Source organism: Herbiconiux solani NBRC 106740 (assembly GCF_001571005.1).
Lineage (GTDB): Bacteria > Actinomycetota > Actinomycetes > Actinomycetales > Microbacteriaceae > Herbiconiux > Herbiconiux solani.
On sequence record NZ_BCST01000005.1, the window covers coordinates 1 to 55,025 of the forward strand.

58 protein-coding genes and 2 tRNA genes (1 of these 60 running past the window's edge) are annotated in these 55,025 nt (G+C 67.1%); 28 read left to right on the plus strand and 32 right to left on the minus strand.

The features are described 5' to 3' along the window. The coding region (locus HSO01S_RS19485; RefSeq protein WP_373280211.1) for a non-ribosomal peptide synthetase at nt 1-2,783 on the minus strand (2,783 nt) is incomplete at its 3' end. 158 nt (nt 2,784-2,941) lie between these two features. Here HSO01S_RS19485 and HSO01S_RS09635 point away from each other — a divergent pair. Continuing rightward, nucleotides 2,942-3,601, plus strand: coding sequence for a TetR/AcrR family transcriptional regulator (locus HSO01S_RS09635; RefSeq protein WP_066040819.1), 660 nt, complete (start codon nt 2,942-2,944; stop codon nt 3,599-3,601). Between the two features lie 57 nt (nt 3,602-3,658). Here the strand turns inward: HSO01S_RS09635 and HSO01S_RS09640 are convergent, their stop codons facing one another. Both HSO01S_RS09640 and HSO01S_RS09645 read right to left on the minus strand, forming a co-directional pair. After that, nucleotides 3,659-4,615, minus strand: coding sequence for a YhfZ family protein (locus HSO01S_RS09640; RefSeq protein ID WP_066040822.1), 957 nt, complete (start codon nt 4,613-4,615; stop codon nt 3,659-3,661). A 97-nt stretch (nt 4,616-4,712) separates the two neighbouring features. Continuing rightward, nucleotides 4,713-6,107: an FAD-binding oxidoreductase gene (locus HSO01S_RS09645; RefSeq protein ID WP_066040824.1), complete on the minus strand. Its 1,395-nt coding sequence runs from the start codon at nt 6,105-6,107 to the stop codon at nt 4,713-4,715. Nucleotides 6,108-6,242: 135 nt separating this feature from the next. On the opposite strand from HSO01S_RS09645, the gene HSO01S_RS09650 reads away from it, so the two are divergent. The 7 genes from HSO01S_RS09650 to HSO01S_RS09680 all read left to right on the plus strand — a co-directional run bounded on the left by HSO01S_RS09650 (nt 6,243) and on the right by HSO01S_RS09680 (nt 12,887). After that, entirely contained in the window at nt 6,243-7,031 is a 789-nt protein-coding gene (locus HSO01S_RS09650) for an ATP-binding cassette domain-containing protein (RefSeq protein WP_218003794.1), read from the plus strand. Beyond that, entirely contained in the window at nt 7,028-8,068 is a 1,041-nt protein-coding gene (locus HSO01S_RS09655; RefSeq protein ID WP_066040829.1) for an ABC transporter permease, read from the plus strand. The genes HSO01S_RS09650 and HSO01S_RS09655 overlap by 4 nt, the downstream gene beginning before the upstream one ends. A gap of 76 nt (nt 8,069-8,144) precedes the next feature. Next, nucleotides 8,145-9,140 (plus strand): ABC transporter substrate-binding protein, encoded by a 996-nt coding sequence (locus HSO01S_RS09660; protein ID WP_066040831.1) that lies wholly within the window; start codon nt 8,145-8,147, stop codon nt 9,138-9,140. A gap of 71 nt (nt 9,141-9,211) precedes the next feature. After that, a complete protein-coding gene (locus tag HSO01S_RS09665; RefSeq protein WP_066040833.1) occupies nt 9,212-10,051 on the plus strand; it encodes a class I fructose-bisphosphate aldolase in 840 nt (279 codons plus the stop codon). Between the two features lie 3 nt (nt 10,052-10,054). After that, nucleotides 10,055-11,425, plus strand: coding sequence for an FGGY family carbohydrate kinase (locus HSO01S_RS09670; protein WP_066040835.1), 1,371 nt, complete (start codon nt 10,055-10,057; stop codon nt 11,423-11,425). After that, on the plus strand, nt 11,422-12,441 hold the full coding sequence (locus HSO01S_RS09675; RefSeq protein WP_066040837.1) for a 1-phosphofructokinase family hexose kinase: 1,020 nt from the start codon (nt 11,422-11,424) through the stop codon (nt 12,439-12,441). Before HSO01S_RS09670 ends, HSO01S_RS09675 begins: the two co-directional genes overlap by 4 nt. 23 nt (nt 12,442-12,464) lie before the next feature. Then, complete coding sequence (locus HSO01S_RS09680) at nt 12,465-12,887, plus strand: nitroreductase/quinone reductase family protein (protein ID WP_066040840.1); 423 nt, start codon at nt 12,465-12,467, stop codon at nt 12,885-12,887. A gap of 123 nt (nt 12,888-13,010) precedes the next feature. Here the strand turns inward: HSO01S_RS09680 and HSO01S_RS09685 are convergent, their stop codons facing one another. The 3 genes from HSO01S_RS09685 to HSO01S_RS09695 form a co-directional block, all read right to left on the minus strand. Next, nucleotides 13,011-13,295, minus strand: coding sequence for a GNAT family N-acetyltransferase (locus HSO01S_RS09685; protein ID WP_066040842.1), 285 nt, complete (start codon nt 13,293-13,295; stop codon nt 13,011-13,013). A 74-nt stretch (nt 13,296-13,369) separates the two neighbouring features. Next, nucleotides 13,370-14,311, minus strand: a complete 942-nt coding sequence (locus HSO01S_RS09690; RefSeq protein WP_066040844.1) for a linear amide C-N hydrolase — start codon at nt 14,309-14,311, stop codon at nt 13,370-13,372. A gap of 75 nt (nt 14,312-14,386) precedes the next feature. After that, nucleotides 14,387-14,659, minus strand: a complete 273-nt coding sequence (locus tag HSO01S_RS09695; protein ID WP_157078997.1) for a hypothetical protein — start codon at nt 14,657-14,659, stop codon at nt 14,387-14,389. Nucleotides 14,660-14,681: 22 nt separating this feature from the next. Here HSO01S_RS09695 and HSO01S_RS09700 point away from each other — a divergent pair, with 22 nt between their 5' ends. The 3 genes from HSO01S_RS09700 to HSO01S_RS18720 all read left to right on the plus strand — a co-directional run bounded on the left by HSO01S_RS09700 (nt 14,682) and on the right by HSO01S_RS18720 (nt 16,496). Next, on the plus strand, nt 14,682-15,143 hold the full coding sequence (locus HSO01S_RS09700) for a MarR family winged helix-turn-helix transcriptional regulator (RefSeq protein ID WP_066040848.1): 462 nt from the start codon (nt 14,682-14,684) through the stop codon (nt 15,141-15,143). Then, nucleotides 15,140-15,937, plus strand: coding sequence for a GNAT family N-acetyltransferase (locus HSO01S_RS09705; protein WP_157078998.1), 798 nt, complete (start codon nt 15,140-15,142; stop codon nt 15,935-15,937). Before HSO01S_RS09700 ends, HSO01S_RS09705 begins: the two co-directional genes overlap by 4 nt. 307 nt (nt 15,938-16,244) lie before the next feature. Further along, nucleotides 16,245-16,496 carry a hypothetical protein gene (locus tag HSO01S_RS18720; RefSeq protein WP_157078999.1) on the plus strand — a complete coding sequence of 84 codons (252 nt, stop codon included), beginning with the start codon at nt 16,245-16,247 and terminating at the stop codon, nt 16,494-16,496. 33 nt (nt 16,497-16,529) lie between these two features. On the opposite strand, the gene HSO01S_RS09710 is transcribed toward HSO01S_RS18720, so the two are convergent. Further along, nucleotides 16,530-16,895 (minus strand): hypothetical protein, encoded by a 366-nt coding sequence (locus tag HSO01S_RS09710; protein WP_157079000.1) that lies wholly within the window; start codon nt 16,893-16,895, stop codon nt 16,530-16,532. Between the two features lie 938 nt (nt 16,896-17,833). Here HSO01S_RS09710 and HSO01S_RS09715 point away from each other — a divergent pair. Next, complete coding sequence (locus HSO01S_RS09715; RefSeq protein WP_066040852.1) at nt 17,834-18,145, plus strand: hypothetical protein; 312 nt, start codon at nt 17,834-17,836, stop codon at nt 18,143-18,145. Nucleotides 18,146-18,383: 238 nt separating this feature from the next. Here the strand turns inward: HSO01S_RS09715 and HSO01S_RS09720 are convergent, their stop codons facing one another. Then, a complete protein-coding gene (locus HSO01S_RS09720) occupies nt 18,384-19,127 on the minus strand; it encodes a hypothetical protein (protein ID WP_066040855.1) in 744 nt (247 codons plus the stop codon). 829 nt (nt 19,128-19,956) lie between these two features. On the opposite strand from HSO01S_RS09720, the gene HSO01S_RS09725 reads away from it, so the two are divergent. The 3 genes from HSO01S_RS09725 (at nt 19,957) to HSO01S_RS18335 (ending at nt 22,772) form a co-directional block, all read left to right on the plus strand. Further along, a complete protein-coding gene (locus HSO01S_RS09725; protein WP_157079001.1) occupies nt 19,957-20,802 on the plus strand; it encodes a hypothetical protein in 846 nt (281 codons plus the stop codon). Between the two features lie 100 nt (nt 20,803-20,902). Continuing rightward, nucleotides 20,903-21,667 (plus strand): PIN domain-containing protein, encoded by a 765-nt coding sequence (locus HSO01S_RS18330; RefSeq protein WP_084361532.1) that lies wholly within the window; start codon nt 20,903-20,905, stop codon nt 21,665-21,667. A gap of 238 nt (nt 21,668-21,905) precedes the next feature. Next, nucleotides 21,906-22,772: an Abi family protein gene (locus HSO01S_RS18335; protein ID WP_084361533.1), complete on the plus strand. Its 867-nt coding sequence runs from the start codon at nt 21,906-21,908 to the stop codon at nt 22,770-22,772. Between the two features lie 218 nt (nt 22,773-22,990). Here HSO01S_RS18335 and HSO01S_RS09730 read toward each other — a convergent pair whose 3' ends face one another. The 10 genes from HSO01S_RS09730 to HSO01S_RS09780 form a co-directional block, all read right to left on the minus strand. Continuing rightward, on the minus strand, nt 22,991-23,332 hold the full coding sequence (locus tag HSO01S_RS09730; protein WP_066040859.1) for a hypothetical protein: 342 nt from the start codon (nt 23,330-23,332) through the stop codon (nt 22,991-22,993). A gap of 17 nt (nt 23,333-23,349) precedes the next feature. Beyond that, complete coding sequence (locus tag HSO01S_RS09735) at nt 23,350-23,970, minus strand: hypothetical protein (protein ID WP_157079002.1); 621 nt, start codon at nt 23,968-23,970, stop codon at nt 23,350-23,352. 259 nt (nt 23,971-24,229) lie between these two features. Next, nucleotides 24,230-24,841 carry a P27 family phage terminase small subunit gene (locus HSO01S_RS19730; RefSeq protein WP_373280209.1) on the minus strand — a complete coding sequence of 204 codons (612 nt, stop codon included), beginning with the start codon at nt 24,839-24,841 and terminating at the stop codon, nt 24,230-24,232. Next, complete coding sequence (locus tag HSO01S_RS09745) at nt 24,724-25,326, minus strand: hypothetical protein (protein ID WP_066040863.1); 603 nt, start codon at nt 25,324-25,326, stop codon at nt 24,724-24,726. The genes HSO01S_RS19730 and HSO01S_RS09745 overlap by 118 nt, the downstream gene beginning before the upstream one ends. Nucleotides 25,327-25,835: 509 nt before the next feature. After that, nucleotides 25,836-27,074, minus strand: coding sequence for an AAA family ATPase (locus HSO01S_RS09750; RefSeq protein ID WP_084361534.1), 1,239 nt, complete (start codon nt 27,072-27,074; stop codon nt 25,836-25,838). Further along, a complete protein-coding gene (locus tag HSO01S_RS09755) occupies nt 27,071-27,505 on the minus strand; it encodes a hypothetical protein (protein WP_157079005.1) in 435 nt (144 codons plus the stop codon). The genes HSO01S_RS09750 and HSO01S_RS09755 overlap by 4 nt, the downstream gene beginning before the upstream one ends. Further along, nucleotides 27,502-27,708, minus strand: coding sequence for a hypothetical protein (locus HSO01S_RS18735; RefSeq protein WP_157079006.1), 207 nt, complete (start codon nt 27,706-27,708; stop codon nt 27,502-27,504). The genes HSO01S_RS09755 and HSO01S_RS18735 overlap by 4 nt, the downstream gene beginning before the upstream one ends. Continuing rightward, nucleotides 27,705-27,929 (minus strand): hypothetical protein, encoded by a 225-nt coding sequence (locus HSO01S_RS09760; protein ID WP_066040870.1) that lies wholly within the window; start codon nt 27,927-27,929, stop codon nt 27,705-27,707. Before HSO01S_RS09760 ends, HSO01S_RS18735 begins: the two co-directional genes overlap by 4 nt. A gap of 241 nt (nt 27,930-28,170) precedes the next feature. Beyond that, complete coding sequence (locus HSO01S_RS09770; protein ID WP_066040875.1) at nt 28,171-28,806, minus strand: hypothetical protein; 636 nt, start codon at nt 28,804-28,806, stop codon at nt 28,171-28,173. Nucleotides 28,807-29,140: 334 nt separating this feature from the next. Beyond that, the gene (locus HSO01S_RS09780; RefSeq protein ID WP_066040879.1) at nt 29,141-29,353 is read right to left on the minus strand and encodes a helix-turn-helix domain-containing protein; all 213 of its coding nucleotides are present in this window, start codon (nt 29,351-29,353) and stop codon (nt 29,141-29,143) included. Between the two features lie 97 nt (nt 29,354-29,450). Between HSO01S_RS09780 and HSO01S_RS18740 the strand changes: the two genes are divergently transcribed. Beyond that, nucleotides 29,451-30,032, plus strand: coding sequence for a hypothetical protein (locus HSO01S_RS18740; RefSeq protein WP_157079007.1), 582 nt, complete (start codon nt 29,451-29,453; stop codon nt 30,030-30,032). Then, nucleotides 30,029-31,243, plus strand: coding sequence for a tyrosine-type recombinase/integrase (locus HSO01S_RS18340; protein WP_169799970.1), 1,215 nt, complete (start codon nt 30,029-30,031; stop codon nt 31,241-31,243). Before HSO01S_RS18740 ends, HSO01S_RS18340 begins: the two co-directional genes overlap by 4 nt. 79 nt (nt 31,244-31,322) lie before the next feature. Here the strand turns inward: HSO01S_RS18340 and HSO01S_RS09790 are convergent. The 4 genes from HSO01S_RS09790 to HSO01S_RS09805 all read right to left on the minus strand — a co-directional run bounded on the left by HSO01S_RS09790 (nt 31,323) and on the right by HSO01S_RS09805 (nt 34,253). After that, a tRNA-Arg gene (locus HSO01S_RS09790) sits at nt 31,323-31,394 on the minus strand. Nucleotides 31,395-31,445: 51 nt separating this feature from the next. After that, nucleotides 31,446-31,943, minus strand: a complete 498-nt coding sequence (locus HSO01S_RS09795; RefSeq protein ID WP_066040883.1) for an HNH endonuclease — start codon at nt 31,941-31,943, stop codon at nt 31,446-31,448. A 344-nt stretch (nt 31,944-32,287) separates the two neighbouring features. After that, nucleotides 32,288-33,346 (minus strand): C40 family peptidase, encoded by a 1,059-nt coding sequence (locus HSO01S_RS09800; protein WP_157079009.1) that lies wholly within the window; start codon nt 33,344-33,346, stop codon nt 32,288-32,290. Between the two features lie 214 nt (nt 33,347-33,560). After that, the gene (locus HSO01S_RS09805; protein ID WP_066040888.1) at nt 33,561-34,253 is read right to left on the minus strand and encodes an iron-dependent transcriptional repressor DtxR; all 693 of its coding nucleotides are present in this window, start codon (nt 34,251-34,253) and stop codon (nt 33,561-33,563) included. Between the two features lie 94 nt (nt 34,254-34,347). On the opposite strand from HSO01S_RS09805, the gene serC reads away from it, so the two are divergent. Next, nucleotides 34,348-35,466 (plus strand): phosphoserine transaminase, encoded by a 1,119-nt coding sequence (gene serC / locus HSO01S_RS09810; protein ID WP_066041535.1) that lies wholly within the window; start codon nt 34,348-34,350, stop codon nt 35,464-35,466. A 93-nt stretch (nt 35,467-35,559) separates the two neighbouring features. Here serC and HSO01S_RS09815 read toward each other — a convergent pair whose 3' ends face one another. Further along, nucleotides 35,560-36,723: a DUF3027 domain-containing protein gene (locus HSO01S_RS09815; RefSeq protein WP_245635963.1), complete on the minus strand. Its 1,164-nt coding sequence runs from the start codon at nt 36,721-36,723 to the stop codon at nt 35,560-35,562. Next, the gene (locus tag HSO01S_RS09820) at nt 36,723-37,103 is read right to left on the minus strand and encodes a cold-shock protein (RefSeq protein WP_066040890.1); all 381 of its coding nucleotides are present in this window, start codon (nt 37,101-37,103) and stop codon (nt 36,723-36,725) included. Before HSO01S_RS09820 ends, HSO01S_RS09815 begins: the two co-directional genes overlap by 1 nt. A gap of 78 nt (nt 37,104-37,181) precedes the next feature. Between HSO01S_RS09820 and HSO01S_RS09825 the strand changes: the two genes are divergently transcribed. From HSO01S_RS09825 to HSO01S_RS09845, 5 genes are all read left to right on the plus strand, one after another. Further along, on the plus strand, nt 37,182-37,442 hold the full coding sequence (locus HSO01S_RS09825) for a hypothetical protein (protein ID WP_157079010.1): 261 nt from the start codon (nt 37,182-37,184) through the stop codon (nt 37,440-37,442). After that, nucleotides 37,439-39,520, plus strand: a complete 2,082-nt coding sequence (locus tag HSO01S_RS09830) for a helicase-associated domain-containing protein (RefSeq protein WP_066040892.1) — start codon at nt 37,439-37,441, stop codon at nt 39,518-39,520. Before HSO01S_RS09825 ends, HSO01S_RS09830 begins: the two co-directional genes overlap by 4 nt. A gap of 27 nt (nt 39,521-39,547) precedes the next feature. Continuing rightward, on the plus strand, nt 39,548-41,188 hold the full coding sequence (locus HSO01S_RS09835; RefSeq protein WP_066040894.1) for a DNA repair helicase XPB: 1,641 nt from the start codon (nt 39,548-39,550) through the stop codon (nt 41,186-41,188). 104 nt (nt 41,189-41,292) lie between these two features. Next, nucleotides 41,293-41,982 carry a response regulator transcription factor gene (locus HSO01S_RS09840; RefSeq protein ID WP_066040896.1) on the plus strand — a complete coding sequence of 230 codons (690 nt, stop codon included), beginning with the start codon at nt 41,293-41,295 and terminating at the stop codon, nt 41,980-41,982. 32 nt (nt 41,983-42,014) lie between these two features. Next, nucleotides 42,015-43,856 (plus strand): sensor histidine kinase, encoded by a 1,842-nt coding sequence (locus HSO01S_RS09845; RefSeq protein WP_066040897.1) that lies wholly within the window; start codon nt 42,015-42,017, stop codon nt 43,854-43,856. Nucleotides 43,857-44,220: 364 nt separating this feature from the next. Here the strand turns inward: HSO01S_RS09845 and groL are convergent, their stop codons facing one another. From groL to HSO01S_RS09875, 6 genes are all read right to left on the minus strand, one after another. Continuing rightward, nucleotides 44,221-45,840: a chaperonin GroEL gene (gene groL, locus HSO01S_RS09850; RefSeq protein WP_066040899.1), complete on the minus strand. Its 1,620-nt coding sequence runs from the start codon at nt 45,838-45,840 to the stop codon at nt 44,221-44,223. Nucleotides 45,841-46,000: 160 nt separating this feature from the next. Further along, on the minus strand, nt 46,001-47,089 hold the full coding sequence (locus HSO01S_RS09855; RefSeq protein ID WP_169799971.1) for a DUF3048 domain-containing protein: 1,089 nt from the start codon (nt 47,087-47,089) through the stop codon (nt 46,001-46,003). Between the two features lie 82 nt (nt 47,090-47,171). Then, nucleotides 47,172-47,375, minus strand: coding sequence for a cold-shock protein (locus HSO01S_RS09860; protein ID WP_066040903.1), 204 nt, complete (start codon nt 47,373-47,375; stop codon nt 47,172-47,174). 225 nt (nt 47,376-47,600) lie between these two features. Next, complete coding sequence (locus HSO01S_RS09865; protein ID WP_084361537.1) at nt 47,601-48,218, minus strand: LytR C-terminal domain-containing protein; 618 nt, start codon at nt 48,216-48,218, stop codon at nt 47,601-47,603. A 15-nt stretch (nt 48,219-48,233) separates the two neighbouring features. After that, a complete protein-coding gene (locus HSO01S_RS09870) occupies nt 48,234-48,578 on the minus strand; it encodes a DUF3263 domain-containing protein (RefSeq protein ID WP_084361538.1) in 345 nt (114 codons plus the stop codon). 62 nt (nt 48,579-48,640) lie between these two features. After that, the gene (locus HSO01S_RS09875; RefSeq protein WP_245635964.1) at nt 48,641-49,108 is read right to left on the minus strand and encodes a GNAT family N-acetyltransferase; all 468 of its coding nucleotides are present in this window, start codon (nt 49,106-49,108) and stop codon (nt 48,641-48,643) included. 64 nt (nt 49,109-49,172) lie between these two features. On the opposite strand from HSO01S_RS09875, the gene msrB reads away from it, so the two are divergent. The 3 genes from msrB (at nt 49,173) to HSO01S_RS09890 (ending at nt 51,499) form a co-directional block, all read left to right on the plus strand. Continuing rightward, nucleotides 49,173-49,577, plus strand: coding sequence for a peptide-methionine (R)-S-oxide reductase MsrB (msrB, locus tag HSO01S_RS09880; RefSeq protein WP_066041539.1), 405 nt, complete (start codon nt 49,173-49,175; stop codon nt 49,575-49,577). Nucleotides 49,578-49,601: 24 nt separating this feature from the next. Beyond that, complete coding sequence (locus HSO01S_RS09885) at nt 49,602-50,132, plus strand: nitroreductase family protein (protein ID WP_066040905.1); 531 nt, start codon at nt 49,602-49,604, stop codon at nt 50,130-50,132. Between the two features lie 179 nt (nt 50,133-50,311). Further along, a complete protein-coding gene (locus tag HSO01S_RS09890; RefSeq protein WP_066041541.1) occupies nt 50,312-51,499 on the plus strand; it encodes an MFS transporter in 1,188 nt (395 codons plus the stop codon). Between the two features lie 70 nt (nt 51,500-51,569). Here the strand turns inward: HSO01S_RS09890 and HSO01S_RS09895 are convergent. Next, nucleotides 51,570-51,645: transfer RNA gene (locus HSO01S_RS09895), tRNA-Thr, on the minus strand. Nucleotides 51,646-51,696: 51 nt separating this feature from the next. Further along, nucleotides 51,697-52,602 (minus strand): DsbA family protein, encoded by a 906-nt coding sequence (locus tag HSO01S_RS09900; RefSeq protein WP_066040907.1) that lies wholly within the window; start codon nt 52,600-52,602, stop codon nt 51,697-51,699. Nucleotides 52,603-52,908: 306 nt separating this feature from the next. Between HSO01S_RS09900 and HSO01S_RS09905 the strand changes: the two genes are divergently transcribed. Together HSO01S_RS09905 and HSO01S_RS09910 are read left to right on the plus strand one after the other, a co-directional pair. Continuing rightward, a complete protein-coding gene (locus tag HSO01S_RS09905) occupies nt 52,909-54,009 on the plus strand; it encodes an ABC transporter ATP-binding protein (protein ID WP_066040909.1) in 1,101 nt (366 codons plus the stop codon). A gap of 22 nt (nt 54,010-54,031) precedes the next feature. Then, nucleotides 54,032-55,025, plus strand: the 5' portion of a protein-coding gene (locus HSO01S_RS09910; protein ID WP_066040912.1) for a DUF4032 domain-containing protein. The gene runs 290 nt beyond the window's last position; the window shows 994 of its 1,284 coding nt (coding positions 1-994); its start codon is at nt 54,032-54,034; the stop codon falls past the right edge of the window.

A 55,025-nucleotide genomic window follows, 5' to 3' on the forward strand; every position in this document is an offset into this window, starting at 1 on the left:
CAGGGGCGTCGGGCCGAGCCGACGCGGGCGGCGGGCGAGCCGGCCCAGCGCTCTCCGGCCGGCACCCGCCCGGAGACGGCCGAGCCGGGCTCGACCTCGGAGCCGCGGCCGAGGTTCGCTCCGCCGAGAAGGGTGCTGCGCGAGCCGACGGTGGCGTCGGCGCCGATGCGCACCTGCCCGATCCGGAACGTGTCGCCGTCGAGCCAGTAGCCGGCGAGGTCGACCTCGGGCTCGATCGCCGCGCCCGCCCCGATGCTGAGCATCCCGGTCACCGGCGGGAGCGAGTGCAGGTCGACGCCCTTGCCGATCGTGGCGCCGAGGGCGCGGGCGTAGTAGCTGATCCAGGGGGCGCCGGCGAGGCTCACCGAGCCCGCGAGCTGGGCGACCTGCTCGGCGAGCCAGACGCGCAGGTGCACCGAGCCGCCGCGCGGGTACTCCCCCGGCCGCAGGCCCGCGAGCAGCAGCCGGGAGGTGACGACCGAGATCGCCATCTTGCCGGGCGGGGTCACGAAGAGCACGAAGCCCAGGGCGATCCACCACCACGACAGGGTGGGCAGCACGGTGACCGCACCCGTCGCGGCGAGGAGGTTGTTGGCGGTCGCGAGGTAGACGAACCAGCGCAGACCGACGAGCACGTGCAACGGGATGCCGAGCAGCGTCTGCGCGATGCGGCTCGAGGCGGGGGTGAGGCGGGTGTCGCCGGGGCGGGCGGGGGCGCGTCCGCGGGCGCCGCGGGCTCCTGTGCCGGCACCTGCTTCATCGCCGGCCGCCGCCGCTTCGGCCGCCGCCGCCGCCTCGGCGTGCGCGCCGGCGTCGGGCGAGCGCGCGTCGAGCTCGTCGGCGAGCGAGCCGATGCGCGGGTGGTCGTAGACATCCGAGACCCGCGTCTCGGGGTAGCGTTCGCGGATCGCCGACACCAGCTGCGCCGCGGCCAGCGAGCCGCCGCCGTGCGCGAAGAAGTCGTCGTCGGCGCTCTCGACAGGAAGGCCGAGGATGGCGGTCCAGTGCCCCGCGAGCCACGCGGTCGTCGGGGTGAGCACGGGCCCGTCGTCGTCAGCGCCGGTGCCGGTGAGGCCGCCGAGGCCGGTCAGGCCGGTTCCGGATGCGGTGTCCCCGGCATCCTCGCGGCCCCCCGTCGCCCGTCCGGTCGCGCCCGATGCGGATCCCGTCCGTGCCCCGGCACTGGCACGGGCACCCGGGAGCGGCCACGGCAGTGCGGCCCGGTCGACCTTGCCCGAGGTGCGGGTCGGCAGCGCGTCGACCACGGCGAGCACCGGGACGAGCGCGGCCGGGAGCTCTTCGCGCAGGCGGGCGTTGGCGGCATCGCGGTCGAAGACGGCTCCCTCGGCGAGCGCGAGGTAGCCCACGAGCACCTGGTTGCCGGCGGCACTGGTCTTGACGGCGGCCGCCGCTCCGGCCACGCCGTCGAGTCCCTGCAGGGCCGCGTCGACCTCACCGAGCTCGATCCGGCGCCCTCCGAGCTTCACCTGGTCGTCGGCGCGGCCGACGAACACGAGCCCCGCCTCCTCGAAGCGCACGAGGTCGCCGCTGCGGTAGGCCCGCTCCCAGCCGAGCGTCGGGAAGGGGGCGTACTTCTCGGCATCCTTCGCCGGGTCGAGGTAGCGGGCGAGGCCCACGCCCCCGATGATCAGCTCGCCGGTACCGCCCTCGGGCACCCGCTGCCCCTCGGCGTCGACCACGGCGAGCCGCCAGCCGTCGAGCGGCAGCCCGATGCGCACCGGGCCGGAGTCGAGCAGCGCGCCGCAGGCCACGACGGTCGCCTCGGTGGGGCCGTAGGTGTTCCACACCTCGCGGCCGCGGGCGACGATCCGAGCGACGAGCTCGGGCGGGCAGGCCTCGCCGCCGAAGATGACCAGGCGCACCAGCTCGAGCGACTCCTCGGGCCAGAGGGCGGCGAGGGTCGGCACCGTCGAGACCACGGTGATGCCGTGGGCGATGAGCCAGGGGCCGAGGTCGGCGCCGGAGCGGACGAGCGAGCGTGGTGCCGGCACGAGGCAGGCGCCGTGGCCCCAGGCGAGCCACATCTCCTCGCACGAGGCGTCGAACGCGACCGAGAGCCCGGCGAGCACCCGGTCGCCCGGGCCGAGCGGGGCCGACTGGAGGAACAGGCGCGCCTCGGCGTCGACGAACGCGGCGGCCGAGCGATGGGTGACGGCGACTCCCTTGGGCACACCCGTCGAGCCCGAGGTGAAGATGATCCAGGCGTCGTCGTCGGGGCGGGGCGTGCCGAGGGCGGGGATCGTGCCGGTGGGGGTGCCGAGCGTGGGTGCGCCGTCGGCCGGGAGGTCGCGGGCCGTGAGATCGCGGGCCGTGAAGCCCTCCTCCCCTGTGACCGAAGCGTCGCTCGTCTCGGGCGAGGCGCTGAAGACGCCCGCGGCCCCGATCACGCCGACGACGGCGGCCTCGCCGAAGACGAGCCGGGCCCGCTCCTCGGGGTCGTCGGCGTCGACGGGCACGTACGCGGCCCCGACCGCGAGCACGGCGAGGATCGAGACGTACAGCTCCCGCGTCCCCGACGGGATGCGGATGCCCACCCGGTCGCCGCGCCGGACGCCCGCGAGCGTGAGCGCCGCGGCCTGGGTGTTGATCAGCCGCAGGAGCCGGCGGTAGCTGACCGCGCCGTCCGGGGTGTCGAGAGCCAGCGCATCCGGATTCTCGGTCGCCGACTGCCGGAGGATGTCGATGAGCGTGCGCGGCGGCGGGGTGCGGTCGCCGGCGTCGAGCACGGCCTGTCTGCCCGCATCCGCCCCCTCGGCGTCGATCTCGGTCACCACGGCACCTCTTCCGTCCGGTCTCCGCGGGTCGAGGACGACCGGCTCGTCCACGCTACGCGAGAGGCGACGCTATTCAGCGGAGGTGACGCGGAGGTGAACAGCGGATGTCCACGGAGGCAGAACGAATGTTCTGTTAAGATCGAGGCGTGTCGACCGTTCGAGAGAGCAGCCAGGCGCCCGGCCCGAAGACGTCCGCGGCGCGTGATCGACTGCTGCGGGTCGCGTCGGAGCTGTTCTACCGCGAGGGCATCCGCGGGGTCGGGATGGACAGGGTGCTCGCCGAGGCGAAGGTCACCCGGGCCACGATGTACCGCCACTTCTCGGGCAAGGAGGCGCTCGTCGCCGCCTGCCTCCGCCGCGAGGACGAGATCGTGCGCGCCGCTTTCGCCGCCGCCCTCGGTGGAGTCCCGGCATCCGACGGCCCGGCGCGGCTCGTCGAGTCGATCGCCGACGACTTCGAGCACCGGCACACCCGCGGCTGCCCGTTCATCAACGCGGGCCTGGAGTATCCGGATGCGGCGAGCCCGGTGCGCGTGATCGTCGCCGAGCACCGCGCCTGGTTCCGCGGTCTCGCCGGGGACGTGCTGGCGGCGCGCGCGGCAGCGGCTGCGGCCGCCGAGACCGCCGCGGATGCGGCTGCAGCTGGCCCGGACCGGGGCGCGGATGCCGACGCCACGGCCGTCGCGGCCGACGCCGACGCCCTGGTCCTCCTCCGCGACGGCGCCCTGGTCGGCGCCCACCTCGACGATGCGGTCGCAGTCCGCACCGCCTTCACCGCCACCGCCCGCCGCCTCCTCGCGCTCTGATCCCCAGGTCGTGACCATCCGGTCACGGAGCAGCTCGGCGACCCCGTTCAGCGCACCTCAGCGCGGCCAGACCTCCGTACCGTCATCCTCACCGGCGGCTACCAACCGGAGCAGACGCCCTTGAGCCTTCGCCACCTCGCCCGGGTCGACCGCCCTGACGAGGGCATTCGCCCCCGCATCCAGGGCCCGCGTCACGAGCACCGCACGCGAGACATCCCGGGTCGCCCGGATCGTCGACTCGCTCACCCGGCGCACCGACAGCCCTGCGAGCTCGGGCGAGATCACCGTCGGCATCGCGTGCCAGATCGCTGCGTCGACGCGCCCTCTCAACACCGCCGCCGGAGCCGACACGAAGCGCCACTCGACGAACTCGACGTCCTGCCCGGCGAACTCGGTCTCGGTGAGCAGCTGATGATCGTAGGACGCGCGGTCGATCCCGACCCTGATGCGGTTGCCCTCGCGTCGCTCGGGGGCTTCGACCACGACCAGCGACCCCGCGGAGTAGAAGGTGGCGTCGCCGAGGTCGAGCGAGGTCAGCCCGGCGAAGTCGTCCCGGTGCCGTGTGAACGCCCCCGCCGAGGTGACCACCGCATCCGCCCGCTCGAGATAGAGCTCTTCGAGCCGGCGACGGGCCCCGGCGAGCGACTGCACGACCACGGGGACACCTTGCCGGGCGAGTGACCCCTGAACGGTCTCGAGGATGCCCTGCTGCTCGACCGGCCCGGGCGGAGGCATGATCAGCGAGAAGTTGCCGAACTGCGCCTCGTTCCAAAGCTGCCCCGCGTCCCGGGCAACGACGACCGTGCCTTGATGGCCGTGGGACGACAGCGTAACCGAGCCGTTGGCCTCCAGTGCTCGGAGCGCCTTGATCACCGTGCCCGTGCCGGCATGGGAGGTGTGCTGGAGCTCTTGCACGGTGGGGATCCGCTGCCCCACCTCGCGGGTCAGCAGCACCTGCGCGACGATCGCCCGGACGTCTCTCTTCGGACGTGCGAGCGGGGCCGGAGCGGACATGCGACCATTCTCGCCCACGCGCGCACGCGATGACGGACGCCCGGTCACCATGTCCGGCTCATCTCCCCCGCGGACACCGCACCACCCGGCCCACTCCTCACATACCCAACTTGCCCGGGTTCAGGATGCCGTCGGGATCGAACGCGGCCTTGAGCCGCTGCAGCACGGGGAAACCGGTGCCGAGAGACCGCTCCACCCAGGCCTGACGGGCAAGCCCGCCTCCGTGGTGGTGCGAGACCTCGCCGTCGTGCGCCACCACGATCTCCATCGCCGTCGACCAGATGGCCTCGAGGCGGGCGAGAGCCTCCTCGTCGTCGGCGGCGCGGCCGAGGAGGATCAGGTAGAGCGACGAGCCCTGCTCGTAGATGTGCGAGAAGTGGCCGAGCACCTCATCGGCGTAGGGCTGGAGCGCACGCTTCATCTCCTCGTACATCGCCGGGAGACGGCTCCACATGTTCGCGACCTCGACGGTCTCCGCGTAGCCACCCGGCTCGGCGAGCAGACGCTCGACGGTCGAGAAGTCGAAGCGACGGCCCATCCACGCGGTCACCGGGTCGGAGCCGATCGACTCGGCCCCATGACGGCGGGCGATCCCGGCCGCCGCGGCGAACTCGGCCTGGGTCACGCCGTCGAGGCCCTCCGCACCGAGGAAGAGCACGGGACCCTCAGCCGTGCCGGGCGCGACGACATGCGCGGCCTCGTCGACGTCGTAGAAGCGCACCAGGAACGGCTTGAGCCCGGCCTGAGCGATCTCCCGCATCACGTCCACCCCCGCCTGCACGCTCGGCAGCGTGAACGCGTCCACCACTCGGGTCTCCGGAAGCCGGAAGACCTTGACCGTCACCTCCGTGACGATGCCGAGAGTGCCTTCGGACCCGATGAGCAACTGCTTCAGATCCGGGCCCATCGCTGCGCGGGGCCGTTGGCCGAGCCGGGCGACGGTGCCGTCGGCGAGCACGCACTCGTAGGCGACGACGAGGTTCTCGATCCCGCCGTACCGCGACGAGAACTGGCCGGTGGCCCTGGTCGCGATCCAGCCGCCGATCGTCGAGCGGTACAGCGACTGGGGGAAGTGGTTCATGGTCCAGCCCCGCTCGTTGAGCCACGACTCGAGGTCGCCTCCCATCACGCCGGCGGCCACCGTCACGGTGGCGTCGACCTCACTCAGGATCGGGGCACCCACGAGCCCGGAGAGGTCCAGCACGATCCCGCCCTTGATCGGCAGCGGCTGCCCGGTGACGGAGGAACCGAGTCCGCGGGCGGTCACCGGGGTCCCCGACGCCGTCGCGATGCGCATCACGTCCTGCACCTGCGCGGTGGAATTCGCTCTGACCACGATGTCGGGGCGGTGCGGATGCCGTCCGAGCTTCTGCCAGACCGTCGACACCGGCCAGGTGTCATGGCTGGCGCCGTCCCGATCCGCGTCGGAGGTCGAGACGGATCCGGCGCCGAGGGCCTCTTCGAGCGCATCCGTGGCGTGGATGGTGGTCATGACGAAACTCCTTCGTTGGGTCGATGCGTTCACGATACACAGATCTGAATCCTCCGTCTACTGAATATTGATACGCGAAAAGCTTGATTCTGCGCGCATGTCGGGGGTACGGTTCAGTCATCAAGATTCTGATCAATGCAGATTGGTAGCCCGACGATGACGACGACACCACTCCTCGAAGCCCGCGAGGTGACCAAGCGCTTCGGCGCGGTCGAAGCCCTCCGCGGCGCCAGTTTCCAGATCTTTCCGGGCGAGGTCGTCGCCCTGATGGGAGACAACGGGGCAGGCAAGAGCACGCTCATCAAGACGATCTGCGGAGTGAACAGTCCGGACGGCGGTGAGGTCCGGTTCGAGGGCCGATCGATCGCGGGCTGGCATCCGAAAGCGGTCCAGGCCCTCGGCATCGAGACGGTCTACCAGGACCTCGCCCTGGCTCCGGATCTGGACACGCCCGCCAACCTCTTCCTCGGCCGGGAGCGACTGAAGCCCGGCATCCTCGGCGCGCTCGGCGTGCTCGCCAAGAAGTCGATGCGTGCGGAGGCCTCGCAGGTGCTGAAAGACCTGAGTGTGAAGATCAAGGACGAGACCGCGCCCATCAGCAACCTCTCCGGCGGCCAGCAGCAGAGCGTCGCGGTCGCCCGCGCCGTGTCGTGGGCCGACAAGCTCGTCATCATGGACGAGCCCACGGCCGCGCTCGGAGTCCCCCAGACCCAGGCGGTGCTCGCCTTGATCGACCGCGTCCGCGACTCCGGGCGCTCCGTCGTCCTGATCAGCCACAGCCTCCCCGACGTGATGCAGGTGGCCGATCGCATCGAGGTCCTGAGACTCGGCCGACGCGTCGCGCAGCTCGTCACCCGGGAGACGAACGAGGAGCAGATCGTCGGGGCGATGACGGGGGCATGGACACAGGAGGTCGCAGCATGAGCACCGGAACCGTCACTCCGACCACGGACGAGCAGTCGCTGGAGGCCGAGAACCTCCGCTCCCGTCGCGGATTCCGGATGCCTCGCCTCCTCGGCTCGGCGACGGACATCACCCTCATCCTGATCCTGATCGTCGTGGTGTTCGCGGTCCTGGACTTCCAGTCGTTCTTCACGGTGCAGAACTTCACCCAGATCCTGATCAACGCCGCCCTCCTCCTGGTGATGGCGGTGGGTGCCACCTTCGTGCTGATCACCGGAGGCGTCGACCTGTCCGTCGGATCGGTGCTGGTCTTCTCCGGCGTGATCGCCGGCAAGGTCATGGAGCTCTTCGGCAGCGCCGGCTGGGGCGCGAGCCTCGCGGGCATCGCCGCGGCCCTCGTCGCCGGTACGGCGTGGGGAATCGTGAACGGGCTCGTCATCACCAAGCTCCATGTGCCGCCGTTGATCGCGACCCTCGGCTCCTACGGTGCCGCGCAGGGGCTCGCCCAGATCATCACGAACGGCAACGACCTCAAGAACGTCCCCATCGAGCTCGTCGACTCGATCGGCTTCGGCCGGGTCTTCGGCATCCCGATCCTGGTGATCATCGCGCTCGTCGTCGCGGCCATCGGCGGACTCGTGCTCTGGGCGACGCGGTACGGCCGCCGCACCTATGCGGTCGGCTCCAATGCCGAGGCCGCACGGAGAGCCGGCATCAACGTCGACCGTCACCTGCTGAAGGTGTACGCCTTCGCGGGGATGCTCGCGGGCCTGGCAGGCATCCTGAGCTTTGCGAAGTTCGGCACCACCACCTTGGCGGGGCACGCCACCGACAACCTCAACGTGATCGCGGCCGTCGTGATCGGCGGGACGAGCCTGTTCGGCGGCGTCGGCACGATGATCGGCACCGTCGTCGGAACGCTGATCCCGGCCACCCTCGCCAACGGACTCGTCATCGTCGGCCTGAACAGCTTCTGGCGCGACTTCGCCGTCGGCGTCGTCCTCGTCGCCGCGGTCTACCTCGACCAGCTCAGACGACGTTCCCGATCACCACGCTGATCACCCCGACCCGACCCGCACATCCCGCAGAACTTCCCTGCACCCATCCCGACCCGGACAACTGAGGAGAGAACACATGAACCGATACCGCAAGGTCACCGTCGCCCTTGCCGCCACGGCATTCGTCGTAGGGCTGGCCGGCTGCTCCAGCGGAGGCGGCGACGCCTCCGGCGGCGGCCAGGACGCCTACAAGATCGCACTGATCCCGGGTGTGGCCAACGACGCCTACTACGGCTCGGTCGCCTGCGGCGTTCAGTCGGTCGCCGAGAAGAACGGCGCCACCGTCGACGTGCAGGCCCCGAACAGCTTCAGCCCGACCGACCAGATCCCGATCCTCCAGTCCGTCATCGCGACGAATCCGGATGCGATCATCATCGCCCCGACGGACAGCAAGGCCCTCTACGCCCCGCTCCGTGAAGCGGTGGATGCGGGGATCAAGGTCGTCCTCGTCGACACCACGCTGGACGACCCCTCGATCGCCGAATCCGAGGTCTCCTCCGACAACGAGGAGGCGGGCAAGGTCGCTGCGGACACCCTCGCCGAGGCACTCGGCGGCCAGTCGGGCTCGGTCATCACCGTCAACCTCACGGCGGGAGTCACGACGACGGATGCTCGCGAGAAGGGTTTCGCCGATGCCATCTCCTCGGTCGACGGCGTCGACTACCTCGGCCAGCAGTACTCCAACAACAGCGTGCAGACCGCGGAGTCGATCATCTCGGCCGCGATCGCCGCCAACCCCGACCTGGTCGGTGTCTTCAGCACGGCCGCCTTCAACACCGAGGGTGCGGTCGCCGCTCTCAAGTCGGCCGCGATGCAGAACACCGTGAAGGTCGTCGGCTTCAACGCCAACCCGCCCGGGATCGAGCAGATCCGCAACGGCGACGTCTTCGCGCAGGTCGTGCTGAAGCCGTACGACGAGGGCGTCCAGGCAGCCGAGCAGGCGTTCAACGCGCTGAACGGCGACCAGGTCGAGAAGGTGATCACGACGGGTGCGGTCGTCGCGACCGCCGACAACCTCGACGACCCCGAAGTCCAGAAGTACCTGTACAGCTTCGACTGCCCGGCCAGCTGAACCGTAGTCTCCATGAACAGGGCCGGCGGACGCCCCACGCGTCCGCCGGCCCGCAGATCGAAAGGATCCCGATGGATTCCCGTACTGGTAAGAAGATCCGCTTGGGCCGCCTGCTCGACCCGGCCAGCGGACGCGGTGTCGTGGTCGCGGCCTCGCACGGTGTGATGAGCGGACCGCCCTCGGGGCTGAAGACGAGATCCGAGATCCTCGACGTGTTCGGGAAGCTCGGTGAGGCCGACGGCGTCATGGTCTCCCCCGGGATGGTCCCCCTGACCGAGGACTTCTTCGTCGGGCGTGGGCGCCCGGCGTTCGTGCTCCACCTGGACTGGAAGAATCACGGCCGGCGGATCTACACCCCCGGGAAGGACGGCCGGAGCGAGGGCGTACTGGCCCAGCTCGCGACGATGGAGGAGGTGGCGGCCTCCGGTATCGACGCCGTGATGACGTACCTCTATCTCGGCCAGCGCGACAGCACTCTCGAGCGCGCGGAGATCGAACGCAACGCCCGGATCGTCCGCGACGCCGAGCGGCTCGGTCTCGCCGTGATCATCGAGCCGCGTTCAGCGCTCGAAGGCGAGGGTGAGGACGCCTTCTCCCCCGAGGTGCTCAGCCTGTACTGCCGCATCTCCGCCGACATCGGCGCCGATGTGGTCAAGGTCATCTGGAACGGATCGGTCGACCGGTTCGCGCCCGTGGCCGAAACCTGCTTCGCGCCCATCCTGGTCGCCGGCGGACCCGGCGGCGAATCGCCGGAGGAGACGTATCAGCTCGCTGCGGACTCGATCGAGGCGGGGGCCGCCGGCGTGATGTTCGGTCGGCGCGTGTTCCGCGCCGACGACCCGGCGGCCGTTCTGCGCGGTCTCCGGCAGGTGGTGCACGGGGGCGTCGCTCCGGCCGCGGTCGCGGTCTGAGCGATGTGGTTCCTCGGGATCGACGTCGGCACCACGCACCTGAAAGTGGTCGGCGTGACGGCCGAAGGCTCCGTCCTGGAGCCGGCGCGGGTCCGGACGCCGGTGCGGACGGAGGGTGCGGAGTCGTACCACGATGGCGAGGCGATCTGGGCTGCGGTCCGCGACCTGGCCACGGAGTACGCTGCCGGCCCGGTCGCCGATGCCGAGGCCGGCGCTCTTGGCGGCGTAGCCATCGCCACCTTCGGGCAGGAGGAGTCGTTCCCGGTCGACGAGCGGGGTGATCCTCTCTCCGGCTCGCGAGTCTGGTGGGAGAGCTGGGCCGACCGTGAGCTGGATGCGGGCACGATCGCGTGGCTCGATTCGGTCGAGCACTACCGGGTCTCCGGGATGCGCTTCCGCGACAACCAGAGCCCCGAGCGCATCGCTCAGTTCCGGGCGCGGCACCCGGAGAGCTGGTCCCGCACCGCGCACTGGGTCGACTTCGGCAGCTATCTCGGCTTCCGGCTGACGGGCCGGTGGGTCGCCAGCTCGACCCAGGTCACCCACAGCCAGGTCTTCGACCTCGAGAGTCTCGCGCCGCACGCGCCGAGCCTCGCGAAGCTCGACCTCGACGCCTCCCTCTTCGTGCCCGTCGGCCGTCCGGGCGAGCGCGTGGGAGCCATCCTGCCCTCCGCCCTCCCCGGGGTGACGCTGGCTCCGGATGCCGCGCTGCACGTCGGCGGGCACGACCAGGTGATGGCGGCGTTCGCGACGGCTGAGGGCGAGGGGTCGGCGATCATCGACTCGATCGGAACAGCCGAGTACGTGATGGTCACTGGCCGCGCCGTCACCCCCGACGCAGGGCTGCACGCGATGTGCGCCGATGTCGAGCACGGATGGTCGGGCGATGGCTACGTGCTCGGGTGGGGGCTTCCGACGGGCAAGATCCTCCAGTTGCTCGCCGAGACCTATCTGCAGGGGGACTTCGAGCGCCTCCTCGCCGCCATCGACCCGTCGGCGGCCGAGTCGCCGGCCGCAGGCCCGTCCGATGGGATCATGTTCGAGGTGAACGACCTCCGAGACTTGGACGACGCGCTCTTCTCCGTGGCGGGGGTTCCCGAGGGCGCGCGCCCGGAGCACATCGTCCGCGCCTGCGTCGACCAGCTGTCGTCGCGCATCCGAGCCACCGTCGGGGTGCTGGCCGAGCACGCCGGGGTCTCCCCTGGCCCGGTGCATCTGACCGGCTCGCTCTTCCAGCGACCCGAGATGGTGCGGCACCGCGAGCACACCTGGGGGTCGGAGATGCGCGTCAGCACGCTCGGCGAGGCCGTCGCCACCGGGGCGGCGCAGTCGGCCAGGGCGGCCTACCGACGGATGGAGCCCAGTCGCGCATGAAGGTCGTCATCGCCTCGCTGAACCCCGCGATCGAGCGGTTGCTGGTGGTCGCCCGCAATGAGCCCGGCACGGTCCATCGCCTGCTCCGCAGCGAGACACTCGCGGGCGGCAAGGGCGTCAACGTCGCGCGGGTGCTCACACAGCTGGGGACGCCCGGATTCTCGGTCGCGGGCGCTCGGGTCGACCCGGTCGACCCCGTTCTCGTCGGACCCTCGGGCGGGCCTACCGGGGAGCTGGAGGAGCACCTGCTGGCCGAGGAGGGACTGCGGACCGCCACGATGGCGATCGCCGGCTGGACGCGCACCAATGAGGTGCTGATCGACGAATCGGCTCCCGAGAGCGCGACCGTGTACAACGCGCCGGGCCCGGCGCTCACTCCGGAGGAGGTGAGCGACCTCGAGCAGCTCGCCGCCCGGCAACTCTCCGACGCCGCGTTCCTGATCTGCACCGGCAGCCTTCCGCCGGGGCTCGACCCGGGCTTCTACGGTTCGTGGATCGCCCAGGCGCGGGAGAGCGGAATCCCGACACTCCTCGACACGCACGGTGAGGCACTCGCCCGCGGCGCGGCCGCTGTTCCGACCGTCATCAAAGTCAATCGCGACGAGTTGACCGAGCTCGCCGCGTCGGCCCCGGATGCCGGAGCCGGAACCGGAACCATGCGGGACCGAGACGCGACTGACGGGCTGATCGCATCCTGGCTGGAGTCGGGGGTGGGGGCCGTCATCGTCACGGACGGTGCGCACACGGCGACCGCCCACACACGGATCACGGGGCGGACGATGCACTGGGAGTTCGACACCCCCGAGGTACCGACCAGGAGCGCGGTGGGCTCGGGTGACGCCTTCACCGCCGGACTGGTCTGGAGCCTGCTCGCAGAACAGTCGGCGGGCTGGCGTCGGCACCTCGCCGTCGCGGCGGCCTGCGGGGCGTCGAATGCGGCCGGCACCCTCGCCCGTCTCTCTCCCGACCTCCCGCCGGCCGTGGTCATCGATCGCGTGATCGTGCGCGAGAAATAGGTCGACGGGGCTACGGTGTTGCCGTGAGCGATTTCAACCAGAGGGTGGTCGACGAGTTCCGGGCCAACGGGTGGGTCGAGACCGGGGGCTTCGGCTCCGACATCGTGCTGCTGCACACCACGGGAGCGAAGACCGGTGAACCGCGGATGAGCCCGGTGATGGCGATCCGCCGGGGCGAGTCCTGGATCGTCGTGGCGTCGAAGGCCGGGGCACCGGAGAACCCGGCCTGGTACGCGAACCTGCGCGCGCATCCGGATGCCGTCATCGAGGCGGCCGACGACCAGGGGCAGGTCTCCGAGGTCGCGGTCACGGCGGTCGACCTGCACGGCGCCGAGTACGCCGAGGCCTGGGCGGCCGTGGTCGCGCGAGCACCGGGGTTCGAGGGCTATCGGGAACGCACCGACGGCATCCGCACCATCCCGGTGCTGCGGCTCGACCGGCGCTGACTGCGCGGGAGCCCGGAAAACCCCGGTTAAACATTGGTGGAGAGGGCCGAAGCCCTCCCCACGCATGAGCATAGCAACACTCCCCGGCCGATTTCCAATCGGACCGACGGCCTCAGGGGCGGCTCAGCGCTCGAGCAGCCCCGCGCGCTCGGGGTGCTCGTCGAACCACTTGCCGACGTACCAGCACATCGGCACGATACGGTTCCCGGAGTTCTGCTCGACGTCGTCGACCGCGTACGAGACGATCTCGCCGGCGTAGCCGTGGCCGCGCTGCTTCGGGTCGGTGAAGGTGTGGGTGAACGAGATGTGGTTGTCGTTCACGACGTAGTCGACCGCGCTCACGAGGGCGCCGTCGACGCGGAGGACGTAGCGGTGCGCATCCTCGTCGTTACTGAATTCGCGTGCCATGGCATCCACCCTACGCTCGCATCCGGCGACCCCGGCGGCTACGGGCGATTCAGTTCGACGCCCCAGCAGGCGGCTCAGTACAGCAGCTCGGCCGGCTCGAGCTTCGCCGTCGCGTCGCCGACGAGGGTCTCGTCGCGCGGATCCAGTCGCAGCACCTGGTCGCCGTCGGCAAGACCCTCCAGCGGAACCCAGAAGATGCTCGGGCTGCGGGTCGAGCCGAAGTAGTAGACGCCGTTCGTGAGGTCGGCGGCCGAGCGCCACCAGGTCGGGTACACGCCGCCATCCTGGTACGGAGCGCCGTAGGGAACCGAGACGTTGGAGATCAGCTGGAAGACGCCTGCGACGGCCTCCTCCTCGTTCTCGGGCTCGGGCAGGTAGTGGAGGAAGTACGAGGCGCGCACGAAGCGGTCGAGGCTCGAGATGTCGCCGGGAGGAGACAGTTCGCCACCGAACGGGCGGTAGTTCGCGAGGTTCTCGAGCTGCCGGTCGAGCGAAGGCGAGTTGGCCATCACGGTGAACTGCGGGCCGTGGTGCACCACGAGCCGGCCGCCGATGGGCTCGATGATCGCCGAGTCGCCGGAGGGATCCTCGAGCGCGATGTGCACGCCCATCTCGTTGCCGCGAAGCAGCTCCGAGTGGACGCGCACATTCTCGAGATCGGCGACCGCGTCGGCGACCGTCGCGAAGTTGTCGAGCAGGTACTGCACCCAGAGCGCGTTCGAGAGCACGGGGCGCTCGTCGACCGGCGGGAACTCGACGTCGGCCATGTCGAGGTAGAGCGCGTGCGCGCCGAGGCCCTTCTCGTTCAGGCCGTCGACGGTGCCGATGCCCCACATGCTGACGGCGACACTCGAGTAGGCCGAGGTCCATTCGACCGAACCCTCCCCCGCGTTGCCCGTGCGCTTCAGGCCCCGGGGCAGGATCCACAGCTCGGGCTCGTCGCTCACCGCCCAGTCCATGCAGCGGCTGACGGTCTTGGCGACGGCGTTGTCGTTCCAGAGGATTCGGGTGCACATGCGGTCAGCGTAGCGCTCCGGATGCGGTGGTGTGGCCCGGTGGGACGGGTGGCGCGCTGGGGTGGGTGCGCGGGCTCAGGGGCAGTAGAGCTGGGTGCGCTCGCCGGTGCGGTCGATCTCGTGCTCGGCCATCAGCTTGCCGCAGAGCGGGCAGCGCGGATCGGCCGGGGGAACGTAGGGCGCCTCGGCCCGGCCGATGCCCACCTGAGCAGGGCCGGCGTAGCTGTAGACGATGCGGTTGAGGTTGTTGATGAAGCCCGGCTTGCCGTCGAACGGGTTCATCGGATTCGGCGTCCTGGGCGTGCGCTTCGACTTCTCACGTCCGCTGCCGCTTTTCCTGAGTGCCATAACCATTAGTATACTAACTATTATGAGCACCCGCAGCACGACCGTCGATCTCCTCGCCCTCGAGCGTCAGCTCTGCTTCGCCCTCGCTGTGGCCTCGCGGTCGGTGATCGGGTACTACAAGCCCATCCTCGAGCCGCTCGGGCTCACGCATCCGCAGTACCTGGTGATGCTGGCGCTCTGGGAGGAGGAGCCGCGCTCGCTCTCGCAGCTCGCCGATGTGCTGCGCCTGGAGCCCGCGACCCTGTCGCCCCTGGTCAAACGGCTCGAGGCGGCCGGCTTCGTCACCCGCGAGCGCTCGGCGCACGACGAGCGGTCGCTCGCGGTGCGGCTGACGCCGGCGGGCCGTGCCCTGCGTGCCCGCGCCGAGGAGGTGCCGCCGCAGGTGGTCGAGGCGCTGGGCGTCGACGTCGACGAGCTCGTCGACCTGCAGTCGCGCCTCACCGCGGTCATCGACCGCATCGCGCCCGCGAAGCCCGCCCCGTGAGCGGCGCCTCAGGCACCGACAACGGCGCCGCCTCCAGCACCGCTCCCGACATCGGCACCGCCTCCGACACCGGCACCGCCTCCCGCAGTGGAGCCGCCTCCAGCACGGCTTCCGAGCTCGACAACCCGGTCTGGGCTGCGTTGACCGGCCCGCAGTCCGCCTTAGGAACCGTGCGTGATGGAGCAGCCCTCTTCGACGCCGACGTCTCCCCCTTCGCGGCCTTCCGCGACGCCTCCCCCACCTCCGCCGACTGGGCTTCCCTCCGATCGCTCGCGGGCACCGAGGTCATCGCGCTCCCCGGCGTCGGCCCCGACGCCATCCCGGCCGACTGGGAGATCGTCGAGCACATCCCCTGCCACCAGATGATCTCCCGCCCCGTGCCGTCACCACTCTCTCCGCAGCCTGCGCCTCTCGGCATCGTCCGCCTCACCCCCGGCGACGTTCCGTCGATGCTCGATCTGGTAGCCCGAACTGAACCCGGCCCCTTCCGCGCCCGTACGATCGAGACCGGCCGCTACCTAGGCATCCGCGACGCCGACTCCCTAATCGCGATGAGCGGCGAGCGCCTCCGCACCCCTTCCTGGACAGAGCTCAGCGCCGTCTGCACCGACCCCGCCCACCGAGGCCGAGGCCTGGCGCGAGCCCTCGTGCAGACCCTCCTGACCGACAACGAGGCAGCCGGCCGCCGTATGTTCCTGCACGTCCGCATCGGAAACCCCGCCGCATCCCTCTACGAATCCCTCGGCTTCACCACCCGCCGCACCTTCGACTTCACCATCATCCGACCCCGCTGACCGGCCCCGACCGCGCCGGACCGCTAAGCGTTGGCCAACAGCTTTTTGGCCAAACGTGCCCCCACTCGAGGAGCCAGGACATCGGCATGAACAGGAAGCGCATCGTCCGAGAATGAAACGGTGCCCCTGGAGGGACTCGAACTCTCTCGCCGAGAGGAACCTCGGGGTAAGGAAATAGAACTCAACGCCGCGAATCCGCGGCTGACCACGAGGGCGTCCGGATGAGAACTACCCCTAACTGAGCGAACGAGCATGACCGGTAGCACATGAATTAGCACATCGCTATCGAGCCTGCGACTATCGACCGGTGAGTTCAGCCATCTACAGCACACCCCGCCAATTGGCCCAACGGTTTCAGGTTTCTCCGGAATTTGTGAAGCAACGCGCACGCTCTGGCGAATGGCCGTGCAGCGTGCTCGGCCAGCGCACGATTCGATTCGCTCCCGAACACGTGATGGCTATTGAAGCCCTGATCGAGCACCGCCCTGCTGAGGAATCGAGGACTCAGCGCCGAGCCGCCGTCGAACATGTGAGGACGCTCCTCAAGCCGATCAAATGAACGGGTCAAGTCTCGACCGCTGTCGGACCGGACTTAGCCTCGAACAACCTCGCCGCCCATTTTGTCTGCGAGCTCGTCCGCCTGCTCCGTCACAACCACCCACCGCGGCCCCGAGATTAGCGCAGTGTCCGGGCTGGCCACTTCGGCAATGTAACGGTTCTGCTGCTCTTCGGCATCGAAGACGATCAGCATGTTGACGCCGTCATCGAAACAACCGGTTGCGTGGGCTCCCTCCCCCACCATCGCCTCCGGCACTTCCGCGGGATCGTCGCAAGATCCCCCGGCGTCAATAAATGCTTGGACGAGCTGAGTCGGCGTCTGGTACTCCCTGGCGTCGTTCGCGCAGCCCCCGAGTCCCAAGACAGCGACCATGGCAAAGATTCCCCCGAGTCTTTTCATAAGGCAGAGCGTAGCCGTTTGGCGTGTCCTTGGTAGCTCTGTCTACTATCGAACCGCGCGGGCCGGCGCGCTCCCCTGAGAGGAGCACCGTTGGCCAACTGGCACCCCATCCAAACCGTCCGCTCGCACTCCTGGATCTTCCCTAGGCCTGGCACAGACGAACCCTTAGCCGAGATCCGCCATTTGCCAATCCGGGTCGGCGACCGGCGCGTATGGGCGTTCCGCGCCGTCACTTGGGCGGAACCGCGAGAACTAATCGGAGCCGGATACTTCGAATCGTTATATGACGCTGCGTTCGCGTGCCATCGGCACGCCCTCCACATCTCTGTGCGTCCGCAACTCAACCAGACAATTCGGTGAGTCAGACACCGCGCCATGTCGGCGTCGCAAAGCCTTGCGCACACCCGAATATCCTGCGACTGTGCAGAGGCTGTCTTCGATTAGGGAGAGTCAAGTGAGGGATTGTGCCGGCTAGTGATTCCTCGGGGTCGATCCCGCCTCGCGAACAGTTAGAAGCTTGGATAAATGAGTGCGGCTCCATCCTGAGTCGGGACCTTTACACAGCGCCTCAGCAAGATGCGTCTGCCTTTGTCCTTCTATACGGAGTCTGCAAACAAGGAGTCCGCCACGCCCAGGCGTATGTCGAGCTGTCCAATGGCAGATTCCGCAACGAAGGAAAAGTCTTGGCCCGTGCCAGCCTGGAACACGGCATCGTCGCCCAGTGGAGTCACCTCACTCGCGGAGGACTGCAACGCCTTCACACGTCGGCGACGTGGTCCGAGCGGACCCATACGGAGGCTGTCGCAGCATGGCTCGGGCACAATGAATGGCTTAGCGATATAAAAGCCCGGCCAGAACCCTCGGGCGATCGCCTTCCAAACTTCTCGCGGGGAATCCTGCCAGCCGTCGATTCCGGCGACTTTCTTCGAACGACCTACATGCTGCTGTCCGAGAGCGTTCATGTCACTCACAGCGCGGTTGTCGGGTACCTCGAATTGGACAAGGACCTCCAGACCACACTGAGGAAGTCACCGAGGGAGCTGATTCCTAGGCCTGAACACGTCCTCTACGCATCCGCGATGGCATCCATGCTCTGTGTGAGCGTTTTAGCCCGAGTCACCGCGGATGCTGAACTCCAAGCACGTCTTGACAAGGTCTCAGATGAACTCGTTCTGCCGGTTGTGCTCGACTTGGCGGACGACAGCGAGTCTGTGCTTGGTGCCTCGACACGCGAAGACCCAAGCCTCTAGCGGAGATCGCATGTTATTTCTTGCTCGTGGCATAGAAGACGACCACTACTGGGTAGTGCGCGAGATCGACGGGACTCTCGTGGAGACACCATGGCGGGTCGAGCGCGAGGCTGATGGGTACCGCATGAGCCACGCCGATGACGCGGACGAGACACGACGGGTCTACGCCCTTGGTCCTTTCCCGTCAGCAGAGTCTGCGGTGGAAGCGCTTCGAGACCACCTCTGACCGGCGCACCCCCTAGGCCTTGGGATGTGGTTTCCTCTTCAGAGCCCCGGAAGTGAACCACTGCACGAGAGGAACAGCCAACAGAGTGGCGGCCTCCGCATCTGCAGCGGAACTTGCGGCGAATCCCGGCTGGCCAGCGTGCCGATCGTTTTGACCAGTCCAAAGAGCCTGGAGCATTCCCAGAACGACCTCCTGGGTCGGATAGTCTGCGTGCTCGCGAGTCAGCCCTAATTCCCAATCGGCCTGCTGCTTCATCTGGGCAATCACGGTTCCAAGCGTGGCCCTGACGTTGGCTGGGCTAACGACCGGGATCGCGGCTGCCTCAACAGCCTTGACGGCTTTCGAATAGGCCTTCTCGTAATCGTGACCGCGCCCGAACGTGGCGTTCCAAGCTTCGGCGAGTAACCGACCTGCGTCTCCTGGAGCATTTGTGACTTCGTCTACAGCTTGCGCGATTCCAGTCGGAACTCGTTGTTCGAGAGATGCATGCCCGGCACGGCTACCGACCTTCCACGACGACCCAGCGTCAGCAAGTAGCAGTTCCAGACTCTCGAGGCTCTCCTCTCCCCCGTAGCCGAGCTCCCCAAGCTTGAACACCAAGAAGTCGACAAAGTCCAGGAACTGCTCGGGGCCCATGGCCGCCATCAGTCCGGCGACACCGTCTTTCCGGAAGGTCGAGAGCAAACTCTTCTCTTCCCGGGTCGCCGTCTCATACGCCTGCAAGAGTTCGACATTGGGCACTCGTTCCGATTCCATGTATTCGTTCCTACGAACTACGGTCGCCTCGCGCTGAACCCACAGCAACAAAGGCCGTCTGAGCCAGTTAGGGACTCCATCATGGAGGGCGTCAAGGATTGCCGGATCTGCGTTTCGCGAGCGCCACTGCATTGAATCATCATCGCGGAGCGACGTCCTTTTCCGAAAGAGGTTTAGGAACAGACCCCCTCACAGCCAGCCCGAAGACCAGCATCTAGGAGGTCTGTCCTTTCTCCTTCGCGAAGGAGCCGTCGGGCTAGGCTCAACGCGGATCACTTGGGAGCACTTGGGGGAGAGAAATGAACACAAATGGGGCAGCCATCGCTGCAATTGTCATTCCGATTGTCGCCTACATAGGGCTCGTCATTTTGAGCCTGGTGATCTTCTATTGGTTAGTGAAGAAAGCAATTCGAACGGCAATGGCCGACCACTATAAGACAGTGCGGATTTTCGAGGCAACGGGCGATTGGATCGTTGGGCCTTTCGGCAAGGGGGCACCTCCGGTGGAGCCTAATCCCCGAGTCGAATAACCAAGGCGGAGGAACTGCGTGATGTTCCTCGCCCGCGGCATTGAGGACGACCACTACTGGGTTGTCGAAGATTTCGACTGGGCGTTAGTTGAGACTCCGTGGCCGAGCGTGAGGACGGGCTCTCGCTCAGCCACGCGGATAGCGCAGCCGAAACCACACGAGTCTTCGCTCTAGGCAGGTTTGCGTCTCCGGCCGAAGCGCTCAAAGCGCTAAATGTGCTTTTGGAGTGCGGCCGATAGTGGCCGGCGCGCTACCGTAGGCTCTCGACGCGCGTCGAATTGATGCCTGACTCCTTTTGCATGAGAGACCTGAACGAGACCTTGATGGACGTTACCGATTCGAAAACTCATCGCAGCTTGATGTACCTGGCAGCGGCATCTCGTCGCACGGCTGGCATTGAAGTCCGGTCGTTCGACGAATACTCGGAGCGCCCCGACCGTCGGACCGCCAAATACAGGACGAAGGGCGGCATGCTCGGGGACATCCAGTCGCTCGCGCAACAGTCGATCGAGACGTTCCTGAAAGGCGTGGGAGGTACGTCGGAGCTAGTCAGCCCCGGCGAATCGGTGAGTCAATACTTTGTTCGGCTTGGCTGGGCATACCAACCATCCGCGGGGCTCATACTCATATCCGATCTGGGCAAGGCAATTCTCTCAGAGTTGAACAATCCGCGAATTGATGTCGATTCAGATGATCCGATATCGGTGATCGTAGATCCCGAAGACCCTCTTGCCTACGCGCGGATCTTCGACCTTATCGCCGCCAGTGGCAGCGGCCTGATAGTCGACCCCTACTTGCGCATGCCGCAGATATTCGAACTACTCCAGATCCCCTCGGTGACCCGAATTTTGGCTTCCAACCGAGAGATCCAGGACAGAGAAGGGATCATTGCTCACGCGCTGGCGGCCAAGACTCCTTCTCCTCTCCTTGGGCTCGTTGATCACTCGGCCTTGCACGATCGCTTCTATATAAGTGACAGTGGGGGTGTCCTCATTTTCGGCAGCAGCCTCAACTCGATTACCCGTCGGCCCGGAGTTGTAACCCCGATCGCGGACCAAACTGCTGCGCACGCCATCAGGTCCGCGTATGAGGCGGTGTGGGAGACGGCAGAGCTGATCGAGCCGTTGACGCCGGAAGACAGCTAGTCCATATCAGTCCGATTACTTTGCGACGAAACGTCTCCTCCGAACTCGACGACTCTCCAAAGCCGGATAACCTGAACGCCATTAGAGGCCCGGAGGCACCATGCGTTTGAATCCGTTCCGACGCACCCGCGTCGTGGTCTACGTCGATGCGTTCAATCTCTATTACGGTGCTCGCGACCAGTGCGGTCGCGGCAGGACAGGGTGGCGCTGGATCGACCTGTATGGGCTTTCTGAGTCTCTTATTGAGAATGCTCTCTGGCGGAGGCCTGTCATCAGCAAACTGGTTTACTGCACGGCAATGCGCACGAACGAGGGCAAACCAGATTCGCTCGTCGACCAGGAGGCTTATGTCAAAGCGGTGATGTCTGACAAGCGATCGCAAGTTCTCCTCGGGAAGTACGCGCCCAAGACGGGGAAGGGAATCGTCATCCGAAAGAAGACCGGCGGCAAGCATGAGCGCATCATCTCTCCCGGGAAAAGCAACATTCCCAGTTGGCTGCCCGCTGCTGAAGTTCGAGGACAAGACGGACGGGAGCAGCTGATGGTGCACTTCACCTCGTTCGAGGAAAAGGGTTCCGACGTCAATTTGGCGAGTCAGTTAATGATCGACGTGGCAGGAGGGAAATTCGACGCGGCGATCATAATTTCAAATGACGGCGACCTCCGGTATCCCATCGAGATAGCAAGAGGAAAGGTAATGGTAGGCCTTGTTAACCCAAGCTCCCGCCCTACCGCAGAGGCACTCAAGGCACGCAGTTCGTCCGGCAGGCGGGGCCACTGGTGGCGGCGTCTCAGTCCGGAAGATTTTCGCACTCATCAATTGCCTGACGTTCACAACGATCACAAGAAGCCAGTTGATTGGTAGCGCGACACGCATAACCGCGATAGCGAAGGAATTGCGGCAATGACTCGCGATGACTATAGTTGCGACATACCACCCAGTTCTCTCTTCGGAGGGGCTGGGTCTTTTTCTTTAATTGCCGCAGTGGCCTGCAAATGAGCTACAGTAAATGCGGAAGATACCCCGCTCAGGGCTAGTGCATTTCATCGCATCCCCACCTATATGAGCGGGCTCTTCTGTTTAACGCTGCTATCTTCATCCAGTGCAGAAAGCTACCGATGTAGACCAGCAGGTTGAATTACTGGCTAAACAGGGCCTGGCGTTTGAGGACGAGGCTGCAGCGAAGCAGTTTCTGACGAAGACGACCTACTACCGGTTCGCAACGTACTCTGACGTCTATCGGCAAGACGACAAGACCTTCGTTTCGGGCGCGACGTTCGAATGGGTCCGCCGAATCTATGAGCTCGATTCGATCTTGCGTTCTTTGATTTGGACAGCTGTAGGTGATTTTGAGATCGCTTTCCGCTCGCATTTCGCCGATACCCTCGCGCTCCAGGAGGGTCCTCTAGCTTGGGCAGATCCGGGCCTATTTCGAAATTACGACAGACACCAGAGGACGCTCACATCTATCGATGCCGAGATGAGTAAATCCAATGACCCGACAGTTATCGGTTACGCCGACCGAAACCCTGGCATCGACTACCCCATTTGGATGGTAGTCAACGTCGCTTCCATGGGGTCGGTAGCGAATCTATTTGGCAATATTGAACAACCGAAGTTGACGGCAGCGATTTCCGCCCCCTGGCAGATAGCACCCATCCCCTTCCCAACCGTGGTCCTCATGATGTCCGAGTTGCGAAACTTGGCAGCTCATCACTCGCAGCTATGGCACGCGAAGCTAAAAACCCGTGGCCCACGTATCTCCTTCCCAATCTGGCTAAGTAGTGCGACAACTGGCGTGCGCAACAGCTCGATTTTCTGGGCATTGATAATGCTTGTCCACTTGCACGAGAGTTCGTTCCCCACATCCTCGTTTCGAGTTCGGATCAATAAGTTCCTGTCTGAAAACGGCGCAATGTGGAACGGACTCGGGGTCCCACCGGATCGGGACAAATACGCGGCAATTTGAGCCGTTCTGCGCGATTGGTCGTGTCTTCCGGTTTTCCAGTCCGCAGTCCCCCCTGCCTCTCGCAATGGACCTACGACGGGGGTCGAACGGACTTTTCGCGCTGCGCTTCGAACACACGTTGCTTGCTCGTGACTCACGTGCTCAAGGCTCAGCGGGTCGATTCAACGGGGATACCCGTCAAAGATCGAGGTCGGGGTGCCAGTTCCTCGCGATATCGATCAGCCGAACTCGGGGTGATTGCCAATGGTGAGGTTCTTGATGAATTGGTCAACGGTCCCGGGTTGCATGGCGAATCCGATCTGACGGAACGTGCAGTCCACGAAGGTGCAGTTCTGGACGAGAACCGCGCCTGCGACGGTGGTTCGACCTTCAGGTACGTCCCAGATGACTGCCTCGAGGGTGCCGTCCATGTTCTGAATTCCTTCGAATCGAAAGGACCCTGCGGCGAACACGGCGGGACCGGTGAGGGTGACACCGGTGAAGTGGGTGTCGCGGAGCATGGAGCCGTCGATGAGGCTGGCGATGGCAAAGGTGCCGCCGGTGATAGTGCGCGTGGTCATGTCCTTCTCGTTTCTTGTTATGCGGTCTGACGGATGCGTCCGCCGGTGTTGATGAGGACACCGGCAGGCAGGCCGGTGCCGGTAAGTACGGGAAGCCCGTACATGTGGAGCCCGTTGCTGTCGATGACGATCGAGGTGCCGCCGAGCTGCATCTTGACCTCGTTGTTCGCGACGCTGACGACCCCGTTGCCGAAGTACATCTGCATGGTGTTCGAGTTGGTGAAGACCTGAGCGCCGTTCCCGAAGACGATCGCGCCGGAGGCAACTGAGGGGTCGAGGGTCATCGCGGAGCCGACTTGGATGCGACCGCCGCCGTGGACGACGAGATCGTTGAGAAGCTGGGTGAGACCGCGGAGAACAGTGTCCGCAGAGACGTCGAGGCTTTCAGTGATGTCGACGTCCCCGTTGAACACGCTCGGACCGGTCTGGAAGAACTGCCCGATGAAGTTCACAACCCCGGCCCAGTTCATGGTTCCGTCCGCATTCAGATCACCACCGGCACCGGGAGGTCCTACCCGGATGCGGTCACCGGGCTGGGTGAGCGAGGAACGACGCATGGGCTGAGCGACCTGAGTACGCCGAACCTTGTCTGCCTGCTTCTTCGCCTGTGACGAATTGATGTTCCTGATCGCGGTCATCGTGTCTCCTCTAGTTTGTTCTTCCAATCGGCGTAGGTCCGTCCCGACTCCGACCTCACGCGGTGTGTGTCCCGTTCCGCATGAACACGTCCAATCACCGCGAGATATTGCGAGCGGTCCGTGTCGGCGAAGGCCAACGCCGCTTCACGCCACGCCCAGGCCTGCTCTACGCGGTCATTCCCAGGCCAATCCGTCGGTTCGAATACCCGCAGCCAAAGCGGCCAGACTGCCTCCAGCGGCTCCCGACGTCTCCGAACCATCAGCGCCCGCCTCGATAGATTCCACGAACGCCCCTGGCAGCCGGTAGCGCATCCTCATCCATTGGAGGTATGCCGAGGGTCGCCAGGAGACGCGCCATCACGAGGCGCTGCTGACGTGCTTCCGCGACCGCCGGATGAACTCGCATCCCCTGCGAGGACGCGAGCATAAGGCCTTCCTCCTCCACCGCCTTGTCGAGCTGCACAATCCGGTCACGCGTCCGACAGGCCTCCTCCAGCACCGCCAGCTCATGCTGCGCCCACTCGAACTCTGCAACCCCGGCATCCCAAAGCTTCCGCCCGGCGGCACCGAGATTACGGGGGGTTTGGACCCCGCCCAGAGCACTCACTTCCGCACCATCGCAAGGCGGCAAAGACCCCAAGGGCCGGGCATTTTGGCCCCGGAGAGAGAAAGGTTGCCGCCCCGGAGACCCACCGTTAGGTACCGCCTGACCCCCTGCCCCCACCCCCCTTGTGGTGCACTCGCTGTCACTGGTCATGCCTCCTGTGCGGCGAGTGCGCGGATGGCCCAGATGTCGAGCCGCCCGAGTTCCGCGGGCTTGTTGTAGACGTAGTCGAAGGCTCCGGCGACGGCGCGGTTTCGAGCGTTCCATAGCGCTTCGATGTCCGTTGCGGTGTTCGGTTCGAGTTCGACGTACGCGTTGATTGTGTCGACCCACTGGTTATCGAATGAAGTCGCGAGTAGTGCCCGGGTGAGGAGGGTGTCTCCGGATGTGTGTGCGCGTCGCAGCATGGCGACTGCGGCGCTCTCGTCCTCGAGGGAGGCTGCTCGGTCGAGGGCGTCTCGGTAGCTGATGGAAGCGCTGGCATCGGCGCTGTTGGGGATGCCGTAGAGGCGACGCTCGAGGTCTGCTCGAGCGGTGTTGGCCTTGATCGCGCCGTCCTCTTGGAGCCGGGCCATGGCATCGACGAGCGTCACGTATGCGCTGGCGATGTCGCGCTGTCTCTTCTCTCCACTGATGTCGGCGTTGGTGCGAATCGTCTTGTATGCGTCCTCGGCCGTTGTGCGGAGTGCTTCTGCTGCGCGCTGCAGCGCCGTCATGGTGTCGGGGTCTGCTGCGCTTGTGAGGTACTGCATTGGGTGGCCTTTCGTCGGGTTACCGGGAATGTGCGGTCATGAAGTTTCGGTAGTCGGCCGGCGTGATTCGCCAACGGCCATCGGTCTTCTCCGCGGGTAGTCGTCCTTCGCGGATAGCCAGTCGGATCGCATGGGACGTGAGTCCGGTTTGGTTCGCGACTTGTTCTGGCGTGTACCAGTTCAGTCGAACTTTCGTCGACTTACGTGGCTGGCTTCCGTTGACGGATTCCGCCCACTGGAGCGCAGACCATCGGAGAGCGTTGAGGGTGGTGTACAGCTCTTCGTCTTCGCTTCTCGCTCGGGTGCGCATGCGACCGATGTCGCTGAATTGTTCGAGTAGGTATGCCACTCGCGGGGGAACGACCGTGCCTACGACGAAGCCTGCCGGTCGGGTCATGCGTCTGAGGGGGTCAGGCTGGGGCAGGTGTCGTCGTGGACGATGCCGAGCACCCAGACGTTGCCGCCCGTGTCGGTGAGGACGGTGTCGCTGCTGCAGTCCGGGCAGAGGCTCATTTCGCTGCCCCTTCCCAGGACCCTGCGATAGCGACAAGCCCCGAAGGTGGCAGGAAGGTGGCCAAGGTGGCGGGGTTTGAATTCTTGCCACCTACGCCACCTTCGGTGCCACCTTCGACGCTCCACACCCAGCCGGCCCCGTACCCCGACTTGCCGCTGGCGACTTTCGGGTTCTTGCATCGTCGGCGGGCATCTTTGATTTCCTGATCGCTGAACCCGTTCGCACGGCCCGCCTTCAGAACATCTCTTGCGGGTGCCTCAAACGACTCCTGGTCGTGCAGATAGTCGAGGATGAACCCTTGTGCCGCGTTACGGTCGTCGTGGTCGCCACCGCCGGTCTGGTCGCGGTTGACGATGTCGGAGACGTTCACGTCGGTGTCTCCGAGGTAGTCGACCTGCGCGACGGTCGTGAATGCGCCGTCGTCGGTTTCGACTTCCACCGAACGGAGGTTGAACGCGAAGGACGATCCGCGCTCGGCGCTGTAGTTCGATTTGTCTACAGAGACGACGCGCTGCCCCGTCTCGTCGTCGGTCGCGAAGAGAAGCACGGACCTCGACACGTCTCGGAACGCGTGCGATCCGGAGAGCTTGTCGGAGACGCTGCCTGCGCCTTTGTTGAAGTGCATGATCGCGATCACGGCAACTTCCATCTCTTGAGCCAGCGATGCCAGCGGGTCGAGCGCTCGTCGCACGTCTGCAACCTTGTGGAGATCGCCGGCAAGGGTGGATGAGATGGGGTCGATCAGGATGACCTTCGCGCCCGTCTCCTCGAGCGCCTGCCGAATGAGCTCAACGTCGATGGGGAGACTTGGAACCGTCTCGTGTGTCTCTTCGTCGACCGTGGCTCGGATGGACAGTTTGAAGACTGCATCGGTGTCGGCGCGGGCCGCGATCAAGCGCGGCTTCATCACGGTCGACCAGTCATCTTCGTGGCTGATGATGATGAACGGTGAGGCAACTCCGTACAGGTCACCCTCAAGCGCACCAAGGATGGCTTGTGCGCCGATGTGCAGCGCGAATGTGGACTTGCCCTCTCCCCCGCGCCCCGCGAACACGGTGACTGTTCCGAGAGGTATGCGGTCGTTCCAAAGCCACTTCTGTCGGCGGGTTCGGATGTGCGACGCGGGAGTGATGAGGAGTTCGCGTCGGTCGGTGTTGCGGGAGTTTGTGGCGTTGATAATTCGTCGGAGTTCGGCCGCATCGGTCTCGTCCGTCGTTACTGTGTCAGCGGTCATGTGGTGGTCCGATCTTCGGCGGCGGGGTGGGAGATAGTCCCGCCGAAGTGGTCAGTGAAAAGCTGGTTGAGGAATGCTTCGTATTCGGCTGCGCGCTCGGGGTTTCCCCGTCGCCGTTCCATCTCGGCGTGTGACGCGGGCGCGGGCTTGAGTTCCAGGCGGGGGTCGTAGAGGCGGGCGTAGTAGCGATCAGCGTCTGCCTGGGCCTTGGCGAGTTCGTCTCGGCGTGACTCGCGACCTTCGGACCACGCGAGAGTCCAGAACGCTTGTAGTCCGGTAGGCAGTTGCCAAAGTTGGAGCCGGTCGTGAGCGAGCTCGAACGCCCACTGCTCGATAGCGTTGTTCGCGGTGTCGCTAATGCGGATGATGTGGGTGGGGATGTGAGAAGCGGCCAAACCCATTTCGGTATCTGGCCGCTTCTCCTCGTTCATCCCTCTGCCGTCCAATCGATCGGGGGCGGGTTCTCTGCTCGCGACGCCGCCTCGAGCAGACGCACTGCGAAGCGGACCGCTTCATCAGGGGAAAGGTCTGCCTGCATGCCGAGCACGTTGACAATGACGACGGGTGATGTCTCCTCGAGTAACCCCGCCTCAGTGGTGATCTGGCCGGCAAATCGTGTTTCGGTTGTGGTCACGATCGTTGTCCTCTCGTTGCGGGACGCTCGGGCATCTTGTCTGCGATTCGATCGAGGTCAGCCTTGTCGTACAACACCCGCCGGCCACGACCCTTCGGCGTGATCTCCTTCTGCTCGCGCAGGACGTCGAGGTCTCGCAGACTGATGCTGAGGTAGTAAGCGGCCATCTCTCGGGTCATCATTCGGGGAGCGAACTCCACTCGGGTGACATACAGCGACATCAGCGGATCGCCTCCGCTTGCCGGCACAAGTCGGACGCCTTGGTCTTCGTGACGACGACCACGCATTCCAGCTCGCTGAGCCGAATCGACGAGAACCCCAGGTAGACCATTGCCACACGCCAGGCCGGTACTCGATAGAGCCTGAGGGACTGGTAGAACTCGTGAAGGCTGAGCCGGCTTCGCACCACCCGTGCGAACGGCCGCCGGAGCTTAGCTCGGTGGCTTGGGCGGATCGAGGCCGTCACGCTGCCACCGCCTCAGTGGAGTTGAGCTTTTCGCACTCAATGGAGAGCCAGTTGATGTCGTTAGCCAAAGAGCGGGCCGAGAAGACGGTCAGCTCGTACCTTGGTACCTCGATCTCGAGCCGCCAACCCTCTGCAGTAACGCGGATCATGGTTACCGTGTAGTGGCCCTGCGGGTGGTCGATCGAGTCGCCATTGTGGATGACGATCGGAGTCCCCAGTGCTGTCTTTTCGTCGTACTCGTGCCATCGCTCCGTGCATCGAGTGTCATCGCAGGGAACCACGAGGAACATCGAGTTTGGCTCCGCTGTTGGCAAGAACCGGCCGATCCGCTCTGACTCGTACCACTCGTCACCCGCGCTGCCTTGAGTGGTGAAGGTTAGGCACCCGGCCCAACTCTTACCGTCTCGGAAGTTCTCCGCGGCCCGGAGCATCTGCTCGAAGAGTTTTGCTTCTGCACCATTGGTCGCGATGACTTCGATGCGCATGTGACTGGGGAGAATCCTTACGACGCCACCACTGTGAAAGTATCGGCCGTCGTCGAGCTCGAGCGGTTCGAATTCGCAACGGTCGACGAGGGTGACGATCTCGTAGGAGGCAAACCGGGCAGCGAAGTCGGCCTGCTCCGGGGTCATCGGCGTGGGTTGTGGCAATATAGCTTTAGACATTCTGATTTCCTTCGTCGTTGTAGGTGTCGGACATTTCCCCCGGTTCCTGCGCCAACAGGACCGGGGATTCCTTTTTCGAGCCCCAGATGTGTCCCCTCCTGGACTGTCGGAAGCGGTACAGCATGCTGAGGAAACGCAGCAGTGGGGCTGCATCGGACTGGCTGAGTCGAACGGTGAACCCGTCAGGCCAGGAGAGCACTACGTCGCCATCCAGGCGTCGCACTACTTCTTCCCCGGTCGGGTCCGCGTACGTCAGCGGGTTGTACCCAAGCGAATGGACGGCTCGGGGCGGTGTGGACACTTACGCCGGCATCGCGTGGACCGGGCGGGTGAACATCGCAACGAATGGCTCGCGCGGGATGACGATGCGGCGCCCGACCTTGATCGCGGGAATCGTACCCTGGCGGATGCCTTCGGTGACCGTGCGGGGATTCACCCGCAGGATGCCGGCCACCTCGTTCCTGGTGAGAACCGCGGTCGTAGCAACCCTGGCCTCTTCGAGTGTGGTGATCATTCTTCCTCCGATGTACTTGCGTGAACATCACGTACTCAGATACTAAACAGAACTTTGAGGTTCGCGCAAGCGCCTCACCGGCGTGTATGGTTTGGGTGTGTTAGTAGACGACGACCTTCCCGACGGGTGGCGCATTATTCATTCGCCGATGCCAAACGGCGACGAGATCGAACGAGCGCTGATCCGTTCGGAGCGCGCCGATGCGGTGGCGCACTCATGGGATGAGATCGAACGCGAGGACAACGGGCAGCGGGTGTTGCTCCGCATGGCTCCACCCGAGGTCGAGGACGGCCGCATCGTGAACGATGGGGCGAAAGTCACGGCAGTAGTAGTGCTGCCGGACCAGTCATCGGACCGAGTGACTGCAGCTCAGATGCGATTCCCGTTGGGTCAGATCGAAGGTGCAGCGAACCGACGCAACCAGGCGGCACGTCCTATGATCGCGTCGCTACTCGGGTCGATCGACTATGAGCCCCCTGCGCCGATCGGACGCCCAGATGGCACAGACGGCTTCTACGCGAGAGTCGCGATGCTGTGGCGCTTCTACGAAGAAGACCCCAACCCCACGGAGCGCCTGCGTCAAGCGTGCGGGACTTCCCTGCCGACGGCTCAGCGATGGGTAGCAGAAGCGCGCCGACGACGCCTGCTACCACCAGGCCGGAGAGGGCGAGCGAAGTGACTCCCAGATCTCGACGACGAGGGCGTGGAGCCATCTACGCGTACACGACAAAGGCCGGCACTCGCTGGCGATGGCAGATCTACGAACCTGTCGATCCTGCAGCACCCGATGGCGAACTCAAGCGCACGAGTAAAGGCGGATACCTGAAGGCTGATGGTGCCGACGAGGGGCTGCGTGAAGCGCTCGCAAGGCTTAAGGCGCGGGCGCGGGCAGCCACCCCCAAAGGGACCACGTTCGACACCTACGGTCGCGAATGGCTAGACGGCATCGACGTCGCGCCGTCCACTCGCGCTGGGTACGAACGGCTGTTCCGCCTGTACCTTTCCCCCAAGCTCGGGAACAGCTCCCTCGAAGGCATCACGCCGAGCGCACTCAAGCGCCACTACGCCTTTCTGCGACGCGAGGGTGGGCAGGACGGTGCCGAGCTATCGGCCAACACTGTGCGCAAGGCACACGTCGTTCTGGGGTCGATTCTCGATGCCGCAGTCGATGACGGCCTGTTGACGAGCAACGCCGCGCGTCGCACAAAGGTCGTGAAGGCACCGACCGGAAAGCAGGTGCGCGCTGCGGCACCTGAGATGGTCACGTGGTCGGCGTCGCAACTCAACACCTTCCTCGCCTGGGATCGCGACGTCTATCAGGACGAGCACCACGCCTTCTGGTTCCTGCTTGCGCGCACCGGCATGAGGCGCAGTGAGGGACTGGCGTTGCGGTGGTCGGACATTGATGTGAAGCACCGACGTGTGTCCGTGAGGCGAGCAGCAGACACGATCGCGCACGGGACTGTGAAGTCGACGAAGAGCGGCAAGGCTCGGGTGATCGATGTCGACTCTGAGACCATCGACGTGCTCAAGTCGTGGAAAGCGCTGCGGGGCTCACTGTCGCTGGATCTCGCTCGGGCAGATGCATACCTCTTCGGAGACGACGGAGGCAACGTGATCAACCCGAACCGCGCCACGGCACGATGGGCGGTCAGGGTGGCCGCAGCCCGACGGGCCCTGGGTGAGGAGACGCTGCCAGCGATGCCGATGCACGGCCTGCGCCATTCCCACGCGACCCTCCTGCTGGCTGAGGGCGTGCACCCGAAGGTTGTGCAGGAGCGCCTGGGGCACAGCGATATCTCGATCACCATGAGCGTGTACAGCCACGTCACCGAGACCATGCAACGCGACGCCGCGGATCGACTCGCGGCCGTGTTCGCGGGGGCTTAGCACAGGATTCAGCACATGGGGCCGATTTGGCGACAGACACAAAACGCAAATGACCCGGTCAGACGCCGATTCACTACCGTGCCCCTGGAGGGACTCGAACCCCCAACCCTTTCCTTAGGACGGAACTGCTCTTCCATTGAGCTACAGAGGCTGACCCTCCAAGTCTACCGACGCCGCGGCAGGCCCGACGCGAGCACGTGACTCAGGCCGCGACGTCCAAGAACGTCTCCCACTGCGGCTCCGCCCGCTCCGCACCCTTGAGGGTCCAGCCCGCTTGGTGCGGCATCCGCGGCGAGAAGCGCAGCGACCAGCCCATCTCGGCCGGCGTCCGGTCGCCCTTCACGTTGTTGCAGCGCAGGCAGCAGGCGACCAGGTTCTCCCACGTGTCCTTGCCGCCGCGCGACCGCGGATGCACGTGGTCGATCGTGGTGGCGGATGCTCCGCAGTAGCCGCAGCGCTGGTTGTCGCGCCGCAGCACACCACGCCGCGAGACCGGCATCATCCTGTTCAGGGGCACCCGCACGTAGCGGGTCAGCAGGATGACCGCGGGCCGCTCGTAGGCGCCCGTGATCCCGAGAACCGGGTGGTCGTCGTCGCTCGCGAGGACGCGGGCCTTCTCGTTCAGGACGAGGACGAGGGCCCTCTTGAACGAGACGACACCGAGCGGTTCATATCCTGCATTGAGTACCAGAGTTCGCATGCTCTCCCTTTCGAAGAGACCTGGACGGCTTCCAGGTGTTCGACGTTTCACACACCATCGGCGAGAGCCGGAGACGCGCGGGCAACAAAAAAGGCGCCGTCACGATGACAGCGCCTTACTCCCAGAACCAGCTATGCGGCTCTGACTCAGCCCACTCGAGTGCCGACGCACGAGCAGCAGGAAACGCACCGTGGTGCGGCGGCTCCTACCCTGTGACATCAGGCTCTCCGGGATCTCGAGGACGATCAGAGCTAAAGAGTACGACAGAAACGGCGTACCACATATCCGTGGCACGCCGTTTCAGGAGGCGGTAACGAAGTGTTTACACTCCGGTCGCGAGCAGGTCAGCTGACGATGCGCACGAAGTAGTAACTGCCCCAGGTCGGGCGGTGCTCGACGTAGCGACCCCAGTCGGGCGAGTCGATCATCGTGCCGTCGCCGGCGTAGATGCCGACGTGACCGATCGGGTAGATCATCAGGTCGCCGGCCTGAGCATCCTCAGGAGCGATCGGGATGCCCATCGCGGCCTGGTTGCTCACGGTGCGCGGGAGGTAGATGCCGAACGCGCCGAAGACGTACTGCGTGAGGCCGTCGCAGCCGAAGCTGGTGTCGGGGCTCGCACCGCTGCCGTAGGGCACGACGCCGACGAACTGCTCCGCGAACGCGACCAGGGCCGCACCGCTGTAAGAGCCCGAGGGCGGGTTGACCGTGAACGCGCCGGAGGAGGCGCCCGAGGTCTTCTTGGCGGTCGCGGCGTTCGCGGCGTTGGTGGCGGCGAGTTCGGCGGCCTGGGTGGCGGCGACCGCAGCGGCGGCGGCCTCACGGGCTGCGGCGAGCTGCTCGGTGGTCGGCGCGGTGTAGTTGTCGCGGCTGATCGCGAGCTGGGCCGAGGCATCCGGCACGACGAGGGTCTGCTGGCCGCTCAGGGCGGCATCGGTCGAGACGCCGTTGTCGAAGCTGCCGCCGCCGCCGAAGGCGTAGGCGGGCAGAGCCATGGTGGCGACGAGGGCGGCCGCGAAGGTCATGACGACGACGCTGACGGTGCCCTTCTTCGTGGGCTTCGCGAAACGCGGCTTCCGGATGAACGGGGCGCGCTGAGCGGGAGCCGCGGCGGCCTTCCGCGTGGCGAGATCCGTCTTGGCAGCCGGGGTCGCGGCAGCGGGGGCAGCCGGAACCGACGTCGAGACGACCGGAGTCACGGCGACCGACGACGTCGCGACAGCCTTCGACGGAGCGGCGGCCGACGAGGCCAGCACGATCTCCGTGGAGGGCTTCGCCGCTGCGGCGGCCTGCTCCATCGCGCGGAGCTCCCGACGTGTCAGGGGCTGAGCGGGAGGTGTCGCGGGTCGGTTCGGGTCTTCGGGAGTCTGCTCGTTGTCGAGCGAGTCACCATGTGGGGCCAAAATGCAATCCTCCGGCACCTCTCGCAGCATCGTGCACTGCTCCCGTCCACACCGATAAGCGTGCGTAGTCAGCAGCCAAGAGACGGGAATCGAGGTGTCTTGGCCCGTGTCCAGCCGCTTCGGGCATGGCCGGACTCGTTAGAGAATACGGGAGCCTCAGGCCTTTGTCACTTCGACGGGGGGTGTTTTTAACAATTCCGTAACGAGAAGCGGACTAGATACCAACGAATATATGGCTTGCGACCTCATTGGGCAGTTCGAGCCCCTCGGCGAAACCTTCAACCTCGACCAGAACGTAGGAACCCACCGCGGTGAACGCGGCCGAGTTGCCCGGCACGACACCGGCCTGCTTGAGCTGCAGCAGGAGCTCGGGATCGACCTGCGCGGGCTCGCCGAGCCGGCGGATGATCTTGGTCTGCGGCCCGACAGCCCCGTGCACGAGCGTCACGATGTTGACGACGCCCTTGGTGAACGGGATCGAGGCCGCTTCGCCGAAGGCATCCAGACCCGGGATCGGGTTGCCGTAAGGCGACTCGGTCGGGTGGTCGAGCATCTCCAGGATGCGCAGTTCGACCTGCTCGCTCATCACGTGCTCCCAGCGACAGGCCTCGTCGTGCACGAGCTCCCACTCGAGGCCGATGACGTCGCTCAGCAGGCGTTCGGCGAGGCGGTGCTTGCGCATGACGGAGATGGCCTTCTTGCGGCCGACCTCGGTCAGCTCGAGGTGACGATCGACCGAGACGACGACCAAACCGTCACGCTCCATACGTCCGACGGTCTGCGACACCGTGGGACCGGAGTGACCGAGGCGCTCCGAGATCCGTGCCCGCAGAGGATTGATGTTCTCCTCTTCGAGCTCGAGGATCGTGCGGAGGTACATCTCCGTGGTGTCGATCAGATCAGTCACTGCAAAACTCCTCATCGCCTTGTTAGGCGTACCTCAAACAGCCTAGTGTTCCGGCGTGCCGGAGGGGCGCTCGCGCGTCGATACTATGGGCTTCATGGCTGAGATCCAGATTCCCACCGACCGACTCCCCGTGGACGGCCGATTCGGGTGCGGGCCCTCGAAGGTACGCCCCGGTCAGCTCGAAGACCTCGTCACCCGCGGAGCGACGCTCCTCGGCACGAGCCACCGCCAGGCACCCGTGAAGAACCTCGTCGGCTCCGTGCGCTCGGGCCTCTCGAGCCTGTTCTCGCTGCCCGAGGGCTACGAGGTCGTGCTCGGCAACGGCGGGTCGACCGCGTTCTGGGATGCGGCATCCTTCGGTCTGATCGAGAAGCGCGCCGAGAACCTGTCGTTCGGCGAGTTCGGTTCGAAGTTCGCCGCCGCCGCGGGCGCGCCGTGGCTCGAGGCGCCGCACGTGATCAAGTCCGACGCGGGCAGCCGCGGCGAGATCGAGGTGCTGGAGGGCGTCGACGTCTACGCCTGGCCGCACAACGAGACCAGCACCGGCGTGATGGCCCCCGTGCGCCGCGTGCACGGTGACGAGGGCGCGCTCACCGTCGTCGACGCCACGAGCGCCGCAGGCGGCATCGACTTCGACTCCTCCGAGGCGGATGTCTACTACTTCGCCCCGCAGAAGAACTTCGCCTCCGACGGCGGGCTCTGGCTCGGCCTCTTCTCCCCCGCCGCGCTCGAGCGGGTGGAGCGGATCGCGGCCTCCGGCCGGTACATCCCCGAGTTCCTGAGCCTGAAGAACGCGGTCGACAACTCGCGCCTGAACCAGACCCTCAACACCCCGGCCATCGCGACCCTCGTCATGCTCGACGACCAGATCTCGTGGATCAACGAGAACGGCGGCCTGCCCTGGGCCGCATCGCGCACCGCCGAGTCGTCGTCGGTGCTCTACGAGTGGGCCGAGGGCGTCTCGTACGCCACCCCGTTCGTCGCGGATCCCGCCCACCGCTCGCAGGTCGTTGTGACGATCGACTTCGATGACAGCGTGGATGCTGCCATGGTCGCGAAGGCGTTGCGTGCGAACGGCATCGTCGACACCGAGCCGTACCGCAAGCTCGGCCGCAACCAGCTGCGGGTGGCGACGTTCGTGGCCATCGAGCCCGACGACGTGCGCCAGCTCATCTCGTCGATCGAGTACGTGGTGGAGAACCTGAGCGGGTAGCGCGCCACAGCATTCCTGCGCGGCCTGACCGCGAAACGAAGAGAGCCCGACCGGATGACCCGGTCGGGCTCTTCTCGTGAGTGGAGCGTCCGCTCAGCGGAACGACTGCGCACCTTCGGCGTGCGGGTCGTCGTAGTCGTCGGACTCCTCCTCGTCGAAGTCGGCTTCGTCGTCATCGTCGTCGTCGGACTCGTCGTCTTCAGAGTCGTCGTCGTCCGACTCGTCGTCTTCAGACTCTTCGTCGTCATCGTCGTCGCCGTCGTCGGACTCGTCGTCATCAGACTCATCGTCATCGTCGTCAGACTCGTCGTCATCGTCGTCAGACTCGTCGTCGGAGTCATCGTCGACCGAGGCATCCGCGTCAGCGGCCGCGAGCTCGTCATCGTCGGAGACGTGGTCGTCGAGGTCGATGCCGTCGAGATCGAGGACGTCCTCGTCGAGATCGTCCTCGTCATCCACGTCCTCGTCGTCCGCATCCTCGTCGTCCGAGTCGGCGTCGTCGTCCTCATCGAGGTCGTCGTCGGCGTCGGCTGCGGCGGTCGCGGCGGCGAGCTCCTGCGCGAGCTGGTACTCGGCGAGGCGCTCGGACCACGGCACCCAGTCGGGCGCGACGAGCGCATCCTCGCCGGGAAGCATCTCGACCTCGAGCACCGTGGGCTCGGACTGCTCATCGACGCGGGCGAGCGTGACAGTCCAGTGCCAGCCGGGGTAGCCGGCCAGACGCGACTCGAAGTGCAGGCTGAGCACGTGGTCCTCTTCGGCGCGGTGGCCGATGACGTCGCCGATCGTGGCGCCGGGCGTGATCTCGCGGAGCGCCGCTCGGGCGAGCCCGACCGAGGCGAGCAGCACCTCGTCCGTCACCGGCGCGGGCTTCTCGGCCTCGACCTCGACGTCCTCCGTCGACTCCGTCGGTTCGGTGGCTTCCGCGGCCTCAGTGGCATCGATGACGTCCGCGACCTCGACGAGCTCGACGGTCTCGGTGATCTCGACGACCTCGGTGCCGTCGGCCGACTCGGCGAACGCATCCGTGACCTCCACGACCGTGACGCCGTCGGCGGTCTCGACGACGAGATCCGTCACCTCGACGACCTCCACGGTCTCTACCACGACCTCAGTCACCTCGACGACGCCGGCCGCTTCCACGGCCTCGACCGCGGCATCACCGGCGGCATCCGCGGTCTCGGCGGCATCCGCAGCCTCGACAGCAGCCGTCTGCTCCTCCGACTCCTCGGAGGGAGTGGGGGTGTCAGACGCCACTAGGCGTCCAGCTCGTCGGCGACCTTGCGCAGCAGGGCCGCGATCTTGCGGCTGTGGGCGTTGTCGGGGTAGCGGCCGCGCTTGAGGTTGCCGCCGATCGAGTCGAGCACCTTCACCAGGTCTTCGACGATCACGGCCATGTCGTCCGCGGGCTTCCGCGACATCTTGACGAGGCTCGGCGGTGCTTCGAGCACGCGCACCGAGAGGGCCTGGGCGCCGCGCTTGCCGTCGGCGATGCCGAACTCGAGTCGCGAGCCGGCCTTCACCGACGCTCCTGCAGGCAGGGCTGACGCGTGCAGGAAGACCTCTTGGCCGTCATCGGTGCTGATGAAGCCGAAGCCCTTCTCGTCGTCGTAGAACTTGACCTTGCCGGTTGGCATCGTGAATCTCCTCGTGTAATCGGCCCGGATACCCCTCCTGGCCACTCACCAGCCTACCCGTGCCCGTATCCTTGGACTGTGAGCGACGTTGAGAAGACCCCGGCGACCCGCCCGGAGCGGGCACTGACCTTCATGGTGGTGACGCTCGTGGGGCTCTCGGTACTCGCGATCATCGCGGTGCTCGTCTGCGGACTGGTCGGGGTGAACCTCAACAACGACTTCGGCCGTACGGTGGCCCTCCTCCCGGTGATCGCCCTGCCGGTCGGGCTGGTGCTGATGATCGCCCTCCTGGTCATGAGCATGCGCCGGCGTCTCCGCGACGACCGCAGGAGTAAATGAGCGATTCGCTCCCGCTCGCCCGACGGCTGAGCGCTCTCGATGACGACGCGCTCGTCCGTCTCGTGACGGAGCGGCGCGTTCCGGCACGCGACATCCGCGACTTCTTCGATCTCGCCGACGCCCTGCTGCAGCCCGCCTCGATCCGCCTCGCCCTCCGCGACGTCGACCGCGAGGCGCTCGTGCGCCTGGCGGCGAGCGCCCCGGCCGCCCCGGCGGTCGAGGCCGGCACCCCTTCCTCTGGGCACAGTACCGACCCGCTCGCCACGACCGACGCCGACCTCGTCGCCCTGGCCCTCGCAGCCGAAGCGGGGCCGGATGCACCCGAGCCGGGCGCACTCCTCCCTTATGACGCGGTGAGCGAGGTCGCGCAGGCGGTGCTCGCCGAAGCAGGCCCCGTGACCGGCGACGACACCGGCGGTGACACCGGCGACGCCGGTACGGATGCGGCTGCGTCCCGCGACGAGGCCGTCCTGCTCGCCGCCGCGGCCGAGCGCGCCTTCACCACGGTCTCCGCCGTCTCCGAACTCCTGCAACAGCTGCGCACCGCCCCCGTGCGCCTCCGCGCCCACGGCGGCATCGGCACGGTCGAGGAGCGCCGGCTGGCACCCCTGCTCGGCGTCGAGGTCGACCAGGTACCCGCGGTCGTCGAGCTCGCCGCATCCGCCCGGCTCGTGGCCGCCGAGGCCGAGACGCTGCTCTCCACGACCCTCGCCGAGCAGTGGAACCTCCTCCCCGCCGCCGACCGGTGGCTGGCCCTGACCCGCAGCTGGTTCGGAGCGCTCCCGGCGCCCTGGCGCCGCATCCTGCACGCCTCGCTGGCCTGGCAGAACGAGAGCACGCTCGCCCGGGCCTTCCTCGACCGGTACCCGGCGGCGGACGAGTCTCGGCACGAGGTGCTCGCCGGGATCGGCGCTGTCGCGGTGACGCTGGGCCTCGTCGCGGACGACCGGCCGACCCCGTTCGGAGCCGTCGCCATCCACGAGACCCGCGCCGACCTAGAGACCGGAGCGCCGCAGCCCGCAGGCGGAGCACGCGAGCCCGGGCTCGACGTCGTCGCCGCGGCCCTGCCGCCCGAGGTCACGCAGGTCTACGTGCAGCACGACCTCTCGGTCATCGCGCCGGGCCCGCTGCCGCCGACGATCGACGCGCGCATCCGCCTGCTGGCCGACCTCGAGAACCGCGGCCTGGCCTCGGCATACCGCATCTCGCAGGCCTCGATCGACCGCGCTCTCGCCTCGGGCGAGACCGAGCAGTCGCTCCGGGACTTCCTCGGCGAGGTGTCGCTGACCGGGCTCCCTCAGGCGCTCGACTACCTGCTCACGCAGGGCGGGCGCCGGCACGGCCTGGTGCGGGTCCGACCGGCCGCGAACGCCGGCCCAGGGGTGCGCACGATCGTCGAGACCGCCGACGAAGCCCTCCGCGGCACGATCGCCCTCGACCATGCCCTCTCGGCCCTCGACTTGCGCCGCACCACGGATGCCGCGACCGAGGCCGGGCCGGCTCCCCTCGTCAGCCGTGCCGAACCCGCAACCGTCTACTGGCTGATGCTCGACGCCCGCTACCCCGTGCTCGCGCTCGACGCCGACGGCGAGCCGCGCGTCATGACCCGCGCCCGGATCGTCCCGGCGCCCGCGTCGGCCCCGACCCTGCCCGCCGCCGCCGCCGCAGCCTCTGAAGCCGCGCCCGCAGCACCCGCCTCGACCCCGAACTCCGGCCGCACCGCGGCACCGGTCACCACCCCCACCTCGGCACAGACAGGCACCCCCATCACCTCCCCCGCAGCACCCAGCTCCACCTCCACCCCCACCTCCGCAGCCGCCGACCTGCTCGCCCGCCTCCGCGACGCCCCCACCGCCTCCCCCGACGACCCCACCGCCTGGATCACCCGGCAGCTCGACCAGGCCGTGCGCGCCCGCACCCCGCTGCTGGTCGACGTGCGGATGCCCGACGGCTCGGCCGCCCACCTCCGCGTCACTCCGCAGAGCCTCTCGAACGGCCGGCTGCGCTGCGTCGACGAGAAGGCGGGGATCGAGCGCACGGTGCCCGTGGCGAACATCCTGGCCGTCGAGGCCGCCTGACCCGAGGGCCGCGTAGACTTTCCAGTTATGCCCGACGGCCCTCTCATCGTCCAAAGCGACCGCACCGTACTGCTGGAGGTCGCGCATCCGGATGCCGCTGCGGCCCGCCACGAACTGGCGGTGTTCGCCGAGCTGGAGCGCGCCCCCGAGCACGTGCACACCTACCGCATCACCCGGCTCGGCCTCTGGAACGCGCGTGCCGCCGGCCACTCGGCCGACGAGATCCTCGCGACCCTGGAGCAGTACTCGAAGTTCGCGGTGCCGCAGTCGGTGACCCTCGAGATCGTCGAGACCATCGGCCGCTACGGCAAGCTCGTGATCGAGCGCGACGACGAGGGCGTGCTCAGCCTGCGTTCGACCGACCCGGCCGTGCTGACCGAGATCACCCGCGGCAAGAAGGTCGCACCGCTGCTCACCGAGCGCCGCGACGACGGCAGCTGGCTGATCGCCCCCTGGGCCCGCGGTCAGCTCAAGCAGGAACTGATCAAGCTCGGCTGGCCCGCCGACGACCTCGCCGGCTTCACGCCGGGCACCCCGCACGCGATCGAGCTCGACGAGTCGAACTGGCACCTGCGCGACTACCAGCGCGAGGCGGTCGACCTGTTCTCCGAGCACGGTTCGGGAGTCGTGGTGCTGCCCTGTGGCGCGGGAAAGACGCTGGTCGGCGCCGGCGCGATGGCCGCGATCAAGACCAACACGCTCATCCTGGTGACCAACACGGTCTCGGCGCGCCAGTGGCGGAGCGAGCTGCTGAAGCGCACGACCCTCACCGAGGATGAGATCGGCGAGTACTCCGGCCTGGTCAAAGAGGTCAAGCCGGTCACGATCGCGACCTACCAGATCCTCACCTCCAAGCGCAGCGGCAGCTACGCCCACCTCGAGCTGCTCGACGCGCTCGACTGGGGGCTCGTCGTCTACGACGAGGTGCACCTGCTGCCCGCGCCCGTCTTCAAGCTCACCGCCGACCTCCAGGCCCGCCGCCGCCTCGGCCTCACGGCGACCCTGGTGCGGGAGGACGGCCGGGAGTCCGACGTCTTCAGCCTGATCGGCCCCAAGCGCTTCGACGCGCCGTGGAAGGAGATCGAGGCCCAGGGCTACATCTCCCCCGCCAACTGCTACGAGGTGCGGGTCGACCTGCCCTATGACGAGCGGATGACGTATGCGGCCGCCGGCGACGACGAGCGCTACCGCCTCGCCGCCACCGCGCCCGCGAAGCTCGACGCGACCCGCCGGCTGATCGCGCATCACGAGGGCGAGCGCATCCTCGTCATCGGGCAGTACATCGACCAGCTCGACGAGCTCGCGGCCCAGCTCGGCGCCCCGGAGATCACGGGCGCCACACCCGTGGCCGAGCGCGAGCGGCTGTTCCAGGCGTTCCGCGACGGCGACGAGAAGATCCTCGTGGTCAGCAAGGTCGCGAACTTCTCGATCGACCTGCCCGAGGCGAGTGTCGCCATCCAGGTCTCCGGGTCGTTCGGGTCGCGTCAGGAGGAGGCCCAGCGCCTCGGTCGCCTGCTGCGCCCGAAGGAGTCCGGGCTGTCGGCGAGCTTCTACACGCTCGTCGCGCGCGACACGGTCGATCAGGAGTTCGCGCAGAACCGCCAGCGCTTCCTCGCCGAGCAGGGCTACGCCTACTCGATCGTCGACGCCGACGCGCTCGTCGCCTAGCGTTCGGGGGCCCCGGCCGACTCGCCGCCGGGATCGAGCGGGCCGGGAGCCAGTGCACCACTGACTCACAGTTTTCGCACAGCGCACCCGCAGATAATGGATGCATGACCGGCCCTCGCATCCTCATCGTCGACGACGAACCGAACATCCGCGATCTGCTCACCACCAGCCTCCGCTTCGCCGGCTTCGCCGTGCGTGCGGTCAGCAACGGCGCGCAGACCATCTCCGCCGTGCTGGAGGAGGAGCCGGATCTCATCATCCTCGACGTCATGCTCCCCGACATGAACGGCTTCGGGGTCACCAAGCGGCTGCGGGCCGCGGGCTACACCGCCCCCATCCTCTTCCTCACGGCGAAGGACGACACGGAGGACAAGATCACCGGCCTCACGGTCGGCGGCGACGACTACGTGACCAAGCCGTTCAGCCTCGACGAGATCGTCGCGCGCATCAAGGCGATCCTCCGCCGCACGATGCAGGCCGACGAAGACGCGATCATCCGCGCCGGCGAGCTGACGATGGATCAGGACACGCACGAGGTCTTCGTGGGCGACACCGCGATTGAGCTCTCCCCCACCGAGTTCAAGCTGCTGCGCTACCTGATGCTGAACCCGAACCGGGTGCTCTCGAAGGCGCAGATCCTCGATCACGTCTGGGAGTACGACTTCAACGGCGACGCCGGCATCGTGGAGTCGTACATCTCGTACCTGCGTCGCAAGCTCGACGCGCACACCGAGGAGTCGCTCATCCAGACCAAGCGCGGCTTCGGCTACATGCTCAAGGTCAGCAAGGCCTAGCCCCAGCCTGAGGCGGTAGCCTTCTCCCCGACATGCTGAACGCCATCCTGAAGCAGTGGAACTCGATCTCGCTGCGCACCAAGATCACGGGCGTGACGGTCTTGATGCTGACCTTCGGGCTGGTGGTGTCGGGAGTGGGCACGATGATCGTCCTGCGCACCTACCTGCTGCAGCAGGTCGACTCGCAGCTCGACACCGCCTCGAAAGACGCCTCGCCCTTCCTCGGGCCGGATGCCACGCAGGAGCGCTTCGGCATCCAGGACATCACCTCGGCGCCCACCGACTACTTCGTGGGGCTGCTGAGCGCATCCGGTGAGCTGATCGTCAGCAACTGGGGCGACCGCGATCCGCAGGCCATGCCCCAGGCGCAGGTCTCGCTCGACACGGCGAACCTGCTCGAGGGCAAGGTCTTCAGCATCGACTCGATCGATCAGCACACGCAGTGGCACGCCATCGCGACGACGGTCTACCTCTACGGCGGCGACGGGTCGCTCGGCACCATCGTGATCGCGAAGTCGCTCGCCGAGACCGAGAAGACGACGGCGACCTACCTGTCGATCTTCCTCGCCTTCGGCATCGGCGTCGTGATCCTGGGCGCCATGCTGACGCGACTGCTCGTGACGTCGACGTTCGGGCCGCTCCGCGAGGTCGAACGCACGGCGGCGGCGATCGCCGACGGCGGTGACTTCAGCCGGCGCATGTCGGATGCGACGCCCAACACCGAGGTCGGCCGCCTCAACCGCTCGCTCAACACGATGCTCTCGCGCATCGACAGCGCCTTCGCCGACCGCGCGCGCACGATCGACCAGATGCGCCGCTTCGTCGGTGACGCCTCGCACGAGCTGCGCACACCGCTGGTGTCGGTGCGCGGCTACGCCGAGCTGTACCGGATGGGGGCGCTCCAGACGCCCGAAGACGTCGCTCAGGCGATGGACCGCATCGAGAAGGAGGCGATCCGGATGGGCACGCTCGTCGAAGACCTCCTCGAGCTCGCCCGTCTCGACGAGACCCGCCCGCTGCAGCTAGCCCTGATCGACCTCGTGCCCCTGACTCTGGATGCGGCGATGGATGCGCGGGCCGCCAGCCCCGAACGCGTCGTCTCGGTGATCACGCCCAACGCTCCCTCGTCGGTGACCTTCGCTCCGGCGATCGAGGGCACGGCGGCGGATGCGGACGGGTCTGCGTCGGGCTCCGGTGCTGGCTCTGGTTCCGGCTCCGGTTCCGGTGCGCCCGGGAAGCCGTCGACCGCGACTCGTCCGGTCACCTTCGCCAACAGCGCTCTCGCTCGCCTGCGCCGGAAGCCCCGTGCCGCCGGTGACCCGACGGAGACGGGCCCCATTACCGGGCTGGACTCCGGGGGCAGCGCGCAGGGCTCGCAGGCCACCGGGCCGGTCGCGCGGACCGGATCCGGCCGGGGCTTCGGGGCCGCCCGGCGTGCATCCTCGTCGACGCCGACCGCCGCGATTCCGGTCTCCGGCGCTCAGGCCGCCTCGCAGCCGGCCGCCGAGGTGCGCCCGATCGTGCTGGCCGAGGAGAACAAGATCCGGCAGGTGCTGACGAACCTCATCGGCAACGCGCTGCGGTTCACCGACGCCGACAGCCCGATCGAGCTCTCGGTGCAGGTCGACGAGAAGCGCCGGGTCGCGACCGTCGACATCATCGACCACGGAACCGGTATCCCGCCCCAGATCCGCGAGAAGATCTTCCAGCGCTTCTACCGCGCCGACTCCTCCCGCACCCGCGAGACCGGCGGAAGCGGCCTCGGCCTCGCCATCGTCTCCTCCATCATCGCGGCCCACCACGGCACCGTCGAGGCCCTGGAAACCCCCGGCGGAGGAGCCACCTTCCGCGTAACCCTCCCCCTCGCCGAGTAAGTACCCCTCCCGGCAGGTGAGCGCGGCGAAACGGTCTCTCGCGTCCCGGCAGGTGCGGGCTCCAAGGCTCCCGAATTTCCCGGAAGGTGAAGACCCAAAGACACTGTCCTCGACCCGTCACTTGTTGTCGCTATATCCCCGAATAGCGACAACAACTGACGTCTCGAGGACAGTCGGTCGGCACGGAACACAAACGCAACAGGCCGCTGTCGACGACCCAGGGTGAGCGCGTCGCCGTGAGGTGCGACCGCAGGCCGCGCCTTACGACGGCACGCGAACATGTCGCCCTGCGCCGGGCGGGGACCGGCGCAGGCAAAGAAAAAGGCGGCCCCCGCAGGGGACCGCCTTTTTCTTTGGAACTAACTCAGAAGTCCATGCCACCCGTGGGGTCGCCGGCCGGAGCCGGGTTCTTCTCGGGCTTGTCGGCGACGACGACCTCGGTGGTGAGGAAGAGGCCGGCGATCGACGCGGCGTTCTGCAGCGCCGAGCGGGTGACCTTGGCCGGGTCGATGATGCCGGCGGCCAGGAGGTCGACGTACTCACCGGTCGCGGCGTTCAGGCCCCAGCCGTAGTCGAGGTCGCGCACCTTGGCGGCGACGACGCCCGGCTCCATGCCGGCGTTGAAGGCGATCTGCTTGAGGGGGGCCTCGATGGCCACCTTCACGATGTTCGCACCGGTCGCCTCGTCGCCCTTGAGGTCGAGGTTGGCGAAGGCGGTCTTGCCGGCCTGGATGAGGGCCACGCCACCACCGGCGACGATGCCCTCTTCGACGGCAGCCTTGGCGTTGCGCACTGCATCCTCGATGCGGTGCTTGCGCTCCTTCAGCTCGACCTCGGTCGCGGCACCGGCCTTGATGACCGCGACACCACCGGCGAGCTTCGCGAGGCGCTCCTGGAGCTTCTCGCGGTCGTAGTCGCTGTCGGTGTTCTCGATCTCCGAGCGGATCTGAGCGACGCGTCCGGCGATGGCCTCGGGGTCTCCGGCGCCTTCGACGATCGTGGTCTCGTCCTTGGTGATGACGACCTTGCGGGCCTGACCGAGCAGGTCGAGGGTGACGTTCTCGAGCTTGAGGCCGACCTCCTCGGAGATGACCTGGCCGCCGGTGAGGATCGCGATGTCCTGCAGCTGCGCCTTGCGACGGTCTCCGAAGCCGGGAGCCTTGACGGCGACCGACTTGAAGATGCCGCGGATCTTGTTGACGACCAGCGTGGCCAGGGCCTCGCCGTCGACGTCCTCGGCGATGATGAGGAGCTGCTTGCCGGTCTGGATGACCTTGTCGACGATCGGCAGCAGGTCCTTGATGTTCGAGACCTTCGAGTTGACGATCAGGATGTAGGGGTCTTCGAAGACCGCTTCCTGGCGCTCGGGGTCGGTGACGAAGTACGCCGACAGGTAGCCCTTGTCGAAGCGCATGCCCTCAGTCAGCTCGAGCTCGGTGCCGAAGGTGTTCGACTCCTCGACGGTGACGACGCCTTCCTTGCCCACCTTGTCGATGGCCTCGGCGATGATCGCGCCGATCTCGGGGTCGGCCGCGGAGATGGATGCGGTGGCCGCGATCTCTTCCTTGGTCTCGATCTCCTTGGCGTTCTTGATCAGCTCGGCGGAGACGGCGGCGACGGCCTTCTCGATGCCCTTCTTGAGCGAGATCGGGTCGGCGCCGGCGGCCACGTTGCGGAGGCCTTCCTTGACCAGGGCCTGGGCCAGAACGGTCGCGGTGGTGGTTCCGTCACCCGCGACGTCGTCGGTCTTCTTGGCGACCTCCTTGACGAGCTCGGCACCGATCTTCTCGTACGGGTCGTCGAGCTCGATCTCCTTGGCGATGGACACGCCGTCGTTGGTGATCGTGGGGGCGCCCCACTTCTTCTCGAGGACGACGTTGCGGCCACGCGGGCCGAGCGTGACCTTGACGGCGTCGGCGAGGATGTTCAGGCCGCGCTCCAGGCCGCGACGGGCCTCTTCATCGAAAGCAATGATCTTTGCCATGTGTGTTCTTCGTCCTCCCTGGACGTCGTTCAAAGATTCAGGTGTTAGCACTCAGACTTCACGAGTGCTAAACCAATATTGGCACTCGGGCTGCCCGAGTGCAAGTGAAGGGCAGGGGTGCACAGGTGGCCGGCACGTCGCGCGCGGCCCGCACGGCGGCTCAGGCCGCCGGCACCACCGTCACCGAGCCGGACTCCTCCGGCACCAGCTCGATCCAGGTGTTACCGGGCGCCAGCCGCACGGTGGCGCCGAGGTCGTCGATCAGCCGGATCGGCGCGGTCGGGGCATCCTTCACCCACGTCGCGTGCACCGTCCGCCCGCCCGTCGAGACGGTCGCCTCGCCGGACGCGACCAGGACCGCCTGGGGCACCTCGGCGTCGTAGTCGTAGACCTCGTCGACCCGCAGGGTCACGACGTTGACGGCCGAGAGCTGATCGCCGTTCGTGTCGTAGTCAGGCCCGCCCTCCTGGGTGCGGAGGAAGACGCCCGCGGCGGCATCCCAGTCCCACCCGGGGTACCGCTCGTCGGAGAAGACGACGTCGACCGCCGAGGTGGCGGTGCCCTGCGTGACCGCGGTCGAGGATGCGACATCCCACGAATAGGCGAACTGCTGCACCGGCGTCGCGAGGTCGGCATGCTGGGCGACCAGCTCGGTGGCCTTGACGACCACGTCGTGCGGGCTCGTGCGCCCGTCCATCCGGTAGAAGGTCGAGTCGGTGTCGGCCTGGCCGTGGATGGCGCTGTAGACGGGCGCCGCCCGCATCATGTCGACGAACTGCTCCTGCCCGCCCGAGAAGGCGACGATGCCACCGAAGGAGGAGAGGATGTCCGGATCCATCGGCCGGATCGACCGCACCGGCCCGATCAGATCGGGCACGTCGGACTGCCAGATCGCGACGTACCGGGTCAGCCCACCCTCGACCAGCTCCTCGAACACGATGTCGGTGCGTTCCAGGCCGATCTGGGGGCGCGCCTCTTCGTGGTTGTCGATCTTCGCCGCGAGCGAGGGGCCGGTGAGACTCCCCGCGGGCACCAGCGTGCCCCGGAGCGGTGCCGGCACGGTGGGCGCGGGCGTGACGTAGTCGGAGCCGAACCCGGCCGTCGGCGTGATGCCCGCCTCCGTCGGAACGGGGTCCGACGCACTGCACCCGGCGATCACCGCCACGACGGCGAGAACAGCCGCGCCCGACACGATCCTCGTCGCGCGGCGTCGCCGGTCGGTCGTCGGCTTCGTCGCTCTCGTGATCACGAGCACACTTTAGTGCCGGCGCGACCGCCGAAACGGCCGCCGCGCCCCAGCCCGATGCTCAGCCCGGTGCCCAGCCCGGCGCTCAGGCGAGCCGGACGGACTCGGCCTGCGGGCCCTTCGAGCCCGTTCCGACCTCGAACACGACCTGCTGGCCCTCTTCGAGGACCTTGTAGCCGGACATGTCGATGGCCGAGTAGTGCACGAAGACGTCCTGTCCACCATCGTCCACGGTGATGAAGCCGTAGCCTTTTTCAGCGTTGAACCACTTCACGGTCCCGTTCGCCATTGTTACTCCCAAGTGCTGTGTTTCTGCAGAAGTGACACAGTTGCCACGACCATTTCCAGATCCTATTCGGACGGGAACGGCGCACAATGGCCCTTCTGGCGAAAACGACAGATCGTTCCCGCAAATCAACACGACGGAAACACCCGCGTAATAAAACGGCGGCCGAACGGCTGCCGAGCCGCTGCCGAGCCCCGTTCCGACGGCGGTCCAGCGGCGTCCGAGGAGCTAGCCCTCGACCCCTTCGGCCCCCGACGCCGTGCCGTCGACGACGTCGCTGTCGCCCGCGACCGACGAGCCGGGGCCGGCGTAGTCGGTGCCGAGCACGACGGTGAGGCTCGCGCCCAGGAAGGTCTGCGACTCCTCGACCGGAACGTTGCCGAGCAGCTGGGCGAGGCCGAGTGCTGCGGCCTGGTTCGCCGGGTCGGGGTAGTAGACGGTGGTGGTCGGGAAGTCGGTCGAGCTCGCATTGGCCATCGAGCCGACGCTCCAGCCGGCCGCATCCGCCGCGTCACCGACCGCGGTGGCGAGCCCGGAGACGGTGGTGCCGTTCAGGATGGTCACCGACAGCGAACCGTCGGTGATCGGGGTGACGGTCGGGGTGGGGGTCGGGGTCTCGGTGGGCGTGGCGGCCGTCGTCGAACCGCCGAAGGCATCCTGGAACTGGATGTTGTTGTTGATCACCGCGAGGTAGGTGATGCCGCCGCCGATCAGCAGCACAGTGGCGAGGGCCGCCCAGGCGAAGACCATCCAGCCACGGCCGCGCGGCTTCGGACCGCGGTGGGCGCCCACCCGTGCGGGACGGTCGGGCAGACGGTCGAAGCTGTCCTCAGAAAAGCGTGCCATGTGGGGGGCGTGGTCCTAGTCGTCGCGCGAGAGCAGTCGGGCCGAGCGCGCGGCGAGCCGCGCATCCCTCACCCGCTGAAGCCTCTTGATGAGCATCGGATCGTGTGCGAGAGCGGCTGGCGAGTCGATCAGCGCACCGAGAAGTTGATAGTAGCGGGCCGACGAGAGACCGAACTCCTTGCGGATGGCCTGCTCCTTGGCGCCGGCGTGCCGCCACCAGCTGCGCTCGAAGCTCAGGATGTGCACGTCGCGCTCGGAGAGAGCGTGGGCGGCGCCGGCGACGGCAGCCGCACCAGAACCCGACCCGGCAGGCGGGGTCGCGGAGACCGCGGCGGTCGTGCGCTCATCGGCGACGGACATGCGGCTCCTCACGCTCGGTTCCCGCGAATATCGTCGCCATCATATTGGGGGCGACCTTTGCGTCAGCCGATAGCCGCGCCGGGTCGCCACATCGACTGGTGCGGGATGCCGGCCTCGACGAACTCGTCGCCGACGGCCTCGAACCCGGCGCGCAGGTAAAGAGGCACGATGTAGCTCTGGGCGTGCAGCAGCATCGACTCGTCGCCGAACCGCTCGACGACGGCGGCGAGCAGCTCCTGGGCGAGCCCTCTCCCCCGGTGCTCGGGATGCACGACGACCCGGCCGATCACGCGACGCGCGTCGCGGTACTCGGGCTCCGCATCCTGAAGCACACGCAGGTAGGCGACGGGGGCGCCGTCCTCCTCGATCCAGAGGTGCAGGGTCGAGGGTTCGGCGTCACGCCAGTCGAGCTCGCTGTCGTCGACCTTCTGCTCGACGTAGAAGACGTCGGTGCGCAGTTTGAGCACGGCGTAGAGCTCGCGCGTGGTCAGGTCGTCCCAGCGCTTGACGATCACGGAATGGGCAGCCACCGTCCAGAGTTTACTGGGATGATTGTCGATCGATCATCAGACCAGCACGCAGGAGCAGCACGGCATGAGCAACTACGAGGTTTCCAAGTCCGACGACCAGTGGCGCTCGGAGCTCTCGGCCGACGAGTTCGCCGTTCTCCGCCAGGCGGCCACCGAACGGCCGTGGACGGGCGAGCTGCTCGAGGAGGACCGCGAGGGCGTCTACTCGTGCAAGGCCTGCGGGGCCGAGCTGTTCCGCAGCACCACGAAGTTCGACTCGCACTGCGGCTGGCCGAGCTTCTACGACGCCTCCGACTCGGACGCCGTCGAACTGATCGAGGACAGCTCGCTCGGCATGGTGCGCACCGAGGTGCGCTGCGCCAGCTGCGGCTCGCACCTCGGGCACCTCTTCGACGACGCCCCGCAGACCCCCACCGGCGACCGCTACTGCATGAACTCGGTCGCCCTCAGCTTCGACGCGGCGGAGTAGTCGGTGCCCGGAGTCAAGGAGGCGATGCTCGCCCGCCGTTCCTCGTCGAAGGTGACGGATGCGGCCCCCACGGCCGACGAGCTCGCCGCGGCCGTCGAGGCGGCCGGCCAGCTCGCGGACCACAGTGGCCTGCGGCCCTGGCGGGTCATCGCGATCCGCGGCGACGCGCGCGACGAGCTCGGTGACGCGCTCGCGAAGGCGGAGGGCAAGAAGGGCAAGGATGCGGAGAAGTACCGCAGTAAGGCCCGTCGCGCCCCGCTCGTGCTCGCCGTGGTCGCCTCGCTGCGCCCGAAGCACAAGGTGCCGGAGTGGGAGCAGGAGGCCGTGGCCGCCGGGGTCGCCCACAACCTGACGCTGGTGCTCGACGACGAGGGCTGGGGCGTCTTCTGGCGCACCGGCGAGGGCACCCGCTCGAAGCCCGTGCGTCAGGCCCTCGGGCTCGGCAAGCACGAGGAGCTGCTCGGCTGGCTCTACGTCGGCGGGCTGCCGGACCGAGCCCGCAAGGCCAGGCCCAAGGGGCGGATCAAGGTGCAGGAGCACCTGACGTTCCTCTGATCGGGGTCGTCCGGCGGGACCGTCGGGGGGCGTAGGGTTTAAGCGTGACTGAACTGGATCTCACTCCAGTCAACGACGACTCACCCTCCTCCCCACGCCGACCTTCGCAGGACTCTGCCGCCGGGTCCTCCGGCGCGCCCGGGAGTGGGGGCGGCCCGGGCGCTCCCCGCGTCAGCCCGCTGCGGCGCTGGCTGGCCATCCTCGCGCTCGCCCTCGGCGGCTTCGGCATCGGGGTCACGGAGTTCGTGACGATGGGCCTGCTGCCCGACATCGCGAAAGACCTGCTGCCGGCGCAGTTCGCCGCCGACGCGGCCGACGCCACCGCATCCACAGGCCTGCTCGTCTCGGCCTACGCGCTCGGGGTCGTGGTGGGTGCGCCGACGATCGCGGCGTTGGCCGCCCGCTGGCCGCGGAAGCGCCTGCTGATCGTGCTGGTCACCGTCTTCGTGATCGGCAACCTCGCGACCGCGATCCTGCCCTCCTTCGGCCTGGTGCTGCTGGCCCGGTTCGTCAGTGCGCTGCCGCATGGCGCCTACTTCGGCATCGCCTCGCTCGTCGCCGCCTCTCTCATGGGGCCGGACAAGCGGGCGCGCGGCGTCGCCTTCGTGCTCGGCGGTCTGACGATCGCGAACATCGTCGGGGTGCCGTTCGGCACGTTCCTCGGGCAGAGCTTCGGCTGGCGGAGCGCCTACTTCCTCGTCGCGGTGATCTTCGTGGTGACGCTCGTCGCGATCATCGTGACCGTGCCGTTCCAGCCCGGTGACCCGCGTGCGACGCTGAAGAACGAGCTGAGCGCGTTCACGCGACTCCAGGTCTGGCTGACGCTGCTGCTCGGCTCGATCGGCTTCGGCGGCATCTTCGCGGTCTACACGTACGTGGCGCCCGTGGTCACCGACGTGGCGCACCTGCCGGCGAGCACGGTGCCGTTCGTGCTCGTGATGTTCGGTGTCGGGATGACGATCGGCAACTTCGCGGCGGGCTGGTTCGCCGACCGCTCGGTCAAGCTGACCCTGCTCGTCGGCGTGATCGGCATCACGCTCGCCGTGCTCTCGTTCGGGCTCTTCGCGCACACCGCGCCGGGCCTGTTCATCACGATCCTGTTCGTCGGCCTGTTCGCGGGCACCTGCGGCCCCGCCGTGCAGACGCGGCTGATGGATGTCTCCCACAACGCCCAGTCGATCGCCGCTGCGCTCAACCATTCGGCGCTCAATCTCGGCAACTCGCTCGGCGCCTTCCTCGGCGGCCTCGCGATCGCGGCGGGCCTCGGCTACATCTCGCCGGCCTTCGTCGGAGTCCTGCTCGGCCTCCTCGGCCTCGTCGTGCTGCTCAGCTCGTTCGCGGTAGACCGCCGCCGCGCCCGTAGCTAGCCCGTCACCCGGACTTCGCCGCGTGACCCGAGGTCGTGACGGAGCCCCCCTCCCCCGAGGGTGCAGACGGTGGGGCCGGCCACGGGACTCGAACCCGTAACCCCCGCTTTACAAGAGCGGTGCGCTACCAATTGCGCCAGGCCGGCTGGGGTGGAACAGACTCATTGTAGCCAAAGGCCGAACGGCCCCGACTCGGCTCAACCCGCGGCGGGCGAGGGCGTCGGGGTCGCGGTCGACAGGGCCTCGTTCGAGACCTGCACGACGAAGGCCGAGAAGGCGGCCGGGTCGGTCAGCGAGCCGGAGTACTTCTGGCCGTTGACGAGCACGGTCGGGGTGCCCTGGATCGACACGTCGCTGTTGGGCAGGTTGCCCGAGAGCGCGCGGGACGTGGCATCCGAGACCCAGCCCTTGAACTGGGTGTCGTCGATGCAGGAGTTGACCTGATCGGTCGAGGTCACCCCCGCCTGGGACGCCAGGTCTTTCAGCTTCGCGTCATCCAAGCCCTCGGTGTTCTCGGCCGGCTGGTTGGAGAACAGCAGGCTGTTGTACTGCCAGAACTGGTCGGGCGCGTAGTTGGCCACGCAGGCGGCCGCGTTGGCGGCGCGGGTGGAGTACTTGGTGCCGAGCGACGAGCGGTCGAGGATCGACAGCGGGTGGATCTCGATGGTCGCAGCCCCCGACTGCACCCAGTCGGCGATCTGCGAGTTGTTGGTCGCCTCGAACTGGCCGCAGTAGGGGCACATGTAGTCGACGTAGGTGCGGATGTCGACCGTACCGGAGGCCGGGTCGTTCGCCGTGGCGATGGGGTCTTCTCCCGCAGCGAGGGCCGGGGTCGTCGCGGCGACGAAGCCGGTACCGATCTGGATGCCGTCGCTGGCCATGTTGAGCGGGCCGGGGCCGGCGGGCTTGAGGGTCGAGGTGATCACGAGCGTGATGCCGACGATGATGGCCACGACCACGACGCTGAGCGACGAGATCAGGATGACGCGGTTGCGGACATCCTTCTTGCGCTGCTCCTCACGCAGCTGCTTCGCCTTCTCCCGGGCGGCCTCTCGGCGCTGATTCTTCGACTGTCGTGAATCTCCGGGTCCGCTGAGGGTCATGCGTGTCAGTGCTCCGTGGTCAGGATGTGAGGGGCGTACAGGGGGGTGCTGGTGTACGGGTGCGGAGGCCGGGGGTGCTCCGGCGACTCGACAAGAATACTAGGAAGGCAGTCTGGGAGCTTGCCACAGGGCGGCTGAACGGCGACGGCAGCGGGACGACGCTTCCGGCACCACGACGGCACCACGGCGACGACGACGTCGGCCCACCGTGACATAATCGACATGGGTCTCCGACGTCGCAGGCCCGGTTCCATCCATCACAACGGATCGTCCGGCACGTACCTGCCGGTGAAGGAGTAATGAATCATGGCATCTGTCACCTATGACAAGGCCACCCGGATCTACCCGGGTTCCACCCGCCCCTCGGTCGACAAGCTCGACCTCGAGATCGCGGACGGCGAGTTCCTCGTCCTCGTCGGCCCCTCCGGCTGCGGCAAGTCGACCTCGCTCCGGATGCTCGCCGGCCTCGAAGAGGTCAACGAGGGTCGCATCCTGATCGGCGACCGCGACGTCACCGACATCCCGCCGAAGGATCGCGACATCGCGATGGTCTTCCAGAACTACGCGCTCTACCCGCACATGACGGTCGCCGAGAACATGGGCTTCGCCCTGAAGATCGCCGGCGTCGGAAAAGACGAGCGGGCCACCCGCGTGCTCGAGGCCGCCAAGCTGCTCGACCTCGAGCCCTACCTCAGCCGCAAGCCCAAGGCCCTCTCCGGCGGCCAGCGTCAGCGCGTCGCCATGGGCCGCGCGATCGTGCGCCAGCCCCAGGTGTTCCTGATGGACGAGCCGCTGTCGAACCTCGACGCCAAGCTCCGCGTGCAGACCCGCACCCAGATCGCGTCGCTCCAGCGCCGCCTCGGCGTCACCACCGTCTACGTCACGCACGACCAGACCGAGGCACTCACCATGGGCGACCGGATCGCCGTGCTCAAGGACGGCGTGCTGCAGCAGGTCGGCACCCCGCGCGACCTGTACGAGAAGCCGAGCAACGTCTTCGTCGCGGGCTTCATCGGCTCGCCGGCGATGAACCTCTTCCACGCCGACCTCACCGACGCGGGCGTGCGCTTCGGCACCTCGATCGTGCCCGTCGACCGCGAGACCCTCGCGAGCTCGTCCGGCACCAGCGCCACCATCGGCGTGCGCCCGGAGGACATCGTGCTCTCCTCGACGCCCGGCGAGGGCCTCGAGGTCGTCGTCGACCTGATCGAAGAGCTCGGCGCCGACGGCTACCTCTACGGCCACTCGGACATCGAGGGCAAGCGCACCGACATCGTCACCCGCGTCGACGGCCGCTCGCACCCCTTCGTGGGCGACAAGGTGTACCTCACGGCCGCTCCCGGCCACGTGCACCTCTTCGACCTCGAGTCGGGCGAGCGCCTCGGCAACAAGGCCGTCGTCAGCTGACCCGGAGATCCGACACCGCGCCGTGACGAGCTCACTCAACATCACCTCGGCCACCGCCGATCCGGGACTCCTCGACCTTCCGTGGAACCTCCCGCTCGACGACTGGCCGGACGAGTACATCGCGGCACTGCCCAAGGGCATCTCCCGGCACCTCGTGCGCTTCGCCCATCTCTCGGGTCACGTCATCGCCATCAAGGAGACGACGGATGAGATGGCCAAGCGCGAGTACGAGATGCTGCGCACCCTGCAGCGGCTCGACGTCCCGTGCGTCGAGCCGCTCGCGGTGATCACCAACCGCACGGATGTCGATGGCGAGCCGCTGCGCTCCGCGCTGGTGACCCGGCACCTGAAGTTCTCGCTGCCCTATCGGGCGCTGTTCTCGCAGATGCTGCGGCCCGACACGGCCACCCGCCTGGTCGACGCCCTGGCGGTGCTGCTCGTGCGCCTGCACGTCATCGGCTTCTTCTGGGGCGACGTGTCGCTGTCGAACACGCTGTTCCGACGGGATGCGGGGGCCTTCGCCGCCTACCTCGTCGACGCCGAGACCGGTCAGCTCTACGAGGGCCTGTCCAACGGGCAGCGCGAGAACGACCTCGAGATCGCCCGCGTCAACATCGCCGGCGAGCTGATGGACCTCGAGGCCGGCGGCCGCGTCGACGAGGAGCTCGACCCGATCACGGTCTCCAATGGCATCGTCGCGGCCTACCGCTCGCTCTGGAAGGAGCTGACCGGCTCCGAGTCGTTCAGCTCGTCCGAGCGCTGGCGCATCAACGAGCGCGTCGGCAGGCTCAACGATCTGGGCTTCGACATCGAGGAGCTCGCGATCAAGACCACCGAAGGTGGCACAACCGTGCGCATCCAGCCAAAGGTGGTGGATGCGGGGCACCACCAGAGGCGCCTGCTCCGGCTCACCGGGCTCGACGCCCAGGAGAACCAGGCCCGCCGTCTCCTCAACGACCTCGACTCCTACGCGGCCCGCTACGGCAAGAAGGACTACGACGAGGAGATGATCGCGC

Bases quoted from the DNA above. Each gene is read 5' to 3' on its own strand.
- HSO01S_RS09640 (WP_066040822.1), bottom strand. From the start codon at position 4,615: ATGTCCGCTCCGGCCCCGCTCGCACGTCCGAAGAGAGACGTCCGGGCG.
- HSO01S_RS09645 (WP_066040824.1), bottom strand. From the start codon at position 6,107: ATGACCACCATCCACGCCACGGATGCGCTCGAAGAGGCCCTCGGCGCC.
- HSO01S_RS09650 (WP_218003794.1), top strand. From the start codon at position 6,243: ATGCAGATTGGTAGCCCGACGATGACGACGACACCACTCCTCGAAGCC.
- HSO01S_RS09655 (WP_066040829.1), top strand. From the start codon at position 7,028: ATGAGCACCGGAACCGTCACTCCGACCACGGACGAGCAGTCGCTGGAG.
- HSO01S_RS09660 (WP_066040831.1), top strand. From the start codon at position 8,145: ATGAACCGATACCGCAAGGTCACCGTCGCCCTTGCCGCCACGGCATTC.
- HSO01S_RS09665 (WP_066040833.1), top strand. From the start codon at position 9,212: ATGGATTCCCGTACTGGTAAGAAGATCCGCTTGGGCCGCCTGCTCGAC.
- HSO01S_RS09670 (WP_066040835.1), top strand. From the start codon at position 10,055: ATGTGGTTCCTCGGGATCGACGTCGGCACCACGCACCTGAAAGTGGTC.
- HSO01S_RS09675 (WP_066040837.1), top strand. From the start codon at position 11,422: ATGAAGGTCGTCATCGCCTCGCTGAACCCCGCGATCGAGCGGTTGCTG.
- HSO01S_RS09685 (WP_066040842.1), bottom strand. From the start codon at position 13,295: ATGGCACGCGAATTCAGTAACGACGAGGATGCGCACCGCTACGTCCTC.
- HSO01S_RS09690 (WP_066040844.1), bottom strand. From the start codon at position 14,311: ATGTGCACCCGAATCCTCTGGAACGACAACGCCGTCGCCAAGACCGTC.
- HSO01S_RS09695 (WP_157078997.1), bottom strand. From the start codon at position 14,659: ATGGCACTCAGGAAAAGCGGCAGCGGACGTGAGAAGTCGAAGCGCACG.
- HSO01S_RS09700 (WP_066040848.1), top strand. From the start codon at position 14,682: ATGAGCACCCGCAGCACGACCGTCGATCTCCTCGCCCTCGAGCGTCAG.
- HSO01S_RS09710 (WP_157079000.1), bottom strand. From the start codon at position 16,895: ATGAAAAGACTCGGGGGAATCTTTGCCATGGTCGCTGTCTTGGGACTC.
- HSO01S_RS09715 (WP_066040852.1), top strand. From the start codon at position 17,834: ATGCTGCTGTCCGAGAGCGTTCATGTCACTCACAGCGCGGTTGTCGGG.
- HSO01S_RS09720 (WP_066040855.1), bottom strand. From the start codon at position 19,127: ATGGAATCGGAACGAGTGCCCAATGTCGAACTCTTGCAGGCGTATGAG.
- HSO01S_RS09725 (WP_157079001.1), top strand. From the start codon at position 19,957: ATGAGAGACCTGAACGAGACCTTGATGGACGTTACCGATTCGAAAACT.
- HSO01S_RS18330 (WP_084361532.1), top strand. From the start codon at position 20,903: ATGCGTTTGAATCCGTTCCGACGCACCCGCGTCGTGGTCTACGTCGAT.
- HSO01S_RS09730 (WP_066040859.1), bottom strand. From the start codon at position 23,332: ATGACCACGCGCACTATCACCGGCGGCACCTTTGCCATCGCCAGCCTC.
- HSO01S_RS09735 (WP_157079002.1), bottom strand. From the start codon at position 23,970: ATGACCGCGATCAGGAACATCAATTCGTCACAGGCGAAGAAGCAGGCA.
- HSO01S_RS19730 (WP_373280209.1), bottom strand. From the start codon at position 24,841: ATGGAACGCTCGAAACCGCGCCGTCGCCGGAGCCTTCGACTACGTCTA.
- HSO01S_RS09745 (WP_066040863.1), bottom strand. From the start codon at position 25,326: ATGCAGTACCTCACAAGCGCAGCAGACCCCGACACCATGACGGCGCTG.
- HSO01S_RS09750 (WP_084361534.1), bottom strand. From the start codon at position 27,074: ATGACCGCTGACACAGTAACGACGGACGAGACCGATGCGGCCGAACTC.
- HSO01S_RS09755 (WP_157079005.1), bottom strand. From the start codon at position 27,505: ATGAACGAGGAGAAGCGGCCAGATACCGAAATGGGTTTGGCCGCTTCT.
- HSO01S_RS09760 (WP_066040870.1), bottom strand. From the start codon at position 27,929: ATGTCGCTGTATGTCACCCGAGTGGAGTTCGCTCCCCGAATGATGACC.
- HSO01S_RS09770 (WP_066040875.1), bottom strand. From the start codon at position 28,806: ATGACCCCGGAGCAGGCCGACTTCGCTGCCCGGTTTGCCTCCTACGAG.
- HSO01S_RS09780 (WP_066040879.1), bottom strand. From the start codon at position 29,353: ATGATCACCACACTCGAAGAGGCCAGGGTTGCTACGACCGCGGTTCTC.
- HSO01S_RS09795 (WP_066040883.1), bottom strand. From the start codon at position 31,943: ATGCGAACTCTGGTACTCAATGCAGGATATGAACCGCTCGGTGTCGTC.
- serC (WP_066041535.1), top strand. From the start codon at position 34,348: ATGGCTGAGATCCAGATTCCCACCGACCGACTCCCCGTGGACGGCCGA.
- HSO01S_RS09820 (WP_066040890.1), bottom strand. From the start codon at position 37,103: ATGCCAACCGGCAAGGTCAAGTTCTACGACGACGAGAAGGGCTTCGGC.
- HSO01S_RS09830 (WP_066040892.1), top strand. From the start codon at position 37,439: ATGAGCGATTCGCTCCCGCTCGCCCGACGGCTGAGCGCTCTCGATGAC.
- HSO01S_RS09835 (WP_066040894.1), top strand. From the start codon at position 39,548: ATGCCCGACGGCCCTCTCATCGTCCAAAGCGACCGCACCGTACTGCTG.
- HSO01S_RS09840 (WP_066040896.1), top strand. From the start codon at position 41,293: ATGACCGGCCCTCGCATCCTCATCGTCGACGACGAACCGAACATCCGC.
- HSO01S_RS09845 (WP_066040897.1), top strand. From the start codon at position 42,015: ATGCTGAACGCCATCCTGAAGCAGTGGAACTCGATCTCGCTGCGCACC.
- groL (WP_066040899.1), bottom strand. From the start codon at position 45,840: ATGGCAAAGATCATTGCTTTCGATGAAGAGGCCCGTCGCGGCCTGGAG.
- HSO01S_RS09860 (WP_066040903.1), bottom strand. From the start codon at position 47,375: ATGGCGAACGGGACCGTGAAGTGGTTCAACGCTGAAAAAGGCTACGGC.
- HSO01S_RS09865 (WP_084361537.1), bottom strand. From the start codon at position 48,218: ATGGCACGCTTTTCTGAGGACAGCTTCGACCGTCTGCCCGACCGTCCC.
- HSO01S_RS09870 (WP_084361538.1), bottom strand. From the start codon at position 48,578: ATGTCCGTCGCCGATGAGCGCACGACCGCCGCGGTCTCCGCGACCCCG.
- msrB (WP_066041539.1), top strand. From the start codon at position 49,173: ATGAGCAACTACGAGGTTTCCAAGTCCGACGACCAGTGGCGCTCGGAG.
- HSO01S_RS09885 (WP_066040905.1), top strand. From the start codon at position 49,602: ATGCTCGCCCGCCGTTCCTCGTCGAAGGTGACGGATGCGGCCCCCACG.
- HSO01S_RS09900 (WP_066040907.1), bottom strand. From the start codon at position 52,602: ATGACCCTCAGCGGACCCGGAGATTCACGACAGTCGAAGAATCAGCGC.
- HSO01S_RS09905 (WP_066040909.1), top strand. From the start codon at position 52,909: ATGGCATCTGTCACCTATGACAAGGCCACCCGGATCTACCCGGGTTCC.